This window comes from Burkholderia sp. NFPP32 (assembly GCF_900119325.1).
Classification (GTDB): Bacteria; Pseudomonadota; Gammaproteobacteria; order Burkholderiales; family Burkholderiaceae; genus Burkholderia; species Burkholderia pyrrocinia_C.
Genome location: NZ_FPJP01000004.1, coordinates 340,932 through 397,017 on the forward strand (window position 1 = coordinate 340,932; position 56,086 = coordinate 397,017).

The following is a 56,086-nucleotide window of genomic DNA, read 5'->3' on the forward strand; positions in this document are numbered from 1 at the left end:
GACGGTCTTGCGCGGGTTGAGCGACGCGAACGGGTTCTGGAACACCATCTGCACGCGGCGGCGCAGGTCGGCGACCCGGTGGCGGTCCGCGCCCGCGACGTCCTTGCCGTCGATCGACAGGTGGCCGGACGTCGGCGTCTCGATCATCGTCAGCTGCCGCGCGAGCGTCGACTTCCCGCAACCGGATTCGCCGACGACGGCGAGCGTCTTGCCGCGCTTCAGCGAAAACGACACGCCGTTGAGCGCCTTCACCGTGCCCTGGCCGAACATGCCGCGCTTGACCGTGTAGTGTTTCGCGAGCTGGTCGGCGACCAGCACGACGTCGTCGTCGTGCGGCGTGGCGCGCGTTTCGTGGACTGCGTTCATCGTGCGCCTCCCGTCAGGTCGAGGTTGGAAACATGGAGCGGCTTGATGCAGCGTGCGCGCATCGCATCGTTGCCGGACACCAGCGTGTCGAGCGCCGGCCGCGCCTTGCGGCAATCGTCGACGACATACTTGCAGCGCGGCGCGAACAGGCACCCGGACGGGCGATCATCGCGGCCCGGCACCATGCCGGGCAATGCGGCAAGGCGACGCGCCCCCTTATTGTGCTCGGGAATCGCCGCGAGCAGCGCTTCGGTGTACGGATGATGCGGCGTGCGGAAGATCTCGGGCACGCTGTTGGTCTCGATGATCTCGCCCGCGTACATCACCGCGACGCGCTGCGCGACCTCCGACACCACGGCCAGGTCGTGCGAGATCAGCACGAGCGCCATCCCGCGCTCCTTCTGCAGCTTCACCAGCAGATCCATGATCTGCGCCTGGATCGTCACGTCGAGCGCGGTGGTCGGCTCGTCGGCGATCAGCAGCTTCGGGTTGCACGCGACGGCCATCGCGATCATCACGCGCTGGTTCATCCCGCCCGACATCTGGTGCGGGAACGACGCGATGCGGTTCTTCGCATCGGGAATGCCGACCTGGTCGAGCAGTTCGAGCGCGCGCCGGTGCAGCGCGTCGCCGCGCAGCCCCTCGTGCAGCTTCAGCACCTCCTTGATCTGATAGCCGACCGTATAGCTCGGGTTCAGGCTCGTCAGCGCGTCCTGGAACACCATCGCGATGTCCTTGCCGACGATCTTGCGGCGCGCCTTCGGCGACGCCTTCAGCAGGTCGACGCCGTTGAACGTGACCTCGTCGGCCGTCACCTTGCCCGGCGCGTCGATCAGGCCCATCAGCGCCATCATCGTCACGCTCTTGCCCGAGCCCGATTCGCCGACGACGCCCACCACCTCGCCCGGCGCGATCGACATGTTGATCCGGTCGACGGCGGGCAGCCCGTTGAAGTTCACCGCGAGATTGCGGATGGTCAGTAGGTTCTGGCTCATCTCATGCCATCCGTTTCAGTTTGGGATCGAGCGCGTCGCGCAGCCCGTCGCCGAGCAGGTTGATCGCGAGCACCGAAATCAGGATCGACAGGCCGGGCATCGTCACGATCCACCATGCGTTGTCGATGTAATCGCGCGCGGACGCGAGCATCGCGCCCCACTCGGCGGTCGGCGGCTGCACGCCGAGGCCGAGGAAGCCGAGCGCGGCCGCGTCGAGGATCGCCGACGAGAAGCCCAGCGTCGCCTGCACGATCAGCGGCGCCGTGCAGTTCGGCAGCACCTGCGAGAACATCAGGCGCAGCGTGCCTGCACCGGCCACGCGCGACGCCGTCACGTATTCCTTCTGCAGCTCGCCGAGCGCCGACGCGCGCGTGAGGCGCACGTAGGCCGGCAGCGCGACGATCGCGATCGCGAACATCGTGTTGGTGAGGCCCGGGCCGATGATCGCGACGACCGCGACCGCGAGCAGCAGCGACGGCAGCGCGAGCAGCACGTCCATGATGCGCATCACGGGCGTGTCGGCCCACTTCTGGAAGAACGCGGCGACGAGCCCGAGCACGATGCCGGGGATCAGCGCGAGCACGACCGACACGAAGCCGATCCAGAACGACATCCGCGCGCCGAACATCAGCCGCGAAAGAATGTCGCGGCCCGCTTCGTCGGTGCCGAGGATGAATTTCCAGTTGCCGCCGTCGAGCCACGCGGGCGGGATTTTCACGTAGTCGCGGTATTGCTCGACCGGGCTGTGCGGCGCGATCAGCGGCGCGAGCAGCGCGACCAGGATCAGCGCGAGCACGACGATGCCGGCGCCGACGGCGCCGCGGTTGCGCGAGAAGTTGGCCCAGAACTCGCGCAGCGCGAGCGCACGGCCGCCGGCCGGCGCGGATTCGCTCGGCAGGGTGTTTTGCAGATTGCTCATGGAATTACCTCGTGTGGCGGATGCGCGGATTCAGCACGCCGTACAGCAGGTCGACGACCAGGTTCACGACGATCACGAGCGTCGCGATCAGCAGGATGCCGCCCTGGACGACCGGATAGTCGCGGCGGCCGATCGCATCGATCAGCCACTTGCCGACACCGGGCCACGAAAAGAGCGTCTCGGTCAGCACGGCGCCCGCGAGCAGCGTGCCGATCTGCAGGCCGATCACGGTGACGACCGGGATCAGCGCGTTGCGCAGCGCATGCACGACGACCACGCGCACGGGCGACAGCCCCTTCGCGCGTGCGGTGCGGATGTAGTCCTCGCGCAGCACTTCGAGCATCGACGAGCGCGTCATCCGCGCGATCACCGCGAGCGGGATCGTGCCGAGCACGATCGCGGGCAGGATCAGGTGGCTGACCGCCGACTTGAACGAGCCTTCGTCCGGCGCGAGCAGCGCGTCGATCAGCATGAAGCCCGTCGGGTGCGGAAAGTCGTATTCGACGGCGATGCGCCCCGACACGGGCGTCCAGCCGAGGTACGACGAAAACACCATGATGAGGATCAGCCCCCACCAGAAGATCGGCATCGAGTAGCCGGTGAGCGCGGTGCCCATCACGCCGTGGTCGATGACCGAACCGCGCCGCAGCGCGGCGATCACGCCGGCCGGCAGGCCGATGGCGAGCGCGAACACGAGCGCGCACAGCGACAGCTCGACGGTCGCCGGGAAGCGCGCGAAGAACTCGCCCGCGACACTGGTGTTGGTGATGATCGACGTGCCGAGATCGCCGTGCAGCGCGCGGCCGATGTAGTGGACGTACTGCAAGGGCAGCGGTTGGTCGAGCCCGAGGCGTTTCATCGCCTCCGCGTGCATGGCGGGATCGACGCCGCGCTCACCCATCATCACTTCGATGGGGTCGCCCGGTATCAGGTGAATCAGCGCGAACGCGAGGATGGTGATGCCGATGAAGGTCGGGATCACCATGCCCACGCGGCGCAACACGAATCGGAGCATGATGCTTCTCGTATTTTCTTGTGGGAAATGTGCGACCGGCGACGGGGGGCTTTTGGCCTCCCGCCGCCGGATGATTTCAAGCCGGTCTTCTCAAGGACGACAGCTTACGCCGGTCGTATTACTTCACGCCGACGCCGTCGAAGCGCGCATAGCCGAGCGGCTCGATGCGCATGTCGACCACGTTCTTGCGCACCGGCTGGTAGACCGTCGAGTTCGCGATCGGCGAGAACGGCAGCTGTTGCGCGAAGATCTGCTGAGCCTGCGTGTAGAGCTTCGTGCGCGCGTCCTGGCCCGTCGTCGTGCGGCCCTTCTGGACCAGCTCGTCGAACGGCTTGTAGCACCAGTGCGAGAAGTTGTTGCCCTTGATCGCCTCGCAGCCGAGCAGCGTGCCGAGCCAGTTGTCCGGATCGCCGTTGTCGCCCGTCCAGCCGATCAGCATCGTGTCCTGCTCGCCGCCGTGCGCGCGCTTGATGTACTCGCCCCACTCGTACGTGACGATCTTCGCCTTCACGCCGATCTTCGCCCAGTCGGCCTGGATCATCTCGGCCATCAGGCGGGCGTTCGGGTTGTACGCGCGCTGCACGGGCATCGCCCACAGCGTGATCTCGAAACCGTTCGCATAACCGGCCTTCGCGAGCAGCGCCTTCGCCTTCGCGGTGTCGTACGCGGCCATCTTCAGGTTCTTGTCGTACGACCATTGGGTCGGCGGCATCGGCGCGCCGGCCGCCTGGCCCGCACCCTGGTAGACGGATTCGAGGATCGCCTTCTTGTTGATCGCCATGTCGAGCGCCTGACGCACTTCGAGCTTGTCGACCGGCTTGTGCTCGACGTTGTACGCGAGATAGCCGAGGTTGAAGCCCGCCTGCGACGGCATGTCGACGTTCGAATCGGCCTTCAGCGTCGCGATGTCGGCCGGGCGCGGATAGCTCATCACCTGGCATTCGTTGCGCTTGATCTTCTGCACGCGCACGCCCGGATCCGGCGTGATCGAGAAGATCAGCTTCGACAGCTTCACTTCGCCCTTCTTCCAGTAATCAGGATTGCCGTCGAATCGGATCGTCGCGTCCTTCGTGTAGCTGCGGAAGACGAACGGGCCCGTGCCGACCGGCTTCTGGTTGATGTCGGCGGCCTTGCCGGCCTTCATCAGCTGGTCGCCGTATTCGGCCGACAGGATCGACGCGAATTCCATCGCCATGTTCTGGATGAACGGCGCGTTCGGCTCGGACAGCGTGAACTTCACGGTGTACGGATCGACCTTCTCGACCTTCGTGATCAGCTTGTCGAGGCCCATGTCGGTGAAGTACGGGAACGACACCGGATACGCCTTGCGGAACGGCTGGTTCGGGTCGAGCATGCGCTCGAACGTGAACAGCACGTCGTCCGCGTTGAATTCGCGCGTCGGCTTGAAGAAGTCGGTCGTGTGGAACTTCACGCCATGGCGCAGGTGGAACGTGTACACCTTGCCGTCGGACGACACGTCCCACTTCTCGGCGAGGCCCGGCTCGACCTTGGTGCCGCCGCGCTCGAATTCGACGAGGCGGTTGTAGACGGTGAACGTGGCGGCGGTGAAATCGACGCCGGTCGTAAATTGCGCGGAATCAAAACCCGCCGGGCTGCCTTCTGAGCAGTAGACGAGCGTTTTGTTCGGGATCTGTGCGAATGCAGAACCCGCGATGCCGAGCGATGCCGCTGCCACGCCTGCAATGGCGGTAACACGCAGGGTGTGCAACAGACGGTTGTATTCCATGTTTCCTCCAGGTCTCCAGATCGGAACCGGTCCCGCCAGGGTCCGGCGTACGCGGATATTACTTGAGCTAGCGATTTTGCAACAAGCTGGAGAAAAAACTCTTCTAGACGCGCCCGCACGGGTTTTTGCCGATGTCTTGCACGGGTAAAAAATGCGAAAACGCGCGCGAGCGACAGTTCCGTTCATTCCGTGCATGTTTCGTTCGACAACTAAACAATTCGGGCGCGAATGCGAAAGTTCGGCGCGCGGTTTTCCGCGTTCGGCCGCACATCATTGCGTTTTGCGAAATGATTCGATGACAGTCTTCTTCCTGTCATGCTGTCACGCCGGCGCGTCGAGATCGGCGCTGCGCGCGGGCACGAACGCGACCGCGACGATCGACAGCGCGAGCCCGGCCATCACATAGTAGGTCGGCGCCAGCGGCGTACCGGTCACCTTGATCAGCCACGTGACGATGAACTGCCCGAAGCCGCCGAACAGCATCACCGCGACGTTGTATGCGATCGACAGCCCGGTCGAGCGCACGTTGGCCGGGAACAACTCGGCGATCATTGCGCCGAACGGCCCGTAATAGCCTGCGAGCGTCACCGACAGCACGGCCTGCACCGCGATCAGCCGCCCGATGCTCGGCGCCGCGTCGAGCCACGCGAACAGCGGATACATCAGCACGAGCGTCAGCGCGAGCGACCACAGCGACAGCCCCTTGCGGCCGATGCGGTCCGACCACGCGCCCGCGACCGGCGACAGCACCATCAGCAGCAGGTTGCCGACGATCACCGCGTAGAACGATTCCGAGTACGGCAGCTTCAGTTGCTTCACCGCGAAGGTCGGCAGATAGCTGATCAGCACGTAGATCGTCACCGTCAGCGCGATCACCGAGCCGAGCCCGCACAGCACCTCGCGCGGATGGCGCGTGAACACTTCGCCGAGCGTCGCGCGGCGCGCGCTCTGCTGCGCATGCAGGAATGCTTCGGAATCGGCGAGATGGCGGCGGATATAGAAGCCGATCGGGCCGATCACGAGCCCGAGGACGAACGGCACGCGCCAGCCCCAGCTGTGCAGCGCGTCGTGCGACAGCCCGCGCGTGACGGCCGCGCCGACGAGCGCGCCGATCAGCAGCGCGGCCGCCTGGCTCGCCATCTGCCAGCTGCCGTAGAAACCGCGTTTCGAGAACGGCGCGGCCTCGATCAGCAGCGCCGTCGCGCTGCCGAATTCGCCGCCTGCGGAGAAGCCCTGCAGCAGGCGGCCGAGCACGATCAGGAGCGGGCCGCCGATGCCGATCGCCGCATAGGGCGGCGCGATCGCGAGCAGGAAGATGCCGAACGTCATCAACAGGATCACGAGCGACAGCGCGGCCTTGCGGCCGGCACGGTCCGCGTACAGCCCGAATACGATGCCGCCGATCGGGCGCATGAAGAACGCGACGCCGAACGTCGCGGTGGTCAGCAGCAGCGACGAGTATTCGCTGGAGGTCGGGAAGAACAGCTCGGCGATCACGACCGTCATGAAGCCGAATACCGTGAAATCGTACCACTCGAGCGCGTTGCCGATCACGGCGGCCACGACCGCGCGCCGGTTCAGCGCACGCTCGGGCCGGATCGTTTTCGTTGAATTCGCAATCGTCGCCATGCGTGCCTCGTCCTCGTGAATTCGCCGTGTCGGGTGGCGCGGCGCAGTGTGCCGCGGCGCGCTGGTTTGCAGCGAGTGTAGAAAGCGACGGAACCGTTTTCAAGCAATAAAAACGCCCGCCGTCTTTCGACGGCGGGCGTTTTGCGGTTTTCGCCACATTGCGGCATCGCACGATGCCGTGTAGGCGCTACACCGAGGACACGGGCCCAGCGACGCCACCCGTTCGCCTTGCACGTCATTCGCGTTGGGACGGTTGCACTTTCGACTTTGTCTTATTTCCCACCCTATTTCTTTCCATTAACTTTCACCCGATGCCGTTCCGCCTCGCCAGATCGCATGGCATCCGGCCGAGCGCCGGAACGTGGGTCTGTCGCAACATTTCTCGGACACCGCCGTGAGCAACAACAAGATTCCCTACTACATGGCAAATAGGCTGCTGTGGAAATGGGCTCGATGCGAAGGCATCGACGGCTGCGAAATCGTTCGCGAAACCAAGCTGTCGATGGACCAGGCACCGCCGCCCTTGCCGGCGCCCCCCGAACCCGCCCGGCGGTCCGTCAAGCGCCTGACTCACAAGGATCGCGTGAACAAATCGCTCGACGATCTTCTGCCCGTTGCAGAAGCGCTCGCGCGATTCAAAAAGTGGCTTGACACGCCAGACGCGCCGAAACATTCCGAACCCGCACCGACAGCAGAGCGCGAAAAGAAACAAGCAATCGCACCGCTGGATATCCAGGAGATCCCCGGCGCGATGCGGAAACTCTCGATGCCGGTATCCGCGCGGCTGATGGAACGGTGGTTTGCCGGAGCGCTGAATTATTCACCGACCGACAAGGACGAGGCACTATGCATCAATCAGGACGGCCAGCCTTATCCAGCCGACATGTACGACATGAGGTCCATCAAGCTCGAATGGATTCTCAACTACCCTCGTGCAAAGGCGCAATATTTGGCACTTCAACAAAGGCAGCGGTTGACCACCCCCAGAGCCGTCGAAGCGCTTCGCAAGTGCCTGTCTCGTGTCCGAACCCCGGGCGCGACGATCGATGCGTTGTCGCTTTGTAATGGAAACCTCGTGGAATTGCACAACCGCTTCCAGTTCCAGTTCGCAGGCGTTGAAAGTACGTTCGGTCAAAAACTCGACGAGTACCTCCTGAAGCGCCTGACCAACAGTGGAATCCCGGATGACCTGACGGGAGCGCTGGGGTCGTTCAATATCTATGCGGCAGTCGCGTATGCCGAATTCAACCGGGAGGCACGTCGCGCAACAGTCACATCGATTTACCTTTACGTGCGCGACAACTATACGTTTTCCGACAAGAGCGACAATCAGTCGCAATATCTCGGGCATTGGAACCACAAGCGTGTCGTCCTCGTCCCCGCAGCGGGCGCAGCCGGAATTGCCAGCCTTCCCTGGCTGGACTATCCCGTGGTCGTCGAAGGCAAGCGATCTCGAGACAACATCTACTATCCGGTCAGAAACAAGTCGTTTCGCGAGTGGCAGCAACGGCATCGGCGCGGCGGCGACTTCATTATCTTCTCTGACTACCGCTGCGTAACCCTCCCCCAACCCATCGAGATCGTTTTTTCGTGAGTACCGCCGGAGAATCCGCAAGTATCGGAACGCTCGTCCTGTTGTTGGCGAGCATCGTTATCGTGATTGCATCGATCTCGATGATTCGTGCACTACGCTTCATCTGGTCGGGTCACGACGGCCGACCGCAGCGAGCCAGGCAAATGCTCTGCGTCTCGATCCGACGCATCGTCGTCACCGTTGCTGCCCTGATCATGCTCGGTATTGCATGGCGTTACTGGCAGGACGCGCGATTGCGTGCGGCCTGCAGCCCGCGGGATCGGGTGACCGAATACTCGCCTGACGGTCGCTATGTCGCGAAATACTGCTACTTCAGAGATACGATCATTCTGAGGCTGTATGGCAAAGACAATATGCGGCTTCTTGCCGAGCGAACCTACCGGGACACGTCGGGGGTCCTCGTCAGCCTGACTTGGACAAAGGACTCATTGACCTATCCGGAGAGCGATGTCCTCAAGACGATCAATCTCCCGCCTTCTCTTTACGATCGAATCCTGACGCAGCTTCCGTAAGTCATGCGAGACACGCCAAAGAGACGGTCGAACCGCCCTCGTCCCTGGCAAAACGCTTCGGGCCTGCATCGACCTGCCCTTTGTGTACGCAACGAGGCCGCCCGTACGAAAACCGTTTTCAAGCAATAAAAACGCCCGCCGTCTTTCGACGGCGGGCGTTTTGCGGTTTTCGCCACATTGCGGCATCGCACGATGCCGCACGGACCTCAACCCATCTTCGAGAAGGCGCTGCACCAGCCCTTCGCCGACACCTGCTTGCCGGGGAACGCGCCGCACGGGCCCGAAGCCGAGCCCTTCTTGCCCTGGTACAGCATGCAGGCCGCGCAATCCTGGCCCGCTGCGTATTTCGGGTACTTCGTCTTGTCGACCTTCGTGGCATCGGCCTTGTAGCCGAGCGCCACCGCGGTCGGATCGGTTTCCGACAGCATCGGCGCATCGGCCAGCGCTTCACGCGACAGCGCCAGCGCGGACACGACGCCAACGCTCGTAATCAGGAAACTCCGACGGGATGTTTTCATGGGGGACTCGCTCCAACGTTATCGGTTTGAAAGCTGTTCTGGCGACAGCCGTTCGACAGAATAACGCTCAAGCGAATAAATGTGCGCGCCGAAATGCCGGAGATAAGGGATTTCACACGGCCCACGCGTGCGCGCTTGCGTCAACCGTATGCGGCCATGTCGCCGACGCGCTGCGCGAGCGCGAGCGACGCGGTGAGCCCCGGCGACTCGATGCCGAACAGGTTCACGAGCCCGCGCACGCCGTGCTGCGCGGCGCCCTGCACGATGAAGTCGGCCGGCGGCTCGCCGGGCCCCGCGACCTTCGGCCGGATACCCGCGTATGCCGGCTGCAGCGCACCGTCGGGCAGGCCCGGCCAGAACGCGCGGATCGACGTGTAGAACGCGGGGGCGCGCGCCGGATCGACTTCGTAGCGCAGCGCATCGACCCATTCGACGTCCGGCCCGAAGCGTGCCTGCCCGGCAAGGTCGAACGTCAGGTGCACGCCGAGCCCCGCGCGGTCGGGCATCGGGTACACGAGATGCGAGAACGGCGCACGGCCCGACAGGCTGAAATAATTGCCGCGCGCGAGATAGAGCGGCGGCACCCAGTGCGGGTCGAGGCCGCGCGTGCGGCGCGCGAGCGCCTGCGCACCGAGGCCTGCGCTGTTGATCACGCAGGCGGCCTCGATCTCGGCGGGCGTGTCGCCGCCCGTGCGCACGACGAAGCGCCCGCCGCGCAGCACGTCGATCGACTCGACCGGGGATTTCAGCGCGCACACGGCGCCGTCGCGTTCCGCCGCGCCGAGCAGCGCGAGCATCAGCTGGTGGCTGTCGACGATGCCGGTGGACGGCGAGAACAGCGCTTCCACGCATTCGAGCGCGGGCTCGAGCGTCTGCGCCTCGGCGCGCGTGAGCGGCAGCAGGTCGAGCACGCCGTTTTCGGCGGCGCGCGCGGCGATCGCCTTCAACTGCTTCACCTGCGCGACGCTCGTCGCGACCAGCAGCTTGCCCGCGCGCCGGTACGACACGTGATGCGTGTCGCAGAATTCGTACAGCAGATCGCGGCCGCGCACGCACGACATCGCCTTCAGCGAACCGCGCGGATAGTAGAGCCCCGCGTGGATCACTTCGCTGTTGCGCGAGCTCGTGCCCGTGCCGATCGCGTCGGCGGCCTCGAGCACGAGTGTTTCCCGCCCGCGCGCGGCCAGTTCGCGTGCAATCGCAAGGCCGACGACGCCCGCGCCGATCACTACACAATCCATCTGCTCCATGACGTTTCGCGCTGCTAACGCGTCGAGGGGAGAGAAGAGAATTGTACGTCCCGGTTCGCAAGCCTGCCGAAAGCATGTATGCCGCGTCGCGACGACACCGCGCACGACTCGGCGCGCACACGCCGCAGCCGTGCGCGCCGCCGGTTCAGAAGCCGATCGGCCTGCGCTTCGCGGCGCCCTCGTCGGCACGGATGTCGTGCGGGCCGATTGCATCGCGGCCGTCGAGCCGCGCGGCGCCGAATGCATGCAGCAGCGCGCGGCGCATCGTGCGCGGCGGCGTCGCGGCCAGCACGTCGAGCGCGTCGTCGCCGAGCGTGTCGGGGAAGCGCCGCCCCCATGCGTGCGACGTGCGGATCTCGTCGTAGATCGTCAGCGCGATCCGGCGCGCACCGGCCGCATCGGGCGGCGCGATCTCGTACACGTTCATCCGGTTGAGCAACGGCTCCGGAATCGCCTGCGCTTCGTTCGCGGTCGCGACCCAGATCACGTTGCCCGCATCGATCGGCACTTCCGCGAATTCGTCGACGAACGCACGCGCGGTGTCGTGCTCGAGCAACGCATACAGCGCGCCGAGCGGATCGTATTGCGCATCGCTGCCGGCCTTGTCGATCTCGTCGACCGCGATCACCGGATTCGCGTAGCTGCCGTTCACGAGCGCATCGAACACCTTGCCGGGCTTCGCGTTCTTCCATTGCGACGACGCGCCCGACAGGATCCAGCCGGCCGTCAGCGAACTCATCGGCACGTAGTGGTACGCGGTGCCGAGCAGTTGCGCGAGCGCCTTCGCGAAATGCGTCTTGCCGATGCCGGGCGGCCCGAGCAGCAGGATCGGCATCAGCTCGAGCCGGTCGTCCGTTTCGAGGCACAGCGCGACCTGCTTGCGCACGTCGTCGAGCGGTTCGGTGAAATTGGGCAGCGCGTCGCCGAGCGCGTCGAACGACGGCATCCGGTTCGGCTTCACGCAAAAGCGCAGATTCCCCGTCTTGAGCATCCTTTCGTAGGTGGCGCGCAATGCGTCGCTCGCGCTCTCGTTCAGGTCGCTCAGCGCCGTCTCGACCTGCTCGAGGTCGTACACCGTGCTGAAGGACGCCACCGCCAGTTCCTGTTTCACCATCGCCGTCGTCATACCAACCTCGCTGCCGCTTGCTGTCGCACAACCATCAGACCCTTACGATTTCAGTGTAGCGGGCCCGTATCCGCGCGCAAGCAAGCAGCCGAACGAGTCTGCTGCTAACACCCGGCGCGCGCTGCACGGCTGCGCGGCGCGGCGTATGATCGTCGGTTCACCCACCCGCCTCAAGGCTTCGCCGACGGCGCCCGCGCGGCGCGTCGCGCCCCGTCCCGAAGGTATGCCGATGTCCGCCCCCACCGCTTCCCCGCGCATCGATGCCGATGCGATCGGCGCCGTCGACGCGGCGCTGACGTCGCGCCGCGCGATCCGTGCGTTCCTGCCGACGCCCGTGCCGCGCGACACGCTCGAGGCGATCCTCGAAGCCGCGAGCCGCGCGCCGTCGGGCACCAACATCCAGCCGTGGCGCGTGTACGTCGCGACGGGCGCCACGCGCGATGCGCTCGCCGCCGCGCTGACCGCGGCCCACGACGATCCCGCGCGCGACGAGAAATACGTCGCCGAGTACGACTACTACCCGCGCGAATGGGTGTCGCCGTATCTCGACCGGCGCCGCAAGGTCGGCTGGGACCTGTACGGGCTGTTGAACATCGGCCGCGACGAGAAGGCGCGCATGCACGCGCAGCACGCGCGCAATTTCCGCTTCTTCGATGCGCCGGTCGCGTTGTTCTTCACGCTCGATCGCGTGATGACGTACGGCGCGTGGCTCGATTGCGGGATGTTCCTGCAAGGCGTGATGACGGCCGCGCGCGCACGCGGGCTCGATACCTGCCCGCAGGCCGCGTTCGTGCCGTTTCACCGGATCGTCGCCGAACATCTCGGCATTCCCGCCAACGAACAATTCGTCTGCGGCATGTCGCTCGGCCACGCGGACCCCGACGCGATCGAGAACCGCCTCGTCACCGAGCGCGCGCCCGTCGCCGAATTCGCGCGCTTTTTCGCTTGAAAACGCGTGACGCGCACCTACCTTTCGGACAGGACCGTATTGCGCGGCGAACCTGTCGCGGCGCGTCCTGTCACATCACGATCGAAATCGATCGGGCGTAAGATGTGCGTCCGTTCCCCGCTATCCCGCGTTTCCGGAGACGTTTCATGCTGAAACACGGCCTGGCCGTCCTGCTCGCGAGCGTCGCGCTCGCCGCCCATGCGCAGAGCCCCGCACCAGCCTCCGTCGCATGGGAGATCCAGGTAGTGCGCGACGGTCAGACGATCGACACGTTCCAGCAGCGCACCACCGTGGGTCAGACCCGCACCGATACCCACCGTTATCCGTCCGCCGTGCCGGTCGGCTGCGGCAATGCCGCGCGCGTCGTGCCGACCGAGCGCTCGCGCTCGGTGACGGTCGCGCCGCTCACCGTCGACACCGGCGCGAACACGGTGTCGCTCGCGCTCGACGTGCAGGAAACGCTCGACGACGAAAACGCGACGCGCGGCGATCCGTGCGTACCCGCGTCGCCGCGGCAGATCGTCGCAAGCCACCCCGGCCTGTCGGTCGGCAGCGACGCATGGACCGACTGGACGCTCGTCGAGCAGCATCCCCACCTCGTGTACCGCGTGCGCGCGCACGTCGCGAAGGACTGAGCATCATGTCCGCCGACGCCCTGTCCCTGCCGTTCGCCGAACCGCACGCCGCACCCGACGAAATCACCGCGGTCAGCTGGAACCTGCACAAGGGCCGCTCGCCGCTCGGCTTCACCGCGTGGAATGCGATGCGCAACTGGATGCAGTCGACGCACGCCGACGTGTATTTCCTGCAGGAAGCGATGGCGCGCCGCATGCCGCGCCCCATGCTCGCACCCGGCTTCGGCGCGCCGATGGACGACGCGGTCGACGACGTGTGGCACTGCCAGGCCACCGAGATCGCGCATGCGCTCGACTGGCAGATCGCGCTCGGGCCGAACGTGTTCAAGCCGTCGTGGCGGCACGGCAACGCGATCCTGTCGCCGCATCCGCTCGATCTCGGCGGCCGCTGGGACATCTCCGCGCACCGCTTCGAACGGCGCGGGCTGCTCGTCGCGCGCGCGACGCTCGCGGGTGCGCGCCCGGTCACGCTGCTGTGCGCGCACCTCGCGCTCACGCGCGCCGCGCGGCTGCGCCAGATGCACTGGATCGCGCACTGGATCGTGCGCAACGCGGGCGACGGCCCGCTGATGCTCGCCGGCGACTTCAACGACTGGCGCAACGATTCGGTCGCGCTGTTCGGCGAGATCGGGATGTCCGAGGTCGCGACGCTGCTCGGCGAATCGGGCCGCACGTTCCCCGCGTTCTCGCCGGCGCTCGCGCTCGACAAGATGTTCGTGCGCGGCCTGACGCCGCTCGAATGGCGCGCGCCGTCCGGCGAGGCCGCGTGGCTGTCGGACCACCTGCCGTACATCGCGCGCCTGCGCCTCGATCCGCAATAACGACCCGAGCGCCATCCGCCGCAAGCGCGGCTACCGGCGCGTGCGGCGCCCGCTCGACGCGCCGTGCGGCGTGGCGCTCGTCGGCCTCGGCGCGAAATTCGCGGCCGATCAACGAAAGTTAGTTGAAAGAATTCGTTGCGCCAAATCCGCGCAGCCACGCGGGTCAAGCCCGCGATCAGCGCCAACAGGGTAAAATAACCAGTTCGTCAATCGTCTGTCATCGAGAAGGCGCGTGTCCGACGCGCCGGCCGGCCGATCCGCGATCGGGCCGTCGCACTCGGTTTTTTTGCCCGTTTTTGGGCCCGTTACACGCGTTCGCCACGCGCGTCCGTTTTCAAAGCCATGAGCAAATACGACACCGCCACCGTCCAATCCGTCCACCACTGGACCGACACGCTTTTCAGCTTCACCTGCACCCGTGAGGCGAGCCTGCGCTTCAACAACGGCGAATTCACGATGGTCGGCCTCGAGGTCGACGGCAAGCCGCTCGCGCGTGCCTACTCGATCGTCAGCCCGAACTACGAAGAGCACCTCGAATTCTTCAGCATCAAGGTGCAGAACGGCCCGCTGACGTCGCGCCTGCAGCACCTGAAGGTGGGCGACACGGTGCTGATCGGCAAGAAGCCGACGGGCACGCTGGTCGCCGACAACCTGCTGCCGGGCAAGACGCTGTGGATGCTGTCGACGGGCACGGGCCTCGCGCCGTTCATGTCGATCATCCGCGATCCGGACATCTACGACCGCTTCGACAAGGTGATCCTCACGCACACGTGCCGCCTGAAGGGCGAGCTCGCGTACATGGACTACATCAAGCACGACCTGCCGGGCCACGAGTACCTGGGCGACATCATCAAGGAAAAGCTCGTCTACTACCCGACGGTCACGCGCGAAGCGTTCGACAACGAAGGCCGGATCACCGACCTGATCGCGACGGGCAAGCTGTTCACGGATCTCGACGTCCCGCCGTTCTCGCCGGAAAACGACCGCGTGATGCTGTGCGGCAGCACCGCGATGCTGAAGGACACGACCGACCTGCTGAAGCAGGCCGGCCTCGTCGAAGGCAAGAACAGCGCACCGGGCCACTACGTGATCGAGCGCGCATTCGTGGACTGATCCGCCCCGAAATTTGTGCCGCATCAAAAAACCGGAGCAAAAGCTCCGGTTTTTTTTCGTCCCCACTTGGCGAATTCGTAACAAACTGGGACCATCTCATCTCAAATAGTTACATTTGGATACGTCATCGCCCGGTGCTTGGGTGTCAGTGTTTTTCCTACAACAGCTTCATTCCGATTATTCACATTTACCCTGAAATGTCCGCCCGACATGACCTTTTCGGAATTTTTGAGATATTATTCGGCGCGCGTGGTTGCCGTTCGGATGAGCGTTGAAGGGTCGGATGCAAGTGTTACAAAACGTAACTTTTGTTACTTCGGCATGGGGCGATTCCCTGGCGACGACCGTGATCGAAACGGCAACCGTTCCACGCAGCCAGCCGGTGTCTGAACCGCTTTCTGACAGCAGGGAGAGTCATGGATACGTTGCTTAACGCGCCCTCAGGCGCCCACGCCCCGTTCCCGTCGCGGCAGCTCGTACAGGGCTGCGCCGCTACTCCGCCCATTGCCGAAGCCGCGTCGATACGCGACGCGTGCGCCACGCGCATCGCGGCGCTGTCCGCCCAGCTGCTTGCCGCCGACGAAGCCGCGCGCCGCCATCTGGCCGGCGAGCTGCATGACGGGCTCGGCGCCGAACTCACCGCCGCGCGTTTCGCGCTGGCAAACGTTCAAACGTGGCTGCCGGCCGATGCGCCGGACGGCTGCGCGCGCGCGCTGGAGCTCGCCCAGCAGGCGCTCGACGCCGCGACCGACGCGAATCGCCGGCTGATCGACGAACGCGACACGCCGGCGCTCGACGCGGGCATGGTCGGCGCGCTGTCGTCGTGGGTCGACAGCCATGCGACGCGCACCGGCCTGCGCACCAGCTTCGTATGCGCGGCCGACGCGCGCCTGACGCAGATCGCCGGCGCCGGCGCGCTCGCGGTGTTCCGCGTCGCGCAGGAAGCGCTGTCGAACGTCGCGAAGCACGCACGGGCGACGTCGGTCGACGTGCGGATCGTTACCGACGGCACGCATCTGTCGCTGATCGTCGCCGACGATGGCACCGGTTTCGCCCGACGCCGCCGCACCGGCTACGGCCTCGCCGGCATGCGCGCACGCTGCGAAGCGTTCGGCGGCAGCTTCGACACGGCCACGCCGGAAACCGGCCACGGCACGCGCGTCACCGCGCGCTTCGCGTGGGATTCGCTGCTCGCGATGCCCGTCGCGGCACGCCGCGCGTCGCGTTCGTGAGGTCGTCATGAGCCTGAACATCCTGCTCGTGGACGATCACGCGATCGTCCGGCAAGGGGTCCGCCAGTTGCTGATCGACCGCGGCATCGCGCGCGACGTCACCGAGGCCGAGACCGGCGGCGACGCGATGGCGGCCGTCGACCGGCAGGAATTCGACGTGATCCTGCTCGACATCTCGCTGCCGGACACGAACGGCATCGAGGTGCTCAAGCGCCTCAAGCGCAAGCTGTCGCGCACGCCGGTGCTGATGTTCTCGATGTACCGCGAGGATCAGTACGCGGTACGCGCGCTGAAGGCCGGCGCCGCCGGCTACCTGTCGAAGACGGTCAACGCCGCGCAGATGATCGGCGCGATCCAGCAGGTCGCGGCCGGCCGCAAGTACGTGAGCCCCGCGATGGCCGAGGCGCTCGCCGAATACGTGTCGTTCGAGAACGAGCCGCTGCCGCACGAGAAGCTGTCCGACCGCGAATACCAGACGCTCTGCATGCTCGCGTCGGGCAAGCGGCTCACCGACATCGCGAACACGCTGTCGCTGTCCGTGAAGACGGTGAGCGTGTACCGGTCGCGGCTGCTCGAGAAGATGCGGCTGTCGAACAACGCGGAGCTCACGTTCTACGTGATGAGCAACCGGCTCGTCGACATGGCGCCCACGGCCGGCGCCTGATTCAACGGATTCGCCCGATACATCGGATTCGTACGATGCAACGGCGCGGCGCACGCCGCGTCGCGCTCAACCGCCGCCCGCATCAAGCGCAAGCGCTTGTTTTATCGGGCGATTCCGCGGCGCGCCGCTGCGCCGCAGCGGGCCTTGTCCGCCAAATCGGCTAAAATTGCCGGTTTTCACTCAGTCAGCGCCGCCGCGCTCGCGCGCGCTGGCAATTCATCCGCAATGTCCCTCTTCCGCAAGAAAAACGTCGATCGCATGATCGCCGGCGCGCACGCCGCCGGGCTCAAGAAAGCGCTCGGCGCGATCGACCTCACCTTCCTCGGCATCGGCGCGATCATCGGCACCGGCATCTTCGTGCTGACCGGCACCGGCGCCGTGCAGGCCGGCCCGGCACTGATGCTGTCGTTCGTGATCGCCGCGATCGCATGCGGCCTCGCGGCGCTGTCGTACGCGGAATTCGCGTCGACGATCCCCGTCGCCGGCTCGATCTACACGTATTCGTACGCGACGCTCGGCGAACTCGCCGCATGGATCATCGGCTGGGACCTGATGCTCGAGTACGGCCTCGCGGCATCGGCCGTGTCGGTCGGCTGGTCGGGCTACCTGCAGTCGCTGCTGCAGGGCTTCGGGCTGTCGCTGCCGACCGTGCTGACGGCGGCACCCGGCGCGGTGCCGGGCGTCGTCACGTGGTTCAACCTGCCCGCGTTCCTCGTGATGCTCGTGATCACGACGCTGCTGTCGATCGGCATCCGCGAGTCGACCCGCATCAACAACATCATGGTGTTCATCAAGGTGTCGGTCGTGCTGCTCGTGATCGCGGTCGGCCTGTTCCACGTGACGCCCGCGAACTGGAAGCCGTTCATGCCGCACGGCTGGAACGGCGTGTTCGGCGCGGCGGCCGTGATGTTCTTCGCGTTCATCGGCTTCGACGCGGTGTCGTCGGCGGCCGAGGAAGTGAAGAACCCGAAACGCGACCTGCCGATCGGCATCATCGCGTCGCTCGCGGTGTGCGCGGTGCTGTACGTGACGGTCGCCGCGGTCGCGACCGGCATCGTGCCGTCGGCGCAGTACGCGAACATCTCGCACCCGATCTCGTACGCGCTGCAGGCCGCCGGCGAAAACTGGGTCGCGGGCTTCATCGATCTCGGCGCCGTGCTCGGCATGCTGACCGTGATCCTCGTGATGAGCTACGGCCAGACCCGCGTGATCTTCGCGATGTCGCGCGACGGGCTGCTGCCGGCGACGCTGTCGCGCGTGCATCCGCGCTATGCGACGCCGTTCCTGACGACCTGGCTCGTCGGCCTGTTCTTCGGGCTGATCGCCGCGCTCGTGCCGCTCAACGTGCTCGCCGAGCTGATCAACATCGGCACGCTCGCGGCATTCTCGATGGTGTCGATCGCAGTGCTCGTGCTGCGCCGCACGCACCCCGACCTGCCGCGCGCGTTCCGCTGCCCGGGCGTGCCCGTGGTGCCGATCCTCGCGGTCGCATCGTGCCTGTTCCTGATGCTGAACCTGCAGCCCGTCACGTGGGCCGCGTTCGGCATCTGGCTCGCGATCGGCCTCGTGATCTACTTCCTGTACTCGCGTCACCACTCGAAGCTCGCGCACGGTCACCACGACGCGCACTGACCTCCGCCGCTGCGCGCGCACGCCGCGCGCAGCGGTGCGACACCGCGCCGGGCCGTAACCGGCCTCGTGCGGCACGCCCCTTCCCCGCCGAATCAGCCGCCGCCGGACACGCGCCGCCGCGCCGTTCCCGCGCGCGATCGTGTCCGATCGTCGCGATCTCTTGCCCGATCCTCCGGATTTGCCCGCATGAATCGCACGCTGCCTGCACGCGCACGCCGGGCGGTTCATAATCCCGCCATCGAACGACGGCCCGGACCGGCGGGCTGCCCGGCAACAGGAAAAAGATGATGGAAAGCGTCGATCTCGATGTACTGAAATCCAGCGCGCGCTGGCTCGAAGAAGGGCGCCGCGTGCTGCTCGTGACGGTCGTGAAGACGTGGGGCTCGTCGCCGCGCCCCGAAGGCGCGATGCTCGCGGTGCGCGAGGACGGGCTCGTGGTCGGCTCCGTGTCCGGCGGCTGCATCGAGGACGACCTGATCGCCCGCGTGCACGCGAGCGGGATCGCGGCCGACGCGCGCCCGGAAGCGCTCAAGTACGGCGTGACGGCCGAGGAAGCGCACCGCTTCGGGCTGCCGTGCGGCGGCACGATCCAGCTCGTGCTGGAGCCGCTCACGCGCGACAGCGGGATTGCCGCGCTGTGCGCTGAAGTCGAGGCCGGCCGCCTCGTCACGCGCACGATGACGCTCGCGACCGGCCGCGCGTCGCTGTCGCCCGCGCAGGCGGCCGACGGGCTCGCGTTCGACGGCGAACGGCTCGTGACGATCCACGGGCCGCGCTACCGGATGCTCGTGATCGGCGCGGGCCAGTTGTCGCGCTATCTGTGCCAGATCGCGGTCGGGCTCGACTACCAGGTGACGGTGTGCGACCCGCGCGAGGAATACACGGATGCGTGGGACGTGCCGGGCACGCGCGTCGTGCGCACGATGCCCGACGATACGGTGCTCGACATGAAACTCGATGCGCGTTCGGCCGTGATCGCGCTCACGCACGATCCGAAGCTCGACGATCTCGCGCTGATGGAGGCGCTGAAGACGCCCGCGTTCTACGTGGGTGCGCTCGGCTCGCGGCGCAACAACGCGGCGCGGCGCGAGCGGCTGCGCGAATTCGACCTGAACGAAGCGGAACTGGGCCGGCTGCACGGGCCGGCCGGCATCTACATCGGCAGCCGGACGCCGCCGGAAATCGCGATCTCGATCCTCGCCGAGATCACCGCCGCGAAGAACAACGTGTCGCTGCCGACGATCCTGCAGGTCGAGGGCGCAAAGGCCGCGCGAGAAATCGCGGCGAACAGCGGCGCGGCCTGCGGCCTCTGATTCACACCGGCGAGCCGCTTCGGCCGCGCCGGATGCGCGGACGAAGCGGCTCGTGCCGATCAGGTCAGGCCGGCCGCGAGCGCCGCGGCGACCGAACCCACCACCAGCACGACGCCGACCGTGCGGCGCTTGTTCAGCTCGGTCCACAGCAGCACGCCCGTCAGCGACAGCAGGATCAGCGAGCCCGCGATCGTATCCATCAGCAGCACCCAGCCGAGGTTCATCCCGACGCCGCGATGCAGGTTGTTCAGCGTCGTCAGGAACGTGTTGTCCGTGCGCTTCACCGACACATAGCCATTGCCGACCCAGTATTCCGCCTGCAGGTTCCGGTGCGGGCCGTACAGGCCGAACTGCCAGTGCTCGGGCTGCATCACGCGCTGGTCGCCCCATGCGACGGCTTGCGCGGGATCCTTGCGAATGCGGCCGGGCCGGCCGTCGAAATGCAGTTCCTGCTGCAGCCATTTCGTCATCGCGGCAGGCGTCTTCGGCACCGGATCGGGCAGCGCGATCTGCATCTGCTCGACCTGCGGCTCGCCGGTCGAAATCTTCAGCGGCGGCGCGCGGTGGTTCAGCACCACGCCCGTCACGCCGAACAGCAGGCCGAGCACTGCGCCCCACAGCCCGACCCAGCCGTGCACCTTGCGCAGCCACTTGATGAAGGTCGCGCGACGCGAGCGCTGGCGGCGCGCGGCCAGTTCGTCGTCGGTCAGCGGGCGGGCCGCCGGATGCAGCACGGTGACGCCCGCGCGCGGCATACCCGCCTTGGGAGAGTCGATCGTTTCGGGCGCGTTCACGCGAAAGTATCCATTCGTTCAAAACAACGGGCGGCGCGCAGAGATCGCGCGCCGCCCGGGCAACATGAAAATGAGAATGGATATCATTACATAAATCGAATTCCGGCTCAATCGGGCCGGCTACGCAGCAGCGCGCTCGACGAGCGAAGAAATGCCGACGAAGCGCGCATGTTGCATCGAAATATCGCTCGATAGGCGACAAATGCCGGAAGAATAACCCCGCAAGGCCGAGACAGCGTTTCGCAAGAAACGGCGCGATGACGCGCCGTTCAGCGCAGCGGCGGCAGCGGAAAGCGCGGTGCGGCGGCGTCCGGCCCGGGTTCGGTGCGATCGAGCGCGTACAGCCATGCGAGCAGGTCCGCGACGGCCTGGTAGAGCTGCGGCGGAATCCGGTCGTCGAGGTCGACCTGCATCAGCAGCGACACCATCTCCGGCGCGGTATGCACATACAGCCCCGCATCGTGCGCGCGCGCGACGATCATCTCCGCGAGCACGCCGTAGCCCTTCGCGACCACGCGCGGCGCCGCATCGCCGCCTTTCGGGTCGTAGACGAGCGCGGCCGCGCGCTTGCGGGACGACATGCTCATTGCGGCACCTCGTCGTCGTCGCCCGGTACGCGCGTGTCCGGCCCGCCGGCCGCACCGCGCGCATACGCGGCGGCCGCCGCCTGTGCGGCAAACAGGTCGAAGCCGTCCGGCCCGTCGTCGACCGCGCGGATCGACAGCCCGCCCACCCGCAGCCCCGATCCCTCGAGCCGCTGCCGCAACGCGGCCTCATGCCGCGTGAGGCGGTCGGCGCCCGTCTGGTTCGCACGCAGCCGCGCGACGAGCTGCGCGCCGTTCAGCACCAGCTCCGCGTCGACCGTACCGAGCGACGGCAACGTCAGCGTCAGGCGCGTGCGCCATGCAATGCCGTCGCCCGCGTCGTCGCCGCCGCGCGGTGCGCGGCTGCCCGGATCGTCGGGTTCGATCGTCCAGTCGAGCCGCGCGCCGGGCCACGCCTCGCCGGTCCAGCGGAACTGGTCGGTCGCGAGCGCGTCGAGCTGTTGCCTGACGAGCGGCACGGCGGCCGGGTGCACGGGAGCGAGCGGCTGCGCCTGCGGGTCGGACGACGCGGCGGCCAGCCCGGCACGCGCCGGCGTCCAGCGCGGGTCGGCGTGCGCGCCGAGCGGATCGGCGGTATCCGGCGGCAACGACGCGCCCTGCCGGGCGGCCGCCGGCAACGCCTGCGCGAAGTCGCGAGCGGGTGCGCCGCTCTGGGCCGGTGCGCCCGCCTGCGCAGTCGCCCGCGCGGTCGCCGGCAGCGGCGGGCGCTGCGCGAGCAGTTCGTCGAGCACGTCGGTCGAGCCGGGCTGCGCGACATCCGGGTCGGCCGGCGCAAGCTCGGCCGTCAGGCGCGCCTGCGGCTCGCGCATCAGTGCCGCGAGCGGACGCTGGCCGGCCAGCCACTGCGCCAGATGGGATTCGTAGAAGAGGCCGCTCTCGCTCACGGCTTGGGCGAGCGCCGCACGCAACGCCGCGACCGGCAGCGGCGCGGCCGTTTCGTGCGCCGCCGCGGCGGACGACACCGCAGCGGAAGAAGGCGTGGAAGACGCCGCCGCCGGATCGGACGCGGCCGGCGCACGCGCCGGTACGGCCGTATCGGTCAGCAGCACGGCGGGATCGGCCAGCAGCGGTGCGCGCCCGGCGATCGCGGGCGTCGCGTCGCCGCCCGCGCGCGAGATCGCGTCGAGCACGCGCCCGACGTCGGACAGCGCGGTCTGCGTGGAGGCTTGCGGCGCGGCGGGCGGGCCGCCTGCCGGAGGCGAGGACGACGCGCCGGTGCCCGGCGTGCCGACCTGCGAGGTCGCGCCGCCGCCGGCGGGCGCCGATACGGTGCCGGTCAGCAGGCTGTCGAGGCGGCTCGCCAGCAGCGCGGCCGCAACGGAATCGATACCGGTCATGATCGGAGCCTGCTCACCTCAGCCACATCGTTGCGAATCCGGGAGCGGCACGCCGGTGCCGCCCGCGGGAACGGCGCGCGTGCCGCGTGCGGTAACGGGCACGGGCGCCCCGCGCCCGTCTCCCGAAAAGCGGGCCCTACCCGCGCGCGCGGTAGAGATCGGTCAATACCTTGGTCGAGCGCCGCGCCTCGAACAGCGCGGACAGCCGCGCGACGTCCGGGCTCGCGAGATCGCGGATCGCGGCGTCGTCGGCCAGGATGCGGCGAATCAGGTCCAGCTTGCGGCCGAGATCCGATTCGTCGAGCGCGACGCCCGGATCCGCTTCCTTCAGCCCGTCGACGAGTTGCATGAATTCGGCCTGCAACCCCGGCAACGCGGCCCAGTCGGCGTCGCGCGCGGCGCACAGCATCCGGCCCGACACGGCTGCGAGTGCCTCGTAACGTTCGAAGTATTCGGCCTTGAGATTCATCGTGCTGCTTCCACTGCCTGTTGCGCGGCCATCCGCGCGACTTCCGGGGCGATGCCCGTCCATGCTTCCTCAAGCGTTGCGAGCAGCCCGTCGACCTCGACCAGCATCGCGTCGCTCGCCTGTGCGTTCGCTTCCAGCAGGCGCCGGCCGATATACGCATACAGCGCGTCGAGCCGGCCCGCGATCTCGCCGCCCGCGTCGCGGTTCAGCGACGCCTGCAGGCCGCTCTCGACGATCCGGATCGCCTTGCCGATCGCTTCGCCGCGCGCGGACACGTTGCCCTGCTGCAGATGCATGCGCGCCAGCGCGATCGCCTGCCGCGCGCCCTGGTACAGCATCGCGATCAGCCGGTGCGGGGAGGCGCCCATCACCCCTGTCTCGACGCCGACACGCGCGTATGCACTGGCTCCAGCGTGTCCTGGGGAAAACATGCGCATCTCCTTGTCATGCCTTGGCTATACGGGAGCCGCCGCCGTGCATCGCACGACGCGGCCTTCTCCGGAGTTATCGGAAGGGAATTGAAAAGCTTTAGGCGCGCGGGGCCGCCGCCGGGCGCGGGATGCCGGCCCGCCGGCCCCGTCCGGCAAGGGCGGAGGGGCGTCGCCGGATGGGCGTCCCCGGATGCCCGCCCCCGGATGGCCGTCCCGTCACACCGACATCTGCATGATGTCGTTGTAAGCGCTCACCAACTTGTTGCGAACCTGAAGCCCGAACTGGAAGCCGACGTTGGCTTTCTGCATGTCGACCATCACGTCGTTCAGCGACACGTTCGGCGCGCCGACCTCGAACGCCTGCGCCTCGCCGAGCGCGTGCTGCTGGTCGCCGCTGATCTTGTCGAGCGACGCCTTCATCGCGCTCGCGAACGTGCCGGCCGTCGCCGCGCCCGAGCCGGCAAGCGCCGCCGTCGGGCTCGCGACGCCGCCCGACGCCTGCGCGGCCATCGACTGCATCTGTTGCAACACCGAACCGATTCCGCTGACGTTCGCAGCCATGCTGTCCCCAGACCATAAGAGAAGAGACCCGGACGCACCGGGCGTTTCCGTCGGCGCCGCACCACGCGCACCATGCCGGATCGCAAAAAAGGATAGCAGCGCGCCGCGCGGCAAAGCCGAGAAAGTACGGGGGAAACCCCGCTCTTTTCGGTCGATCGGAGTACGGCCCGGATCACGATAATCGCATCGTGTCATTGTCCGCCCGCTCGCCCGAGCGAGCTCAGTCGTCCCGCTCCGGAGAAACTCGACGCATGGATTCGCAGGCCAACTCGCTGATCAACCCCGACGCCCGCGCGGGCCTCGCCAGCCCGGCGCCCGGCGCCGCCGCGGCCGCCGCGTTGCCGGGCGCGGGCGTCGCCGGCGCGGACTTCGGGCTCGGCGGCTTCGCGGAGCGCATTCCCGGCATCTCGCGGATGAAGGGCAACCCGAAGCTGCCGTTCCTGATCGCCGCCGCGCTCGCGATCGCCGCGATTACCGCGCTCGTGCTGTGGAGCCGGACGCCCGACTACCGCGTGCTGTACAGCAACCTGTCGGACCGCGACGGCGGCGCGATCATCACCGCGCTCCAGCAGGCAAACGTTCCCTACAAGTTCGCCGATGCCGGCGGCGCGATCCTCGTGCCGTCGAGCCAGGTACATGAAACGCGCCTGAAGCTCGCCGCGATGGGCCTGCCGAAGGGCGGCTCGGTCGGCTTCGAGCTGATGGACAACCAGAAATTCGGCATCAGCCAGTTCGCCGAACAGATCAACTACCAGCGCGCGCTCGAAGGCGAACTGCAGCGCACCATCGAATCGATCAACGCCGTGCGCGGCGCGCGCGTGCATCTCGCGATCCCGAAACCGTCGGTATTCGTGCGCGACAAGGAAGCGCCGAGCGCGTCGGTGTTCGTCGACCTCTACCCGGGCCGCGTGCTCGACGAGGGCCAGGTCCAGGCGATCACTCGGATGGTGTCGTCCGGCGTGCCCGACATGCCCGCGAAGAACGTGACGATCGTCGACCAGGACGGCAACCTGCTGACCCAGTCGGCGTCGGCGTCCGGCCTCGACGCGAGCCAGCTCAAGTACGTGCAGCAGGTCGAGCACAACACGCAGAAGCGCATCGACGCGATCCTCGCGCCGATCTTCGGCGCCGGCAATGCGCGCTCGCAGGTCAGCGCGGACCTCGATTTCTCGAAGATCGAACAGACGTCGGAAAGCTACGGCCCGAACGGCGTGCCGCAGCAGGCCGCGATCCGCAGCCAGCAGACCAGCAGCGCAACCGAGCTCGCGCAGGGCGGCGCGTCGGGCGTGCCTGGCGCGCTGTCGAACACGCCGCCGCAGCCGGCTTCCGCGCCGATCGTCGCCGGCAACGGCCAGAACGCGCCGCAGACGACGCCGGTCAGCGACCGCAAGGACCAGACGACCAACTACGAGCTCGACAAGACGATCCGCCATCTCGAACAGCCGATGGGCAGCGTGAAGCGGCTGTCGGTCGCGGTCGTCGTCAACTACCAGCCGATCGCCGACGCGAAGGGCCACGTGACGATGCAGCCGCTGCCGCCCGCGAAGCTCGCGCAGGTCGAGCAGCTCGTGAAGGACGCGATGGGCTACGACGAGAAGCGCGGCGACTCGGTGAACGTCGTGAACAGCGCGTTCTCGACCGCGAGCGATCCGTACGCCGACCTGCCGTGGTGGCGCCAGCCCGACATGATCGCGATGGCGAAGGAAGCCGCGAAGTGGCTCGGCATCGCGGCGGCCGCGGCGGCGCTCTACTTCATGTTCGTGCGCCCGGCCATGCGCCGTGCGTTCCCGCCGCCCGAGCCGGCCGCGCCGGCGCTCGCGGCGCCGGAAGATCCGGTCGTGCTCGACGGCCTGCCGGCGCCGGTCAAGGCCGACGACGAGCCCGATCCGCTGCTGCTCGGCTTCGAATCCGAGAAGAACCGCTACGAACGCAACCTCGACTACGCGCGCACGATCGCCCGCCAGGATCCGAAGATCGTCGCCACCGTCGTGAAGAACTGGGTGTCCGATGAACGCTGAAGGCTTGACCAAGAGCGCGCTGCTGCTGATGTCGATCGGCGAGGAAGAGGCCGCTGAGGTATTCAAGTTCCTCGCGCCGCGCGAGGTGCAGAAGATCGGCGCCGCGATGGCCGCGCTGAAGAACGTCACGCGCGAGCAGGTCGAGAGCGTGCTGCAGGACTTCGTGAAGGAAGCCGAGGAGCACACCGCGCTGTCGCTCGATTCGAGCGAATACATCCGCTCGGTGCTGACCAAGGCGCTCGGCGAGGACAAGGCCGGCGTGCTGATCGACCGCATCCTGCAGGGCAGCGACACGAGCGGCATCGAGGGCCTGAAGTGGATGGACTCGGGCGCGGTGGCCGAACTGATCAAGAACGAGCATCCGCAGATCATCGCGACGATCCTCGTGCACCTCGACCGCGACCAGGCGTCCGAGATCGCGTCGTGCTTCACCGAGCGGCTGCGCAACGACGTGCTGCTGCGGATCGCGACGCTCGACGGCATCCAGCCGGCCGCGCTGCGCGAGCTCGATGACGTGCTGACCGGCCTGCTGTCCGGCAGCGACAACCTGAAGCGCAGCCCGATGGGCGGCATCCGCACCGCGGCCGAGATCCTGAACTTCATGACGAGCGTGCATGAGGAAGGCGTGCTCGAAAGCGTGCGCCAGTACGACGCCGATCTCGCGCAGAAGATCATCGACCAGATGTTCGTGTTCGAGAACCTGCTCGACCTCGAGGATCGCGCGATCCAGATGGTGCTGAAGGAAGTCGAATCGGAAACGCTGATCATCGCGCTGAAGGGCGCGCCGCCCGCGCTGCGCCAGAAGTTCCTCGCGAACATGTCGCAGCGCGCGGCCGAACTGCTCGCCGAGGATCTCGACGCGCGCGGCCCGGTGCGCGTGTCCGATGTCGAGACGCAGCAGCGCCGCATCCTGCAGATCGTGCGCAACCTCGCCGAGAGCGGCCAGATCGCGATCGGCGGCAAGGCGGAAGACGCGTATGTCTGATTCGGCGAGCGATCGCGCGGGCACCCTCACCGCCTACCAGCGGTGGGAGATGGCGTCGTTCGACCCGCCGCCGCCCCCGCCGCCGCCCGACGACGCGGCAGCGGCCGCCGCCGCGCTCGCCGAGGAACTGCAGCGCGTGCGCGATGCCGCGCACGCCGAAGGCCATGCGGCCGGCCACGTCGAAGGCCAGGCGCTCGGCTACCGGGCCGGTTTCGAACAGGGCCGCGAACAGGGCTTCGAGGCCGGCCAGGCCGATGCGCGCGAACAGGCCGCGCAGCTCGCGGCGCTCGCCGCGTCGTTCCGCGAGGCCGTGTCGAGCGCCGAGCACGACCTCGCCTCCGACATCGCGCAACTCGCGCTCGATATCGCGCAGCAGGTCGTGCGCCAGCACGTGAAGCACGACCCGGCCGCGCTCGTCGCGGCCGTGCGCGACGTGCTCGCGGCCGAACCCGCGCTGTCCGGCGCGCCGCATCTCGCGGTGAATCCGGCCGACCTGCCCGTCGTCGAAGCCTATCTGCAGGACGATCTCGATACGCTCGGCTGGAACGTGCGCACCGACGCATCAATCGAGCGCGGCGGCTGCCGCGCGCACGCCGCGACCGGCGAGGTCGACGCGACGCTGCCCACGCGCTGGCAGCGCGTCGCCGCCGCGATCGGCAAGGTGAGCACGTGGTGACGCGGTCGCCCGAATCGCTCGCGCATGACGGCATGACGCCGCTCGAGCGCGAACTCGCGCTCGCGTCGTTCGGCCCCGCTGGCGCGCACGACACCGCACACGACACGAAACCGCATGCGACCGCTTCAACGGCCGCCGCACCCGACGCCGCGCCGCGCGCGCCGCACAATCCGCATCTCGCGCACTGGCGCACGCACCTGAACGGGCTCGCCGCCCGCAGCCACCGCGCGCTGCCGCTGCGGCCGTGCGGGCGCCTCACGCGCGCGGCGGGCCTCGTGCTCGAGGCGATCGGGCTGCGCCTGTCGGTCGGCGCCGAATGCACGATCGAATTGCCGCCCGGCAGCACGCTGCCGCACGCGGAAGCGGAAGTCGTCGGCTTCGCCGGCGACCGCCTGTTCCTGATGCCGACCACCGACGTTGCCGGCGTGCTGCCCGGCGCGCGCGTGTGGCCGCTCGAAAGCGCGCCCGTCGCCGATCCGCTCGCGGGCGCGAAGCGGCTGCCGGTCGGCTGGGAGATGCTCGGGCGCGTCGTCGACGCGTCGGGCCGCCCGCTCGACGGCCTCGGCCCGCTCGCATCGAAGGTCGATGCGCCGCTGTCGGCGCCGTCGATCAACCCGCTCGAACGCGAACCGATCCACCACGTGCTCGACGTCGGCGTGCGCGCGATCAACGCGCTGCTCACCGTCGGCCGCGGGCAGCGAATGGGCCTGTTCGCGGGCTCCGGCGTCGGCAAGTCGGTGCTGCTCGGCACGATGGCGCGCTATACGAGCGCGGAAGTGATCGTGATCGGGCTGATCGGCGAACGCGGCCGCGAAGTGAAGGAATTCATCGAACAGATCCTCGGCGAGGACGGGCTCGCGCGCTCGGTCGTCGTTGCGGCGCCGGCCGACGTGTCGCCGCTGCTGCGGATGCAGGGCGCGGCCTACGCGACGTCGCTCGCCGAATATTTCCGCGACCAGGGCAAGCACGTGCTGCTGCTGATGGATTCGCTGACGCGCTACGCGATGGCGCAGCGCGAGATCGCGCTGGCGATCGGCGAGCCGCCCGCGACCAAGGGCTATCCGCCGTCGGTGTTCGCGAAGCTGCCCGCGCTCGTCGAACGCACCGGCAACGGGCCGGAGGGCGGCGGCTCGATCACCGCGTTCTACACGGTGCTGACCGAAGGCGACGACCAGCAGGACCCGATCGCCGATTCGGCGCGCGCGATCCTCGATGGCCACATCGTGCTGTCGCGCACGCTCGCCGAGGCCGGCCACTATCCGGCAATCGACATCGAGGCGTCGATCAGCCGCGCGATGACCGCGCTGATCGACGAAACGCATCTCGACCACGTGCGGCAGTTCAAGCAGATGCTGTCGCGCTACCAGCGCAATCGCGACCTGATCGCGGTCGGCGCGTACGCACCCGGACGCGACGCGCAGCTCGACCGCGCGATCGCGCTCTATCCGCGCATCGAGGCGTTCCTGCAGCAGGGCTTTCGCGAATGCGCGCCGTTCGCGTCGAGCCTCGCCGGGCTCGATGCGCTGTTCGACGCTTACGGAGGCTGATCAAGATGGCTCACGGCTTTCCCCTTCAACTGCTGCTCGACCGCGCGCAGGAGGACCTCGACACGGCCGCGAAGCAGCTCGGCACCGCGCAGCGCGACCGCACCGCGGCTACCGAGCAGCTCGATGCGCTGCTGCGCTATCGCGACGAATACCACGCGCGCTTCGCGCAATCCGCGCAGCACGGGATGCCGGCCGGCAACTGGCGCAATTTCCAGGCGTTCATCGACACGCTCGACGCCGCGATCGCGCAGCAGCGCAACGTGCTGGCCGCGGCCGAAGTCCGCATCGACGAGGCACGCCCGAACTGGCAACAGAAGAAACGCACCGTCGGCTCGTATGAAATCCTGCAGGCGCGCGGCGTCGCGCAGGAAGCGCGGCTCGACGCCCGGCGCGAACAGCGCGACGCCGACGAACACGCCGCGAAGATCCTGCGCATGCGGGCCGACGCGGCCCGCTCGTCGTAACCGACCACCGCATTCGAACGAGAGAACCGCCATGCCTCCCCTGCCCCTGCTCGGCGCGCTGATCGACACCGCCGGCGCCGCACTCAAGGCCGCCCGCGGCGCGGGTTCGTCCGGCACCGCCGCCGGCAACGACGCCGCGACCGCCACGGCCGCCGTGCCGTTCGCGCAGACGCTGAAGCAAAGCGTCGCCACGCGGCGCGACGCGGCGAATCCCGCCACGCCGGATGCTTCGACGACGCAGGCTTCGTCGAAGCCGGCTGCCGGCACGAAGCCGTCCGGCACCGACGACGATCAATCGACCGACGCCGCGAACGCCACCACCAACCCCGACGCCGGCGCGCTCGCGGCCGCCGCGGCCGTGCAGGCACAACTGCAGGCGCGCACGGACAATGCGACGCCGGCCGATGCCGCCGCTATCGCTACGGCTACGGCTACCGCTACCGCCGCCGCCACTACCGTGCAAAAGACGGCCGTGTCCGGCCAGCCCGATGCGACGGCCGCGCTGGCGGACCACGCGGCCGGGGATGCGGCCGCCCAGCCGGCCACGCCGGCGTCGAGCCGCGACGCGCTGCAAGCGGCGCTCGCCAAGCTGACCGGCGGCTCGGGCGCGATCGCGACGCCCGCAAGCGGCACGACGGCTTCGACATCGGTACCGGCATCGTCTGCATCTTCTGCATCGACCGCCGCCGCACCGCTGACGCCGAAGGTGCCGACGTTCGACCGCACGCTCGCCGACGCGAAAGGGGCGCTCGCCACGCAGCAGGCGCCGACGCAGGCCACCGCGCAGGCGCTGCAGGCCGACGCGAACGCGCAGACCGGCGCGCAGCATGCGCTCGCGGCCGCCAGCGACGCAACGGACCCGGCCGCCAGCGCGACGCTCGCGGCCGGTGCATCGGCTGCGGCCGCGGCGCAGGCGAACCTGCAGTTGTCGCCGGCGGCGAGCGCGATCGCCGCCGCCAACACGCACGTGCTCGCGCCGCACGTCGGCACCGCCGACTGGACGGACGCGCTGAGCCAGAAGGTCGTGTTCCTGTCGAACGCGCACCAGCAGAGCGCCGAGCTGACGCTCAACCCGCCCGATCTCGGGCCGCTGCAGGTGGTGCTGCGCGTCGCGGACAACCACGCGCACGCGCTGTTCGTGTCGCAGCATGCGCAGGTGCGCGACGCGGTCGAAGCCGCGCTGCCGAAGCTGCGCGAAGCGATGGAAGCGGGCGGGCTCGGGCTCGGCAGCGCGACCGTCAGCGACGGCGGCTTCGCGTCGCAGCAGCAGAACCCGCAACAGACCTTCGCCGGCGGCCAGTCGCCGCGCCGCGGGCACGGCGGATCGTCAGCCGTCGATGCACCCGCCGACGCTGCGCAATCCGCACCGGCCGCCGCGAGCGTGAGCCGCGCCGGCCTCGTCGATACGTTTGCATAGGGCCTGTTCCCGCTGATAACGGGCTTGCGCCGGCCGCCGCCCGGTGCGCGCCGCTCAGCGGCCGTGCACCGCCGCGGCCGCCTCGCCGCGCGGCACGCCGCCCCTGCGCGCCGCGACGATGAAGTCCGCCGCGCGTTCGCCGATCATCACCGACGGCGCATTCGTGTTCCCGCCGACCAGCGTCGGCATCACCGACGCATCCACCACGCGCAGCCCTTCGACGCCGCGCACGCGCAATTGCGGATCGACGACCGCGCGCGCATCGGAGCCCATCCGGCACGTGCCGACCGGGTGATAGATCGTGTCGGCATGCGCGACGATCGTCGCGCGCAGCTCGGCTTCGCTCTGGTCCGCCCGCGTGTACAGCTCGCGCCCGCCCTGCGATGCGAGCGGCGCCTGCGACAGGATGCGGCGCATCGCCTGCGTGCCGCGCACGAGCAGGTCGAGATCGCGCGTATCGCTGAAGAAACGCGGATCGATCAGCGGCGCGTCGCGCGCATCGCCGCTCGCGAGCGCCACCGTGCCGCGGCTGAACGGCCGCAGCGCGCATACGTGCAGCGAATAGCCGAAGCCCCAGTGCATCTTGCGGTTGTGGTCGTCGACGAGCGCCGTGCAGAAATGCAGTTGCAGGTCGGGACGCTCGAGCGACGGATCGCTCTTGATGAAGCCGCCGGCCTCCGCGACATTGCTCGTCATCATCCCCGTGCGGCTCGAGAAATAGCGCGCGAGTGCGGGTGTCATCTTCGCGATCCCGCGCAGGCACACGCCGACCAGTTCAGACGAATTCACGCGCGTGTTGATGATGAAATCGATGTGGTCGATCAGGTTCGTGCCGACATCCGGCGCATCCTGCACGACCGCGATCCCGTGCCGGCGCAATTGCTCGGCCGGGCCGATCCCCGAGCACATCAGCAGTTGCGGCGAATTGAACGCACCGGCCGACAGGATCACTTCCGCGCGCGCGCCGAGCGTCTCGACGCGGCCGTTGCGCGATATCGCGACGCCGACCGCGCGCTTGCCGTCAAAGCCGACGCGCAGCACCGTCGCGTCGGTGATCACGTGCAGGTTCGGCCGGTTGCGGCCATAGATGTAAGCGCGCGCGACGCTGCAGCGCGAACCGTCGCGGTGCGTGACCTGGTAGAAGCCGACGCCTTCCTGCGTCGCGCCGTTGAAGTCGTCGTTCAGCGGATAGCCGGCCGCGTGCGCGGCCTGGATGAATCGTTCGGAGAACGGATTGCGAAAGCGCAGATCCGACACCGACAGCGGGCCGTCCGCACCGTGCCACGCATCGGCGCCGCGCTCGTTGCCTTCCGCGCGGCGGAAATACGGCAGCACGTCCTGCCAGCCCCAGCCCGTTGCGCCGAGCTGCGCCCACTCGTCGTAGTCGCCCGGGTGGCCGCGCGTATAGATCATCGCGTTGATCGCGCTCGAGCCGCCCATCCCGCGCCCGCGCGGCTGGTAGCCGCGCCGCCCGCCGAGGCCCGGCTGCGGCACCGTCTCGTAGCCGTAGTTCGTGCCGAGCTTGAACGGCACCAGCGCCGCGATGCCGACCGGCATGTTGACGAGCAGGTTGCGCTCCGTATGCGAGCCGGCTTCGATCAGCGCGATCGTCGCGTCGGGGCAGGCATCGGCGAGACGGCCTGCCAGGCTCGAGCCGCCCGAACCGCCGCCGACGATGATGTAGTCGTATTGCATGTCACGTCTCCGTCGTGTCATGGAAGGCGCCCGGCACCGCCGCGCGACCGCGTCCCCTCTTGTAATGTTCGGGCATTGTAGGAATGGCCGACATGCGCGCGGCGCGCGGATTCAAGAGCGATTCCTCTAAACGCCCGCGTGAACTAAATTTAAGATGTATCGATTCGCTTCGCGCGACGCGCCGGCCACGAGAAGCCGATCCGTCGCGAAACGGGAGAGACGACGATGCAGCGCCAGGTTCTGCAGGCCGTGTGTCGACCGGGTTGTCCGGATGCACCGCACGCGGCCCGCATTTCATTTCAAACGACTACCCGCGCGGGAACCCGCGGCGACATGCGTGCGGCCGATCGAAATCGAACGGCACGCGTGGTCGCCGACCGTTTGGACGGCTGTCCGCCGCGGCGGCGCGATGCGCTGCGACCCGCATTGGCGTGCGCGTTGCACTGCCCCGCTTCGCTGCACCGGCAAGCGCCCGCGCTGCAGCGTCGCGCGCCCGGCAACAGTCGTATCGCGCGGCAGGCGAACACGCCGCGGTGCGATTTTCGGATGCGGATACCGTCGCGCGGATACGACGCCCGCCCCACGCTGCAACCGGTTTTCGAGCATGCGTCGCATCGGGCCCCGCGCCGCGCGACGCGCACCACCCCGATCCGCGTCGCCGCGCTCGCCGAGCGCTCGCGTGCGGCGTGACGGCTGGCCGACAAGCCAGGCCCAACTGGAGGAGACAACATGAAGAACGACCTGCCCGAACTGGCCCCGCAAGCACTGCCGTCGGCCAACGCGCTGACGTCGCTGCTGCGCGACCAGCGCGCGGCCTACCTGCGCGCACCGTACCCGGCATGGGAAACGCGTGTGCAGCACCTGCGCGCGCTGCGCACGATGCTGATCGACAACGCGGACGCGCTCGCCGAAGCGATCAGCGCCGATTTCGGCCATCGCGCGAAGCAGGAAGTGCTGCTGTCGGAAATCTGGATGGCGAAGGAAGAGATCGACGACGCGCTCAAGCACGGCAAGCGCTGGATGAAGCCGATCCGCAAGCCGATGAACAAGTGGCTGCGCCCGGCGCGCGCGAAGGTGATTCCGCAGCCGCTCGGCGTGGTCGGCATCGTCGTGCCATGGAACTACCCGGTGCTGCTCGCGGCCGGCCCGCTGATCTGCGCGCTCGCGGCGGGCAACCGCGCGATCGTCAAGATGTCCGAACTGACGCCGCGCACGTCGGCGCTGTTCGAGCAATTGATCGCGAAGACCTTCACGCGCGACCACGTCGCGGTCGTGAACGGCGATGCGGAGGTCGGCGCCGCGTTCAGCGGGCTGCCGTTCGATCATCTGCTGTTCACCGGCTCGACGCAGGTCGGCCGCCATGTGATGCGCGCGGCCGCCGACAACCTCACGCCCGTCACGCTCGAACTCGGCGGCAAGTCGCCGGCGATCGTCGGACCGAATGCACGCTTCGACGCGGCCGTCGACGCGATCGTCGCGGGCAAGACGCTGAACGCGGGCCAGACCTGCATCGCGCCCGACTACGTGTTGCTGCCGCGCGGCATGGAAGCCGCGTTCATCGAGCGGGCGCGAGCACGATTCGCGAAGATGTATCCCGACCTGTCGGCCAACGGCGACTACACGACGATCGTGTCGCCGCGCCATTACGCGCGGCTGCAGCAACTCGCGAGCGATGCGCAGGCGGCCGGCGCGCAACTGCACCCGCTGTCCGACGCGCAGTCCGACCCGGCGTCGCGCCGCTTCGTGCCGTGCGCGATCACGCAGGTGCCGGCCGCGTCGCAACTGATGCAGGAGGAAATCTTCGGGCCGCTGCTGCCGCTCGTGCCGTACGAGCGGCTCGACGAGGCGATCGCATACGTGAATGCGCGCCCGCGTCCGCTCGCGCTCTATCTGTTCGACGAGGACGGCGGCACGATCGACCGCGTGATGCACGAAACGATCTCGGGTGGCGTGTCGGTCAACGAAACGCTGATGCACATTGCGTGCGGCAGCCTGCCGTTCGGCGGCGTCGGCGCGAGCGGCATGGGCGCGTACCACGGCTACGACGGCTTCGTGACGTTCTCGAAGATGAAGCCCGTGCTTACGCAGGCGCGCCTGAACGCGCGCAACCTGCTCGCGCCGCCGTACGGCAAGCGGTTCGCCGCGCTGATCAAGCTGATGCTGAAGTTCTGAACCGGACGGGCCGCGCACATCGCGCCGCGGCCCGCATACGCCTGCCGCGCGGTGCCGGTGCCGCGCGCGCCGTCACACGGGCCAGAGCGGCCCTTCCTGCATCGCGCCGATCTGCTCGCGCAGTTCGAGCACACGCGCTTCCCAGTAACGATGCGTGTTGAACCACGGAAACGCGGCCGGGAACGCGGGATCGTCCCAGCGCCGTGCGAGCCATGCCGCGTAGTGGATCAGCCGCAGCGTGCGCAGCGCTTCGACGAGATGCAGCTCGCGCGGCTCGAATTCGCAGAAATCCTCGTAGCCTGCCAGCAGGTCCGCCAGCGCGCGCGACGCGCCTTCGCGATCGCCCGGCAGCAGCAGCCACAGATCCTGGATCGCGGGCGCCATCCGGCTGTCGTCGAAATCGACGAAATGCGGGCCGCCATCGGTCCACAGCACGTTGCTCGGATGACAGTCGCCGTGCGTGCGCAGCAGGCGAATCTCGCCCGCACGTTCGAACGCGGCCTCGACACCTTCGAGCGCGAGCGCGACCGCCGTCTCGTACGCGGGTCTTACGTCATCCGGAATGAAATCGTGCGAGAGCAGGTAATCGCGCGGCTCAAGGCCGAACGTCTTGATGTCGAGCACGGGACGCGCGACATACGGCTGCGTCGCGCCGACCGCGTGAATCCGGCCGATGAAGCGGCCGAGCCATTCGAGCGTGTCGCTGCGGTCGAGATCGGGTGCGCGGCCGCCGCGCCGCTCGAAGATCGAGAAACGAAAGCCGTCGAACGCATGCAGCGTGCGGCCGTCGAACGTGCGTGCAGGCACCGCCGGAATCTCGCGCTCGGCGAGTTCGGCGACGAACGCGTGCTCTTCGAGGATCGCATCGTCCGACCAGCGCGCCGGGCGGTAGAACTTCGCGACGACCGGCGGGCCGTCTTCGATGCCGACCTGGTAGACGCGGTTTTCGTAGCTGTTGAGGGCGAGCAGGCGCCCGTCGGTGCGCAGGCCGGCCGGCATCAGCACGCTGTCGAGCGCGTCGAGCACGCACTCGGGCGTGAGGCCGGCGAACGGCGGGCTGGCAGGAGAAGCGGGAGCGGAAGTGGCGTCTGTCATGCCCCGCATTGTGCCGCCAGCCGGGCCGAAAGACGAGCGTCCGGTGCGGTATGCGCTTAGTGGAGCGCCGCGCCGGCCGGCAGCACGGATTCGCCGGTGTCGATCAGATCCTCGAGAAAGAACGGCTCGGTGTTGAGTTCTTTCGACTCACCCGGCACGCCCGCGTACCAGGTCACCATGGCCATGTCGCCCAGGATGCGCTGGACGATGCCGCGCGCGCCCTTCGGCACCGCGATATGGGTAGTGCAGACAATCGACCCGACATGCATGATGGTTCCCCACTCTTGAATCTTGAAACCCGGCCCGCTGGCGAGCCGGCAAATGCGCGATCCGCGCCGCTCTCGACGGAGCGTTGCGCGTAATCCCATTGTTCACGGTTTATCGAAGCGCGAAAAGAAGAAGAAGCGGGCGAAGTGCCGCGAATTCGTCGAATGTCTCCAATCAACCACTGCGCCGCGCGTGCGCTTGCACGGGCGGATACCCCCATCATACCCTGTCGAATGTGACTGCCCGCCGAATCCGCCCGGCGCCGCGGCGCGCACGCGATCGACGCAATGCGCACATCGTTTGCCGCGTGCCGGGCCGCCAGGAGATTTCGCGTGACCGAGCCTGCCGGAACCGCGCCGCTTGCCTCGCACGCTACAGCCTCCTTCCCCCGTCCCGAACACGGCTCGCGCAGCCACCGCGCACAAGCATCGCGCGGCATCGCTGCAACGCGTCTTTCACCATGCGGGGCCGCCGACAGTTGTTGCGCCGGATGCCGACCTTGCAGTACCTTTGACGTTCATTCGCGTTCAACCGCATTCCGACACGATGCATCCGCTCACGTCCGCCCTCGCAAAATCCCGGCCGCAGTTCGACGCGCGGCCGCAGGCGTGCGCGCATCCGTCGGTCCTCCCGCCTCCTGTCGCACCGCCGCTCGTCGGCGCCGCGCCGCCCCCTCCGGCGGCACGCGCCGGCTGACCAGCCGGCTTCCGTTTCGTCTTTCATTCGCCCGTCGGCTTCGTTCGTGCGTCGTGACGCACGGCTCCCTGCTGCACGCGCGGATGGAACGTTCCGATCCGTTCGACAGGTGGATTCACATGGTTTCGTTCAAACGCGCGCTTGCCGCGCATGGAGCGACGTCGCTCTTCGTGCTGCTGTGGAGCAGCGGCGCGATCTTCGCTGAACTCGGTCTGCGTCACGCATCCGCGTTCGTCTTTCTCACCGCGCGTTTCGCGCTCGCGTCGCTCGTGCTGCTCGCACTGGCCTTCATGCGCAAACGCTGGCTGCCGCCGCACAGCGAGCGGCGCATGGCCGCGCTGACCGGCTTGCTGATGATGGGCGGCTATTCGATCTTCTACCTGCTCGCGCTCGAGCGCGGGATCGCGCCGGGCGTGCTCGCAACGATCCTCGGCGTGCAGCCGATCCTCACGCTGGCGATCGTCGAGCGACACTGGCAGCCCGTACGCGTCGCGGGGCTCGCGCTGTCGCTGGCCGGTCTCGCGCTCGTCGTATGCCGCGGCGTGGGCGATGCCGGCCTGCCGCTCGCGGGCATCGCGTGCGCGCTCACGGCGCTCGTCGCACTGACCGTCGGCTCGCTGCTGCAAAAACGCGTACGCGCGGCACCCGCCGACGTGCTGCCGCTGCAGAATGCGATCGGTCTCGCGCTGTGCGTGGCGATCGTGCCGTTCCGGCCGATTTCGTTCGACCTGAGCTGGGCGTTCGTCGTGCCGCTCCTGTGGCTCGGCATCGTGATTTCGGTGATCGCGCAACTGCTGTTCTACCGGTTGATGCAGCGCGGCGATCTCGTCAACGTGACGAGCCTGTTCTATCTCGTGCCCGTCGTCACCACGCTGATGGATGCCGTATGGCTCGGCAACCGGCCCGAACCGCTCGCGCTCGCCGGTATGGGTGCGATCATCGCGGGGCTCGCGCTCGTGTTCCGCGCGCCGGCCGCACGCACGCGACCCGACCGCACGTAAGCGGACAGGCCGCCGCGCCCGCAAGTGCGGCGGCCTGTATCGGACACATACGACAATTCCGCGGAAATCGAAAGGAACGGGAAAGATGCGTGCAAGGCGTTCGTCGAACTTGCGGGAAAAATGCGCGACTCGCTGGGCTTTCCGCTGATTTTTAATGGTTCGGATAGCGAAAACATCGCCGGGTTGCCTATACTCGAATTGACCGCCCCGCTCGCAATCGGGTCGGACCAATACTAGAAATACCCGGCATGGGGCCGAAGCAAGCGCTGAAGCGCTCACTCCGGCCGACACTGGAGACACGCATGACGACCTATTTCACGATCGGCGACTTCATCCTGTTGATCCCGATGGCGCTGGCCGGAGCGCTATTTCTCGGCGCGGTACCGTGCGCAACCGAATTCCGCCACAACCTGATGCGCGTGCTGGGCGTCATCCTCGGCGTCGGCGTCGCGGTATTGCTGGTCGAAGGTCTGCCTGCGCTGCTCTAGCGGCGTATCCGTGCCTGACGCGCATCGTTGCGCCGCAACGATGCGACGTGCTGTCTGCAAGACGGTGATACTGGCATGCAATGTTTCGCATGCCGTATCGACTGCCGGTCAGATCGCCTGATCGGTGGACGGTTTTTCCCACAGATTGATGCCGCCTTCCGTCGCGTAACGATCGATCTCCGCGAGTTCTTCCGCCGAGAATTCGAGGTTCTTCAGCGCGCCGACGTTTTCACGCACCTGCTCGGCACGGCTCGCGCCGATCAGCGCGGACGTCACGCGGCCATTGCGCAGCACCCACGCAAGCGCCATCTGCGCGAGGCTCTGGCCGCGCCGTTCGGCGATCGCGTTGAGCTTGCGCACATGCTCGAGGTTGTCCGCGCTCAGGTGATCCTGCTTCAGCGAACCGCCGCCCGGCTTGTTCACGCGCGCGTCGGCCGGCACGCCGTTCAGGTACTTCGACGTGAGCAGCCCCTGCGCGAGCGGCGTGAACGCGATGCTGCCCGCGCCGACGTCGTCCAGCGCGCCGAGCAGGTCGCTCTCGATCCAGCGGTTCAGCATGTTGTACGAAGGCTGGTGGATCAGCAGCGGCACCTTGTACTGCGCGAGCAACTCGGCCATCTCGCGCGTCTTCGCCGCCGAATACGACGAAATGCCGATGTAGAGCGCCTTGCCCTGCTGCACGGCCGACGCGAGCGCGCCCGCCGTTTCCTCGAGCGGCGTGTGCGCGTCGAAGCGGTGCGAATAGAAGATGTCGACGTAGTCGAGCCCCATCCGCTGCAGGCTCTGGTCGAGACTCGCGAGCACGTACTTGCGAGACCCGCCGCCGCTGCCGTACGGCCCCGGCCACATGTCCCAGCCGGCTTTCGTCGAGATCAGCAGCTCGTCGCGATACGGCCGGAAATCGTCCTTCAGCAGCCGGCCGAAGTTGGTTTCGGCGCTGCCGTACGGCGGCCCGTAGTTGTTCGCGAGATCGAAGTGGTTGATGCCGAGGTCGAACGCGGTGCGCAGGATCTCGCGCTGCGTCGAGATCGGCGTCGAGTCGCCGAAGTTGTGCCACAGGCCGAGCGACAGCGCGGGCAGTTTGAGCCCGGATTTGCCGCAGGTGCGGTATTGCATGTCCGCATAACGTTCGGAAGCTGCTTCGTAGGCCATGAGTATTTCCCGTCAGGACGTCGGAGGGAGGGGCGCGCGCCGGCCGCGCACAGGGCGCGACGGCGGCGAAGAAAACGCTCGACGGCTATGGTAACGAAGGCGGCCGATGCGCGCACGGCGATGGACGCGACCGCGGTCGTCGCCTACACTGCGGCGTCTCGAATCACCGTTTCAGCGAGGTTGGTATGTCCCGCGTCATCTCGGTTGCGCTGCTCGTCGGCGGCGTCGTGCTGCTGTATTTCGGCGGCCAGTCGTTCCATTCGATCAACGACAACATGTCGCGCCTCTTCACCGGCTCGCCCGCCACGAAGACGATCCTGCTGATCGTGGGCGGCGCCGTCGCTTCGTTCGTCGGCCTGATCGGCCTCGCGATGCCGGGCGGCAAGCGCTGATCGCGCAGCCGCGCGAACGGCCCGCGCCACACTGATCGGGCCGCGCAAAACGAAACGGGCGGCCAGGCCGCCCGTTGCTTCATTCGCCCGCGATGCGCCGCATCGTGTGATCGTCGCGGCCTCGCCGCGCCGACCGGTCCGCACCTAGAACTGCACTTCCGGCTTCGCCGCCGAGCGCGTGCCGGGCACCGGCCGGTTGCTCGCGCCGTGGTACGTGTACACGAGCGAGAACTTCACCTGGTCGGAACGGTTCTGCCCGGCCGAATGCAGCGTGTTGCTGTGGAAGAACACGACGTCGCCCGCCTGGAGCGACGGGCACGTGGCCGCGTCGATCATCTTCCGGTTCTCCGGCAGGTCGCTGCGGAAGAACTTCGCATCGTCGAACGCTTCAGGCCCGAATTCGGCCGTATGCGAACCCGGCACGAGCCACAACGCACCGTTCTCGTTCGTTTCCGGCCCCAGCGCGAGCCATACCGACACCATGTCCGAACGCTCGAACGCCCAGTAGCGGAAGTCTCGATGCCAGCCCGTCAGGCTGCCGTACGCGGGGTGCTTCGTCATCATGCAGTTGTGATGCGCGCGCGACAGCACGGGCTCTTCGCCGAAGTACTCGCGCATCCACGCGCCGATTTCGGGTGCGACCGCGCGCTCGGCAAATGCCGGATCGCGCGAGTACGCATCGAGCAGCCGCCGCACCGTGTGCCCGCCCGGCGCATGCTTCGACTCGGGTGCGCCCGGGTAGCGCAGGTCCGCCTCGAACTCGATCGGCTCGGCAGCCTCCTGCAACTGCCGCTCTGCAATCCGTTTAAGCGCCGCGCATTGCTGCTCGCCGACGAGGCCACGCGCGACGACGAACCCGCGTTCGCGCAATTCCGCGACTTGCGCGCGGATCGATTCCGACTGCAATGGAGACGACATGGGATGCCAGACGTTTATTGTGTGAATGTGACGATTGTAAATCGGCGCCGGATGCCGCGAACAGCGCCATTGTCGTACGCAGGGGCATGCCAATCGCCGATTTGATCTGGCGCAAGGGAACTGTGCGGCACGGCGCTGGCCTCACCGACAGGCGGTATGCGGCACACGCCTTGCGGCACAAGGGTTTATCGCGACTTTTGCCCGTCATGAATCCCCTGTAGCCTGTCGCGGCCTGTCAATTCTGGCGGGCGCGGCGCGCAGCGGCTTTCGATATGATCCGTTGCGTCATCCGAGGCCGTTCATACCAGTGCGCTCTTCAAGGGCGCCATCCATACAAGCGAAGCATCGTTCACATGCCATTCCGTCTGACTTCCCGTCTCAACCGCGCTGCGAAGCGCGTCGCGCCGTCCGCTCCTGCCCGCCCGCTGCGCCATCACCGCGCACGCACGCAGGCGCTGGCCGAGCGCGCGCCCGCGCATGGCCGGCTCGACGGCATCCGCGCGTGGTTCCACGCGTTTTTCTCGATGATGAGCGCGCAAACGTTCGCACGCCGTGCCGGCCTGCGCTCGCTGCTGCAGAAGCCGTCGTCGCTGCGCGCGCTCGCGCTGCGCCGCGCGCTCGGCCCGCAGCGCCGCGTCAACCGGCCGCGCCGCCTCGCGGCCAGCAATGGCTGGTTCGGGTTCGGCGCGCGCTGAAGCAGCGCCGGCGGGCACTGCCCGCCATGATCGCCGCCGTTGCGCCGGCGATCGGAATCCATAAAAAAACCCCGGCAATGCCGGGGTTTTTCGTTTCGGGCGAACGACGCTTACGCGACGCGTGCCGTCGGCTCCACGCCGGCCGCTTCGGCCAGCGCGAGCGCCTTGTCGGTCGCTTCCCACGAGAATTCCGGCTCTTCGCGGCCGAAGTGGCCATAAGCGGCCGTCTTCTCGTAGATCGGGCGCAGCAGGTCGAGCATCTTGATGATGCCCTTCGGACGCAGGTCGAAGTGCTCGCGCACGAGCTTCGTGATCACCGCATCCGACACGCGGCCCGTGCCGAACGTGTTGACCATCACCGAGGTCGGCTCGGCAACGCCGATCGCGTACGACACCTGGATCAGCGCGCGCGACGCGAGGCCGGCGGCGACGATGTTCTTCGCGACGTAGCGGCCTGCATACGCAGCCGAACGGTCGACCTTCGACGGATCCTTGCCCGAGAACGCGCCGCCGCCGTGCGGTGCGGCACCGCCGTACGTATCGACGATGATCTTGCGGCCCGTCAGGCCGCAGTCGCCCTGCGGGCCGCCGATCACGAACCGGCCGGTCGGGTTCACGAGGAACTTGATGTCGCCCTTGATCAGGTCAGCCGGCAGCGTCGGCTTGATGATTTCCTCGATCACGGCTTCGCGCAGCGCGGGCAGCTCGATGTCCGGTGCGTGCTGCGTCGACAGCACGACGGTGTCGATCGAATCGGGCTTGCCGTCGACGTAGCGGACCGTCACCTGCGACTTCGCGTCCGGGCGCAGCCACTGCAGGCGGCCGTCGCGGCGCAGGCTGGCCTGGCGCTCGACGAGACGGTGCGACAGGTAGATCGGCAGCGGCATCAGTTCCGGCGTTTCGTCGCACGCATAACCGAACATCAGGCCCTGGTCGCCCGCGCCCTGGTCGAGGTTGTCGTCGTGGGCACGATCGACGCCCTGGGCGATGTCCGGCGACTGCTTGTCGTACGCGACGAGCACCGCGCAACCCTTGTAGTCGATGCCGTAGTCGGTGTTGTCGTAGCCGATGCGCTTGATCGTGTCGCGCGCGATCTGGATGTAATCGATGTTGGCCGTCGTGGTGATTTCACCGGCCAGCACGACGAGACCCGTGTTGCACAGCGTTTCCGCCGCAACGCGCGAATATTTGTCCTGCTCGAGGATGGCGTCGAGAATCGCGTCCGAGATTTGGTCCGCGACTTTGTCCGGATGGCCTTCGGAGACGGATTCGGACGTGAAGAGATAATCGTTTGCCACTTTTTCAGGCTCCTGTGTGGTTACGGTTGGTTTCACGTAGCCAGCTTCGTTGGGCCTGAAGCGGCGACGCTTTAGCGGATTACCAGGACCGGGCAGCGCGCTTCGCGCCAGCCGGCTTCGCCCCGCAAGTTGTCAGTTAACTCGGCGAAGCCCGTATTATAGCGGCTTTCCTGAATTGTCACAGAGCGCCGCCCGTGCTGTTTCTTCCGCTGTCTTACCACCCTGCTCGCAACGCGCCGGCCATCCGGCCCCACGGAGGTGCCGCATGCTAGGCCGCCTCGGCACGCATCTCGCCATCGGCTTCCTGAAGCTGCTCGCCCTGTTGCCGTACGGTCTGACCGCGCGGCTCGGCGACGGTCTCGGCTGGCTGCTGTACCAGATCCCCAGCCGGCGAAAACGCATCGTACACACCAACCTGAAACTCTGCTTCCCGGACTGGAGCGACGAACGGCGCGAGGAAGTGGCCGGCCTGCATTTCCGCCATGCGATCCGCAGCTACGTCGAGCGCAGCGTGCAGTGGTTCGGCTCCGCGAAGAAGCTCGAGAAGCTGATCCAGGTCGACAGCGCGGTCGACCTCACCGATCCCGACCTGCCGCCGACGCTGTTCCTCGGCCTGCACTTCGTCGGCATCGAAGCCGGTTCGATCTGGCTCAACCGGTCGCTGCAGCGCCGCTGCGGGTCGCTTTACCAGCCGTTCTCGAACACGGTGCTCGAGGAAGAAGCGAAGAAGGCGCGCGGGCGCTTCGACGCCGAGATGGTCGGCCGCGCGGACAGCGCGCGCGTCGTGCTGCGCTGGCTGCGCGACCGCAAGCCCGTGATGCTCGGCGCCGACATGGACTACGGGCTGCGCAACTCGACGTTCGTTCCGTTCTTCGGCGTGCCGGCCTGCACGCTGACAGCCGTCGGCCGGCTCGCGAAGACGGGCCGCGCGCAGGTCGTGCCGTTCATCGGCGAGGTGCTGCCGAACTACAAGGGCTACCGGCTGAAGGTATTCAAGCCGTGGGATCGGTACCCGACCGGCGACGACGATCTCGACGCGCGGCGGATGAACGAATTCCTCGAGGAACAGATCCCGCTGATGCCCGAGCAGTACTACTGGGTCCACAAGCGCTTCAAGACGCGCCCGCCCGGCGAACCGAGCCTGTACTGACCCTGCCGGGCGAAACCCGCGGGCGCGCCGTCATGCGCGCGCCTGCGCTCTCGCCACCTTCGGCGCGCCTGCCGGATACCGCGCCCTTTCCGCCCGCGCAACAGACGCCCCCCGCCCGCGCGGGACGCCCCTGTCGGCTGCATGTATCATTTACGGCTGAGATCAGCACGACGAACGAGGCCGCCCGGCATGGCGGCAGGCCGTTCGCGTCGTGCTGGCCGCCTTGTTCGCCATGGAATCCCGGACCCAGTGAAACTCTCGTTCACCAAGATGCACGGCGCGGGCAACGACTTCGTCGTGCTCGACGGCTATTCGCGCGCGTTGCCGCCGCTCACCGAAGCGCAGGTGCGCGCGCTCGCCAACCGGCACTTCGGCATCGGCGCCGACCAGTTGCTGCTCGTCGAAAAACCGACCGTCGACGGCGCGGATTTCAAGTACCGGATCTTCAATTGCGACGGCGGCGAAGTCGAACACTGCGGCAACGGCGCGCGCTGCTTCGTGAAATTCGTCAGCGACCGCGGCCTGACCGACCAGCGCAGCGTGCGCGTGCAGGTCATGAAGGGCCTGATCACGCTGACGCTACAGGACAACGGCGAAGTCGTCGTCGACATGGGGGCGCCCGTGTTCGCGCCGGCGCAGGTGCCGTTCGACACGGCCGGTCCAGGCGCATCGGGCCTCGACGGCCGCACCGAAGGCCGCGACACGCTGTGGCCGCTCGACGTCGGCGGCGCGACGCGCTGGATTTCGACGGTGTCGATGGGCAATCCGCATGCGGTGCAGGTCGTCGACGATGTAGAAGCGTATCCCGTGCTGGAAGAAGGCCCGCTGATCGAGCGCCACGCGCGCTTCCCGCAGCGCGTGAACGCCGGCTTCATGCAGATCGTGTCGCGCAATGAAGTGAAGCTGCGCGTGTACGAACGCGGCGCGGGCGAGACGCTGGCGTGCGGCACGGGTGCGTGCGCGGCGGTCGCGGCCGGCATCCGGCGCGGCCTGCTCGATTCGCCCGTAACCGTGCACACGCACGGCGGCACGCTGACGATCGGCTGGGACGGCGCGCGCGACGAAACCGCCGCGCTGATGATGGCCGGGCCCGCCACGACCGTGTTCGAAGGCGAGATCGACCTGAACGCCTGACCCTGCAACGTCCTTGATAATTGAACGCTCCAGCCACATGAACGATCGCGAAGTCGCCGACTACCTGCTCGCCAATCCCGAATTCTTCGCGCAGCACGCCGAACTGCTCGCGACGATCCGTCTCGCGAACCCGCACGGCAAGGCCGCGATCTCGCTGCAGGAGCGGCAGATGGAGATGCTGCGCGACAAGAACAAGCATCTCGAGCGCCGCCTCGCCGAACTCGTGCGCTATGGCCACGAGAACGACAGCCTGTCCGCGAAGTTCAGCCGCTGGACCGCGCGCGTGATCGCGGAACGCGATCCATACGCGCTGCCGCGCACGATCGCCGACGGCATCGCCGACGTGTTCGACGTGCCGCAGACGGCCCTGCGCGTGTGGGACGTCGCCGACACCTACGCGCAGGCCGACTTCGCGCGCCAGGTCGGCGAGGAAGTGCGGCTGTTCACGAACGGCCTGTCGACGCCGTACTGCGGCGCGAACACGGGCTTCGAGGCCGCGCAGTGGCTCGCGCCCGCGGTAGCCGCCTCGGCCGCGAATGCGGCGGAAGGCGCTGAAGCCGCGCCGGCCGGCGACGGCTCGGCCGCATCGGTCGCGCTACTCGCGCTGCGCGCGCCGCTCGCCGGCACCGACGCGCCCGCGTTCGGCCTGCTGGTGCTCGGCTCGCCCGATCCGCGCCGCTTCCACGACGGGATGGCCACCGACTTCCTCGCGCAGATCGCGACGCTCGCGAGCGCGGCGCTCACGCGCCTGCTGCCGCACTGACCGCGCACGCGATGACAGACGATCCGGTCGCCGCCTACCTGTCGAACCTGAAGCACGTCAGGCAGCTGTCGGAACATACGCTGCGCGCGTACACGCACGAACTCGACGAACTGAAGAAGCTCGCGGCCGGCCGACCGCTCGACACGCTGACGGCCGTCGACATGCGCGGCGCGGTCGCGCGCGCGCATGCGGGCGGGCTGTCCGCGCGCTCGATCTCGCACCGCCTTTCGGCATGGCGCGCGTTCTACCGCTGGCTCGCGCAGCGCATCGAGATGCCCGCGAACCCGGTTGCCGCGGTGCGCGCGCCGAAGCGCCCGAAAACGCTGCCGAAGGCGCTGTCGGTCGACGACGCGTCGGCGTTGATGGATGCGCCGCTCGCCGGCACGACCGAGAGCATCCGCGATCACGCGATCCTCGAGCTGTTCTACTCGTCGGGGCTGCGCCTGGCCGAGCTGATCGGGCTCGACGTGATGTACACGCAGGCCGACGGCTACCGCTCGGCCGGCTGGCTCGATCTCGCCGAGGCCGAGGTCACCGTGCGCGGCAAGGGCAACAAGGAGCGCAAGGTGCCGGTCGGCCGCAAGGCGATCGATGCGCTGAACGCGTGGCTCGCGGTGCGCGGCGAATTCGTGAAGCACGACCCGCATCCGCTGTTCGTGTCGGTGCGCGGCAACCGGATGTCGCCCGGCGTCGTGCGCGAGCGCGTGAAGCGCGCGGCGCTCGCCGCGGGCATTCCCGCCAACGTCCATCCGCACGTGCTGCGCCACTCGTTCGCGACGCACGTGCTGCAGTCGAGCGGCGACCTGCGCGCGGTGCAGGAGCTGCTCGGCCACGCGAGCGTCGCCGCGACGCAGGTCTATACGTCGCTCGACTTCCAGCATCTCGCGAAGATTTACGACAGCGCGCATCCGCGCGCGAAGAAGCGCGACTGACGCGCGTCCCGTGTTACCCGCCGCGCGCGGCGACCGGCAACGGTCGGCTTCGGGCGCGGCCCATTTCGATCCCATCATGCAAACCGTCACACTCAAGCCGTCCAAGGAAAAATCGCTGCTGCGTCGCCATCCGTGGATCTACGCCAATGCGATCGACCGCGTCGACGGCAAGCCCGCGCCCGGCGCAACCGTGATCGTGCGCACGCACGACGGCCGCTTCCTCGCGCGCGGCGCGTACAGCCCGCAGTCGCAGATCCGCGTGCGCGTGTGGAGCTTCGACGAGAACGAGCCGATCGACCACGCGTTCTTCAAGCGCCGCGTGCAGCGCGCGGTCGCGCACCGCACGACGATGGTGTCCGGCACGGGTGCGGTGCGGCTCGTGTTCGGCGAGGCCGACGGACTGCCGGGGCTGATCGTCGATTACTACGTCGCGGACACCGCGGAAGCCGGCGCGACGCCGCGCGGCCAGCTCGTCTGCCAGTTCATGGCCGCCGGCGTCGAAGCGTGGAAGGACGCGATCGTCGCGGCGCTCACCGGCGCGACCGGCTGCCCGAACGTGTACGAGCGCTCGGACGTGTCGATCCGCGACAAGGAAGGGCTCGAACAGACGACCGGCGTGCTGGCAGGAGACGCGCCGCCCGCGACGCTGATCGCGAACGAAAACGGCGTGCGCTATCACGTCGACGTGCCGAACGGCCACAAGACGGGCTTCTACGTCGACCAGCGCGACAACCGCGCGCTCGTCGCGCAGTACGCGGCCGGCCGCGACGTGCTGAACTGCTTCTGCTACACGGGCGGCTTCTCGCTCGCGGCGCTCAAGGGCGGCGCGAAACGCGTCGTGTCGATCGACTCGTCGGGCGATGCGCTCGCGCTCGCGCAGCAGAACGTCGTCGCCAACGGCTTCGATGCCGAACGCGCGACCTGGCTCGACGCCGACGCATTCAAGACGCTGCGCCGCCTCGTCGACGAAGGCGAACGTTTCGACCTGATCGTGCTCGATCCGCCGAAGTTCGCGCCGACCCGCGACAGCGTCGATCGCGCGGCGCGCGCGTACAAGGACATCAACCTGAGCGGCTTCAAGCTGCTGCGCCCGGGCGGCCTGCTGTTCACGTACTCGTGCTCGGGCGCGATCGACATGGACCTGTTCCAGAAGATCGTCGCGGGCGCGGCAGCCGACGCGAAGGTCGATGCGCGCATCCTGAAGCGGCTCGGCGCGGGCGTCGATCACCCGCTGCTCGCCGCGTTCCCGGAAGGCGAATATCTGAAGGGCCTGCTGTTGCAAATCGTCTGATCGCCCCGATCTTGGCGGACACCCTGGTCCGCCGGCCCCGCCTGGCGGGCCAGCGCTTTCGCCTGTCGTCCGGACGACGGGCGGGGGCTTGACAGGTATGTTTCAATGGATGGTTGTGCGCCCCGGCTCGCAGCGCGAGGGCGCGACGCACATCCTGGTTTTGACCCCGATTCACGAACCACAGGCGACCGACATGGCCACTCCCGTCACCATCCTTACCGGCTTTCTCGGCAGCGGCAAGACGACGCTGCTCAAGCGCATCCTGAACGAACAGCACGGCATGAAGATCGCCGTGATCGAGAACGAGTTCGGCGAAGAGAACATCGACAACGAAATCCTCGTGCAGGATTCGAACGAGCAGATCATCCAGATGAGCAACGGCTGCATCTGCTGCACGATCCGCGGCGACCTCGCACGCGCGCTCGGCGATCTGGCCGCGAAGAAGCGCGAAGGCAAGCTCGACTTCGACCGCATCGTGATCGAGACGACCGGCCTCGCGAACCCGGGCCCCGTCGCGCAAACCTTCTTCATCGACAGCGAAATCGCCGACGACTTCCTGCTCGACGCGGTCATCACGCTCGTCGACGCGAAACACGCGGACGCACAGCTCGACGAACACGAAGTCGTGCAGCGCCAGGTCGGTTTCGCCGACCGCCTGTTCATCACGAAGTCGGACCTCGTCGACGACCAGACCGTCGCCGATCTCAAGCACCGCCTGATGCACATGAACCCGAGGGCCGCGATCAAGGTCGTGAATTTCGGCGAAGCCGACATCAAGGAAATCTTCGACCTGCGCGGCTTCAACCTGAACGCGAAGCTCGAGATCGACCCCGACTTCCTCGCCGAGGACGATCACGCGCACCACCACCACGATCACGACCATGATCACGATCACGCCGATTGCGACCACGATCACGGTCAATGCGCGCACGATCACGACCACGGCCACCACCATCACCACCACGCGCACCATGACGACAAGATCAAGTCGTTCGTGTACCGCAACGACCGCCCGTTCGACCCGAACAAGCTGGAAGACTTCCTCGGCGGCATCCTGCAGATCTACGGCGAGCGGATGCTGCGCTACAAGGGCGTGCTGTTCATGAAGGGCGTCGACCGCAAGGTCGTGTTCCAGGGCGTGCACCAGATGATGGGCAGCGACCTCGCCGCCAAGTGGCTGCCGGCCGAAAAGAAGACCAACAAGATGGTCTTCATCGGCGTCGACCTGCCGCAGGACCTGATCACCGACGGCCTCGACGCCTGCCTCGCCTGACGTGCGCGGGCGCCGCGTTTGCGGCCCTTTTTGCCCCTTTGCGCCCCGCCCGCGCCGCCGCTTTCGCGGCGGCCCCGGCGGCGGCGTGCGGGCAGGGTTTCGCCGTCATCGCTTTTTCGCGATTTGCGCGTTATATTTTCTAGATATTGGCGCAGCCGACGGGGATCGACCCGATACGGCGCCCGCTTGCGATTCAGTTACAATACGTGCCCGCTGGAGTACGGCAACAAACAGGCCCGGTTCTTGCTGAACCAGTTTTCCGGGCATCGCAACCGCGCCGGATCGCCAATCCGCCACCCGGCCGCGGCCGATGCGATCTGCCGCGCAGCACACCGGTTCGCCGCGCGCGCAAATCCGCGCCAGGCCTATCCTGGTATTTGAGAACCGGTTTTTCCAGAGGCTTTCGGCCCCGCGGCGGCAAATCGCAAATGAATGCAAACGCGGTTGCGGGTAATCCCAAAGTGCAGGCAATATCTCTTGATTTGCCGCACATTGAAGAAGCAAGCAGATGACGAAGAAACTCTTGACCGAAGCCGAAATCCTGAAGATGAGCGACAAGGATTACATGAATGAGGATCAGCTCGCCTTCTTCAAAAATCGGCTCGAACAGTTGCAGGCGGACATCCTCAAGAATGCAGGCCAGACGACCGAGAACCTGCGCGAAACGGTGATCGTCCCCGATCCCGCCGATCGCGCGACGATCGAGGAAGAGCACGCGCTCGAGCTGCGCACGCGCGATCGCGAACGCAAGCTCCTCAAGAAGGTTCAGCAGTCGCTCGCCCGCATCGATTCCGGCGATTACGGCTGGTGCGAGGAAACCGGCGAGCCGATCGGCATTCCGCGCCTGCTCGCGCGTCCGACGGCCACGCTGTCGCTCGAGGCGCAGGAGCGCCGCGAGTTGCGCCAGAAGCTGTTCGGCGACTGATCGAGCGGCGTTCCGCTCCGACACGCTGCTTCCCGAAAGCGCGCGGCCTGCCGCGCGCTTTTTGTTTTTCCGGCACCGGTTCCCCACCGGCCGATTTGCCTCCCGCCTCTTGATATCGCCGCGCCCGCCCTAAAATGAAACGGACGCGCGCCGGGCCGCTCCCCGGCGCACTGCGATTCACGCGGCGGCGCCTCGCGCTGCCCGACTCTTCCCCGTTTTTCTCAAGGAACGCAGATGGAGCAATTTCACGGCACGACCATCGTTTCGGTCCGGCGCGGCGACAAGGTCGCGCTCGGCGGCGACGGCCAGGTAACCCTCGGCAACATCGTCATGAAGGGTGGCGCGCGGAAAGTGCGGCGGATCTACAACAACCAGGTTCTGGTCGGATTCGCGGGCGGCACCGCCGATGCGTTCTCGCTGCTCGACCGCTTCGAGGCGAAGCTCGAGAAGCACCAGGGCAACCTGACCCGTGCGGCCGTCGAGCTCGCGAAGGACTGGCGCACCGACCGGATGCTGCGCCGCCTCGAGGCGATGCTGATCACGGCCGATGCGACCACCACGCTCGTGATCACCGGCAACGGCGACGTGCTCGACCCCGAAGGCGGCATCTGCGCGATCGGCTCGGGCGGCGCGTACGCTCAGGCCGCGGCCCGCGCGCTCGCCGAGAACACCGAGCTGTCGCCGCGCGAGATCGTCGAGAAGTCGCTCGGGATCGCCGGCGACATGTGCATCTACACGAACCACAACCGCATCATCGAAACGATCGAGTAAGGACCGCCCCATGAGCACCATGACCCCTGCCGAGATCGTCTCGGAACTCGACAAGCACATCATCGGCCAGAACAAGGCGAAGAAGGCCGTCGCGGTCGCGCTGCGCAACCGCTGGCGCCGCCAGCAGGTCGCCGATCCGCTGCGCACGGAAATCACGCCGAAGAACATCCTGATGATCGGGCCGACGGGCGTCGGCAAGACCGAAATCGCGCGCCGCCTCGCGAAGCTCGCCGATGCGCCGTTCATCAAGATCGAAGCGACCAAGTTCACCGAAGTCGGCTACGTCGGCCGCGACGTCGACAGCATCGTGCGCGACCTGATCGAGATCTCGGTCAAGCAGACGCGCGAATCCGAGATGCGCAAGGTGCGCAGCAAGGCGACCGACCAGGCGGAAGACCGCATCCTCGACATCCTGCTGCCGCAACCGCGCGCGGTGGGCTTCGGCGGCAATGCCGAGCACGCGAACGACGACAACAACGCGACGCGCCAGACGTTCCGCAAGCGCCTGCGCGAAGGCCAGCTCGACGACAAGGAAGTCGAGCTCGACCTCGAGCAGCCGTCGGTCGGCATGGACATCATGGCGCCGCCCGGGATGGAAGAGATGACCGAGCAGATCCGCTCGATGTTCTCGAACCTCGGCAGCGGCAAGAAGCAGCGCCGCAAGGTGAAGATCAAGGAAGCGCTGAAGCTGCTGACCGACGAGGAAGCGGCGAAGATGCTCAACGACGAGGAAGTGAAGACGAAGGCCGTGCAGAACGTCGAGCAGAACGGCATCGTGTTCCTCGACGAGATCGACAAGATCACGTCGCGCAACAATGAAGGCAGCGGCGGCGAAGTGTCGCGCCAGGGCGTGCAGCGCGACCTGCTGCCGCTCGTCGAAGGCACGACGATCAACACGAAGTACGGGATGGTGAAGACCGATCACATCCTGTTCATCGCGAGCGGCGCGTTCCACCTCGCGAAGCCGAGCGACCTGATTCCGGAACTGCAGGGCCGCTTCCCGATCCGCGTCGAGCTCGAATCGCTGTCGGTGGAAGACTTCGAGGCGATCCTCGATGCAACCGACGCGAGCCTCGTCAAGCAGTACCAGGCGCTGCTCGCGACCGAAGACGTCCAGCTCGAATTCGCCCAGGACGGCATCCGCCGTCTCGCGGAGATCGCGTATGCGGTCAACGAGAAGACCGAGAACATCGGCGCGCGCCGGCTGTACACGGTGATCGAGAAACTGCTCGAGGAAGTGTCGTTCTCGGCCGGCAATCACGCCGGCGAGCGCGTGACGATCGACGCGACGTATGTCGACCGCGCGCTCGGCGAAGTGGCGCAGGACGAGGATCTGTCGCGCTACGTGCTGTAACGCGCGCGGCGGCGAATGCGAAACGGGCGGCCCGGCGGGCCGCCCGTTTTCATTGGTGCGTCCGGCGGACAGCCGGGCACGGCCTGCCCGCATACCGATCGCCCATCGCAACCCGCGACGCCCGTCGTACCGCATCGACACCCGCCGCGACGACCGCGGCGCGCGTCACGCCGGACTTACTGCCGCACCGGCTTCTTCGCGAGCTTGCGCTGCAGCGTGCGGCGGTGCATGTTCAGCGCGCGCGCGGTCGCCGAGATGTTGTTGTTGTTCTCCGCGAGCACGCGCTGGATGTGCTCCCATTCGAGCCGGTCGACCGACAGCACGACCGGATTCTCGAGCGCCTCGTCGGCCTGCACTTCGGTCGCGTTGGTCTGCAGCGCGGCCAGGATCGACTCGACGTTCGCGGGTTTCGCGAGATAGTTGTCGGCGCCTTCCTTCACGGCCTGCACGGCGGTCGCGATGCTCGCGTAGCCGGTCAGCACCAGAATCCGCGCATCGGGCTGCAGGTCGCACAGCGGCGCGATCAGGCTCAGGCCCGAATCCTCGCCGAGATGCAGGTCGACGGTGATGAACTGGAACTTGCCGCCCGCGGCGAGCCTGAGCGCCGTCTCCTTGTCGTGCGCCTGCTGGACCGCGTAACCGCGCCGCTCGAGGCCGCGCGCGAGCGTGCCCGCGAACACCTCGTTGTCGTCGATCACCAGGAAATTGTTCTCGCTCATGTGGTTTCTCCGTCTACGTGTTGGTTGAGGCGGCCGGCGCCGCGACGCGCACGACCGGCAGGCGCAGCACGGCCCGCGTACCGCGCCCGGCGGTTGCGCCGGCCGCGCGGCTGTCCGGCGTGCCTGCCGTTCGTTCGGCCATGCGTTCGCCCGCGCGTTGGCCCGATGCAGCCGCAGCCTGGCCGTTCGCCGCACCGCCGGCCCGCCCGTTGCCGCCCGCCGCGCGCGGCGTGACATCGGACAGTTCGATCGCGCCGCCGAGCCGCACGGCCGCACTGAACGCGAGATACAGGCCGACCCCGTGCCCGCCCTGCGTGCTGTCGACCGGCATCGCGCCGAGCGATTCGCGCAGCGCGGCCGGAATGCCGGGCCCGTCGTCGCATACCTCGAATTCGATCTCGTCGGCCGCGCGGTCGTGCGCGACCTTCGCGGCCAGCGTCACGCGCCGCGGGCTCGCGCGCGCGGCGTTGTCGAGCAGGATCGTCAGGATCTGGCCGGCCGCGACCGTGTCGTCGAGCGCGACGCCCGCCGGACGCGCGCCGAGCAGCTCGAACTGCACGTGCGGATGCCGCAGGCGCCAGTGTTCGACGAACGTGTCGAGCCAGTCGTCCACCGGCTGGCGGCTCGCGGGCGCGCTCGCGCGGCTGCGCAGGCGCGCGAGCGCCGACGTGCAGAGCGTCATCTGTTCCTCGAGCACCTTCAGGTCGGCCTCGTAGCGGGCCAGCCCCGGATCGGCGCGCGCCGCGTCGCGCAATTCCTCGGCGAGCATCGCGATCGTCGACAGCGGCGTGCCCATCTCGTGCGCGACGGTGGCGGCCTGCACGCCGAGCGCGACCGCACGCTCGTCGCGCAGCAGGTGCTGCTGCGCTTCGCCGAGCGCCGCATCGCGCTGGCGCAGCGCATTCGACATGCGCGCGACGAACCACGCGATCAGCCCGACGCTGACCATGAAGTTCGCCCACATCCCGGTGCGGTAGTAGTCGAACAGGTTCGCGGGATTGTCCATGTTGAGCGGCACCGAATCGAAGCCGAGCGCCGCATAGCACGCGACCGCGAACGCCGCGAGCCAGATCATCAGGTGCCACGGCAGCACGGCCGCCGCGATCGCGAGTGACGGCAGGTACAGCGACACGAACGGGTTGGTCGTGCCGCCCGACAGGAACAGCAGCGCGGACAGCGCGCCGAGGTCGACCCACAGCTGGCCGAGCAGCTCGAAATTGGTCTCGGGCCGTGCGCGCAGCACGCGCACCCAGGTCAGCGCGTTGAAAACGATTTCGAGCGCGATGACCATCAGCATCGCAGGCAGCGGCAGATGCACGCCGAAATAGGTCTGCACGACGCCGATCGTCACGAGCTGGCCGACGATCGCGAGATTGCGGAGCCAGAACAGATGACTGAGGTTGACGCGTCCGGTGGTGGTGATTCGTTGCATCCGGGCAGTTTACCCGTTTAGCGGGCGGTGCCTCCAGCGGGGCCGGATCGAAGCGCGGGCACGGAGCGCACCGCGTGCCCGGCCGGCTCCGTCAGCCGGTCGCGCCGGCCATGCGCCGCGCGATCTCGTCGGCCAGGCACTCGGGGCACCGGCAGCGCACGCCGGCCGCGGGCTGCGTGCCGCCGGGCAGCGCCGGCATCGATGCGCACCAGCAGTCGAACGGCTGCGTGAGCGCGCCGCAATCGAAGCCGCGCCCGCAGTGCGGGCAGCGCGCGCGGCGCGGGGCGGAACGGGCGTCGGCGGCGGAATCGGTCATGGCGCAATCGCGGAAACGGGCGTGAAGTCGCCCCAAGCGACAAGCATAGCGCGGCGCACGGATTTTGCGCACCGGCCGCCCGGCCGAGGTTCGTCGCGAGCGCACGCGAACCTGCCCGCCGCCGCCGCCCGCGCACCGTCGCCCGCATCCCACAGCGCCATAGCCGGCGGGCCGCTGCGTGCGGTGTCCGAGCCGCGCCGCCAGCGCTCCGGCCCACCCAAAAACACGATGCTGCGCTGCGCCACTCCTGTACAATTCGCCGTGTTTCAATCGTTCCCAGCCTGAGCCGCCGCCATGTCCGAGCCCATCGACCTCTCGCAGATCGCCCCCACGCTGAAAGCAGAAATCCTCGCCGAGGCGCTGCCGTACATCCGCCGCTACCACGGCAAGACCGTGGTCATCAAATACGGCGGCAACGCGATGACGGAAGAGCGGCTCAAGCAAGGCTTCGCGCGCGACGTGATCCTGCTGAAACTGGTCGGCATCAATCCGGTGATCGTCCACGGCGGCGGTCCGCAGATCGATCAGGCGCTGAAAAAGATCGGCAAGGCCGGCACCTTCATCCAGGGCATGCGCGTCACCGACGAAGAGACGATGGAAGTCGTCGAATGGGTGCTGGGCGGCGAAGTGCAGCAGGACATCGTGACGCTGATCAACCATTTCGGCGGCCACGCGGTGGGCCTGACGGGCAAGGACGGCGGCCTGATCCACGCGCGCAAGCTGCTGATGCCGGACCGCGACAACCCGGGCCAGTACATCGACATCGGCCAGGTCGGCGAAGTCGAGGCGATCAACCCGGCAGTCGTGAAGGCGCTGCAGGACG

Annotated in this window: 56 protein-coding genes and 1 pseudogene (2 of these 57 only partly in view); 33 read left to right on the forward strand and 24 right to left on the reverse strand. The window is 67.8% G+C overall.

Annotation, left to right across the window (positions count from 1 at the left end; all coding sequences use genetic code 11):
• The 6 genes from BT264_RS10910 to BT264_RS10935 all read right to left on the reverse strand — a co-directional run.
• Positions 1–366, reverse strand: the 5' end (the start) of a protein-coding gene (locus BT264_RS10910) for a peptide ABC transporter ATP-binding protein (RefSeq protein WP_034179285.1). Its footprint begins 651 nt before the window's first position; the window shows 366 of its 1,017 coding nt (coding positions 1–366); it begins with the start codon at positions 364–366; its stop codon lies off the left edge, out of view.
• On the reverse strand, positions 363–1,361 hold the full coding sequence (locus BT264_RS10915; protein WP_072437555.1) for an ABC transporter ATP-binding protein: 999 nt from the start codon (positions 1,359–1,361) through the stop codon (positions 363–365). The genes BT264_RS10910 and BT264_RS10915 overlap by 4 nt, the downstream gene beginning before the upstream one ends.
• A gap of 1 nt (position 1,362) precedes the next feature.
• Positions 1,363–2,280 (reverse strand): ABC transporter permease subunit, encoded by a 918-nt coding sequence (locus BT264_RS10920; RefSeq protein WP_072437556.1) that lies wholly within the window; start codon positions 2,278–2,280, stop codon positions 1,363–1,365.
• Between the two features lie 4 nt (positions 2,281–2,284).
• Complete coding sequence (locus tag BT264_RS10925; protein WP_072437557.1) at positions 2,285–3,295, reverse strand: ABC transporter permease subunit; 1,011 nt, start codon at positions 3,293–3,295, stop codon at positions 2,285–2,287.
• A 118-nt stretch (positions 3,296–3,413) separates the two neighbouring features.
• Positions 3,414–5,042, reverse strand: a complete 1,629-nt coding sequence (locus BT264_RS10930; protein ID WP_072437558.1) for an ABC transporter substrate-binding protein — start codon at positions 5,040–5,042, stop codon at positions 3,414–3,416.
• 321 nt (positions 5,043–5,363) lie between these two features.
• Positions 5,364–6,671 (reverse strand): MFS transporter, encoded by a 1,308-nt coding sequence (locus tag BT264_RS10935; protein WP_072437559.1) that lies wholly within the window; start codon positions 6,669–6,671, stop codon positions 5,364–5,366.
• A gap of 394 nt (positions 6,672–7,065) precedes the next feature.
• Between BT264_RS10935 and BT264_RS10940 the strand changes: the two genes are divergently transcribed.
• The gene (locus tag BT264_RS10940; RefSeq protein ID WP_256260614.1) at positions 7,066–8,265 is read left to right on the forward strand and encodes a DUF6402 family protein; all 1,200 of its coding nucleotides are present in this window, start codon (positions 7,066–7,068) and stop codon (positions 8,263–8,265) included.
• On the forward strand, positions 8,262–8,777 hold the full coding sequence (locus tag BT264_RS10945) for a hypothetical protein (protein ID WP_072437560.1): 516 nt from the start codon (positions 8,262–8,264) through the stop codon (positions 8,775–8,777). Before BT264_RS10940 ends, BT264_RS10945 begins: the two co-directional genes overlap by 4 nt.
• 206 nt (positions 8,778–8,983) lie before the next feature.
• On the opposite strand, the gene BT264_RS10950 is transcribed toward BT264_RS10945, so the two are convergent.
• The 3 genes from BT264_RS10950 to BT264_RS10960 form a co-directional block, all read right to left on the reverse strand.
• Complete coding sequence (locus BT264_RS10950) at positions 8,984–9,295, reverse strand: high-potential iron-sulfur protein (protein ID WP_048248305.1); 312 nt, start codon at positions 9,293–9,295, stop codon at positions 8,984–8,986.
• 140 nt (positions 9,296–9,435) lie between these two features.
• A complete protein-coding gene (locus BT264_RS10955; protein WP_072437561.1) occupies positions 9,436–10,545 on the reverse strand; it encodes an NAD(P)/FAD-dependent oxidoreductase in 1,110 nt (369 codons plus the stop codon).
• Between the two features lie 145 nt (positions 10,546–10,690).
• Positions 10,691–11,671, reverse strand: coding sequence for an AAA family ATPase (locus tag BT264_RS10960; protein ID WP_072437562.1), 981 nt, complete (start codon positions 11,669–11,671; stop codon positions 10,691–10,693).
• A 229-nt stretch (positions 11,672–11,900) separates the two neighbouring features.
• Between BT264_RS10960 and BT264_RS10970 the strand changes: the two genes are divergently transcribed.
• The 9 genes and pseudogenes from BT264_RS10970 to BT264_RS11010 all read left to right on the forward strand — a co-directional run bounded on the left by BT264_RS10970 (position 11,901) and on the right by BT264_RS11010 (position 20,030).
• On the forward strand, positions 11,901–12,620 hold the full coding sequence (locus BT264_RS10970) for a nitroreductase (RefSeq protein WP_072437564.1): 720 nt from the start codon (positions 11,901–11,903) through the stop codon (positions 12,618–12,620).
• A 146-nt stretch (positions 12,621–12,766) separates the two neighbouring features.
• Positions 12,767–13,255 (forward strand): hypothetical protein, encoded by a 489-nt coding sequence (locus tag BT264_RS10975; protein WP_072437565.1) that lies wholly within the window; start codon positions 12,767–12,769, stop codon positions 13,253–13,255.
• Positions 13,256–13,260: 5 nt separating this feature from the next.
• Positions 13,261–14,076: an endonuclease/exonuclease/phosphatase family protein gene (locus BT264_RS10980; RefSeq protein ID WP_072437566.1), complete on the forward strand. Its 816-nt coding sequence runs from the start codon at positions 13,261–13,263 to the stop codon at positions 14,074–14,076.
• Positions 14,077–14,092: 16 nt separating this feature from the next.
• Positions 14,093–14,188: pseudogene (locus tag BT264_RS40465) on the forward strand (LysE family translocator); the annotation flags it as partial.
• A gap of 230 nt (positions 14,189–14,418) precedes the next feature.
• Positions 14,419–15,189 carry a ferredoxin--NADP reductase gene (locus tag BT264_RS10990; protein ID WP_034179295.1) on the forward strand — a complete coding sequence of 257 codons (771 nt, stop codon included), beginning with the start codon at positions 14,419–14,421 and terminating at the stop codon, positions 15,187–15,189.
• A gap of 416 nt (positions 15,190–15,605) precedes the next feature.
• Positions 15,606–16,421 (forward strand): quorum system sensor histidine kinase RqpS, encoded by an 816-nt coding sequence (gene rqpS, locus BT264_RS10995; RefSeq protein WP_072437567.1) that lies wholly within the window; start codon positions 15,606–15,608, stop codon positions 16,419–16,421.
• A gap of 7 nt (positions 16,422–16,428) precedes the next feature.
• Positions 16,429–17,085, forward strand: coding sequence for a response regulator transcription factor RqpR (rqpR, locus tag BT264_RS11000; RefSeq protein ID WP_072437568.1), 657 nt, complete (start codon positions 16,429–16,431; stop codon positions 17,083–17,085).
• A gap of 225 nt (positions 17,086–17,310) precedes the next feature.
• Positions 17,311–18,717, forward strand: a complete 1,407-nt coding sequence (locus BT264_RS11005) for a branched-chain amino acid transporter BcaP (RefSeq protein ID WP_072437569.1) — start codon at positions 17,311–17,313, stop codon at positions 18,715–18,717.
• A 287-nt stretch (positions 18,718–19,004) separates the two neighbouring features.
• Positions 19,005–20,030, forward strand: a complete 1,026-nt coding sequence (locus BT264_RS11010) for an XdhC family protein (protein ID WP_034179299.1) — start codon at positions 19,005–19,007, stop codon at positions 20,028–20,030.
• Positions 20,031–20,089: 59 nt separating this feature from the next.
• On the opposite strand, the gene BT264_RS11015 is transcribed toward BT264_RS11010, so the two are convergent.
• The 6 genes from BT264_RS11015 to fliE form a co-directional block, all read right to left on the reverse strand.
• Positions 20,090–20,824, reverse strand: coding sequence for a PepSY-associated TM helix domain-containing protein (locus tag BT264_RS11015; RefSeq protein WP_072437570.1), 735 nt, complete (start codon positions 20,822–20,824; stop codon positions 20,090–20,092).
• 269 nt (positions 20,825–21,093) lie between these two features.
• The gene (locus BT264_RS11020) at positions 21,094–21,411 is read right to left on the reverse strand and encodes an EscU/YscU/HrcU family type III secretion system export apparatus switch protein (protein ID WP_034179301.1); all 318 of its coding nucleotides are present in this window, start codon (positions 21,409–21,411) and stop codon (positions 21,094–21,096) included.
• The gene (locus BT264_RS11025) at positions 21,408–22,766 is read right to left on the reverse strand and encodes a flagellar hook-length control protein FliK (protein ID WP_072437571.1); all 1,359 of its coding nucleotides are present in this window, start codon (positions 22,764–22,766) and stop codon (positions 21,408–21,410) included. The genes BT264_RS11020 and BT264_RS11025 overlap by 4 nt, the downstream gene beginning before the upstream one ends.
• Positions 22,767–22,902: 136 nt before the next feature.
• Positions 22,903–23,235 carry a flagellar protein FliT gene (locus BT264_RS11030; RefSeq protein ID WP_072437572.1) on the reverse strand — a complete coding sequence of 111 codons (333 nt, stop codon included), beginning with the start codon at positions 23,233–23,235 and terminating at the stop codon, positions 22,903–22,905.
• Positions 23,232–23,666: a flagellar export chaperone FliS gene (fliS, locus tag BT264_RS11035; RefSeq protein WP_034179304.1), complete on the reverse strand. Its 435-nt coding sequence runs from the start codon at positions 23,664–23,666 to the stop codon at positions 23,232–23,234. Before fliS ends, BT264_RS11030 begins: the two co-directional genes overlap by 4 nt.
• 216 nt (positions 23,667–23,882) lie before the next feature.
• The gene (gene fliE, locus BT264_RS11040) at positions 23,883–24,227 is read right to left on the reverse strand and encodes a flagellar hook-basal body complex protein FliE (RefSeq protein WP_072437573.1); all 345 of its coding nucleotides are present in this window, start codon (positions 24,225–24,227) and stop codon (positions 23,883–23,885) included.
• Between the two features lie 251 nt (positions 24,228–24,478).
• On the opposite strand from fliE, the gene fliF reads away from it, so the two are divergent.
• Genes fliF through BT264_RS11075 form a run of 6 tightly spaced genes read left to right on the forward strand, consistent with a single transcriptional unit; the run spans position 24,479 to position 31,334 of the window.
• A complete protein-coding gene (gene fliF, locus BT264_RS11050) occupies positions 24,479–26,245 on the forward strand; it encodes a flagellar basal-body MS-ring/collar protein FliF (protein ID WP_072437574.1) in 1,767 nt (588 codons plus the stop codon).
• On the forward strand, positions 26,235–27,230 hold the full coding sequence (gene fliG, locus BT264_RS11055) for a flagellar motor switch protein FliG (protein WP_072437575.1): 996 nt from the start codon (positions 26,235–26,237) through the stop codon (positions 27,228–27,230). The genes fliF and fliG overlap by 11 nt, the downstream gene beginning before the upstream one ends.
• Positions 27,223–27,906 carry a flagellar assembly protein FliH gene (gene fliH, locus BT264_RS11060; RefSeq protein WP_072437576.1) on the forward strand — a complete coding sequence of 228 codons (684 nt, stop codon included), beginning with the start codon at positions 27,223–27,225 and terminating at the stop codon, positions 27,904–27,906. The genes fliG and fliH overlap by 8 nt, the downstream gene beginning before the upstream one ends.
• On the forward strand, positions 27,900–29,453 hold the full coding sequence (gene fliI, locus BT264_RS11065; RefSeq protein WP_072437577.1) for a flagellar protein export ATPase FliI: 1,554 nt from the start codon (positions 27,900–27,902) through the stop codon (positions 29,451–29,453). Before fliH ends, fliI begins: the two co-directional genes overlap by 7 nt.
• Positions 29,454–29,458: 5 nt before the next feature.
• A complete protein-coding gene (gene fliJ / locus BT264_RS11070; protein ID WP_072437578.1) occupies positions 29,459–29,917 on the forward strand; it encodes a flagellar export protein FliJ in 459 nt (152 codons plus the stop codon).
• Positions 29,918–29,948: 31 nt separating this feature from the next.
• A complete protein-coding gene (locus BT264_RS11075; RefSeq protein WP_072437579.1) occupies positions 29,949–31,334 on the forward strand; it encodes a flagellar hook-length control protein FliK in 1,386 nt (461 codons plus the stop codon).
• A gap of 54 nt (positions 31,335–31,388) precedes the next feature.
• Here BT264_RS11075 and BT264_RS11080 read toward each other — a convergent pair whose 3' ends face one another.
• Positions 31,389–33,029: a GMC family oxidoreductase gene (locus BT264_RS11080; protein WP_072437580.1), complete on the reverse strand. Its 1,641-nt coding sequence runs from the start codon at positions 33,027–33,029 to the stop codon at positions 31,389–31,391.
• Between the two features lie 366 nt (positions 33,030–33,395).
• Here BT264_RS11080 and BT264_RS39155 point away from each other — a divergent pair, with 366 nt between their 5' ends.
• On the forward strand, positions 33,396–33,719 hold the full coding sequence (locus BT264_RS39155; RefSeq protein ID WP_177318354.1) for a hypothetical protein: 324 nt from the start codon (positions 33,396–33,398) through the stop codon (positions 33,717–33,719).
• Positions 33,720–33,758: 39 nt separating this feature from the next.
• Positions 33,759–35,201 (forward strand): coniferyl aldehyde dehydrogenase, encoded by a 1,443-nt coding sequence (locus BT264_RS11095; protein WP_072437581.1) that lies wholly within the window; start codon positions 33,759–33,761, stop codon positions 35,199–35,201.
• Positions 35,202–35,273: 72 nt separating this feature from the next.
• Here BT264_RS11095 and BT264_RS11100 read toward each other — a convergent pair whose 3' ends face one another.
• Together BT264_RS11100 and BT264_RS11105 are read right to left on the reverse strand one after the other, a co-directional pair.
• The gene (locus tag BT264_RS11100; RefSeq protein WP_083533980.1) at positions 35,274–36,296 is read right to left on the reverse strand and encodes a serine/threonine protein kinase; all 1,023 of its coding nucleotides are present in this window, start codon (positions 36,294–36,296) and stop codon (positions 35,274–35,276) included.
• A 56-nt stretch (positions 36,297–36,352) separates the two neighbouring features.
• On the reverse strand, positions 36,353–36,565 hold the full coding sequence (locus tag BT264_RS11105) for a hypothetical protein (RefSeq protein ID WP_004198969.1): 213 nt from the start codon (positions 36,563–36,565) through the stop codon (positions 36,353–36,355).
• 813 nt (positions 36,566–37,378) lie between these two features.
• Between BT264_RS11105 and BT264_RS11115 the strand changes: the two genes are divergently transcribed.
• Together BT264_RS11115 and BT264_RS11120 are read left to right on the forward strand one after the other, a co-directional pair.
• Entirely contained in the window at positions 37,379–38,260 is an 882-nt protein-coding gene (locus BT264_RS11115) for a DMT family transporter (RefSeq protein ID WP_072437672.1), read from the forward strand.
• A 302-nt stretch (positions 38,261–38,562) separates the two neighbouring features.
• Positions 38,563–38,748 (forward strand): hypothetical protein, encoded by a 186-nt coding sequence (locus tag BT264_RS11120; RefSeq protein WP_072437673.1) that lies wholly within the window; start codon positions 38,563–38,565, stop codon positions 38,746–38,748.
• A gap of 108 nt (positions 38,749–38,856) precedes the next feature.
• On the opposite strand, the gene mgrA is transcribed toward BT264_RS11120, so the two are convergent.
• A complete protein-coding gene (gene mgrA, locus BT264_RS11125; protein ID WP_072437583.1) occupies positions 38,857–39,900 on the reverse strand; it encodes an L-glyceraldehyde 3-phosphate reductase in 1,044 nt (347 codons plus the stop codon).
• A gap of 185 nt (positions 39,901–40,085) precedes the next feature.
• Here mgrA and BT264_RS11130 point away from each other — a divergent pair, with 185 nt between their 5' ends.
• Entirely contained in the window at positions 40,086–40,292 is a 207-nt protein-coding gene (locus tag BT264_RS11130) for a DUF3185 family protein (protein WP_034179318.1), read from the forward strand.
• A 144-nt stretch (positions 40,293–40,436) separates the two neighbouring features.
• Here BT264_RS11130 and BT264_RS11135 read toward each other — a convergent pair whose 3' ends face one another.
• Complete coding sequence (locus BT264_RS11135; protein ID WP_034179319.1) at positions 40,437–41,210, reverse strand: phytanoyl-CoA dioxygenase family protein; 774 nt, start codon at positions 41,208–41,210, stop codon at positions 40,437–40,439.
• Positions 41,211–41,563: 353 nt separating this feature from the next.
• Here BT264_RS11135 and BT264_RS11140 point away from each other — a divergent pair, with 353 nt between their 5' ends.
• Positions 41,564–41,905, forward strand: coding sequence for a hypothetical protein (locus tag BT264_RS11140; protein WP_072437584.1), 342 nt, complete (start codon positions 41,564–41,566; stop codon positions 41,903–41,905).
• A 110-nt stretch (positions 41,906–42,015) separates the two neighbouring features.
• On the opposite strand, the gene metK is transcribed toward BT264_RS11140, so the two are convergent.
• On the reverse strand, positions 42,016–43,203 hold the full coding sequence (gene metK / locus BT264_RS11145; RefSeq protein WP_006482984.1) for a methionine adenosyltransferase: 1,188 nt from the start codon (positions 43,201–43,203) through the stop codon (positions 42,016–42,018).
• A gap of 265 nt (positions 43,204–43,468) precedes the next feature.
• Between metK and lpxL the strand changes: the two genes are divergently transcribed.
• The 9 genes from lpxL to hslU all read left to right on the forward strand — a co-directional run bounded on the left by lpxL (position 43,469) and on the right by hslU (position 52,796).
• Positions 43,469–44,353, forward strand: coding sequence for a lauroyl acyltransferase LpxL (gene lpxL / locus BT264_RS11150; protein ID WP_072437585.1), 885 nt, complete (start codon positions 43,469–43,471; stop codon positions 44,351–44,353).
• Positions 44,354–44,542: 189 nt separating this feature from the next.
• Entirely contained in the window at positions 44,543–45,487 is a 945-nt protein-coding gene (gene dapF / locus BT264_RS11155) for a diaminopimelate epimerase (RefSeq protein WP_072437586.1), read from the forward strand.
• Between the two features lie 37 nt (positions 45,488–45,524).
• Positions 45,525–46,250 (forward strand): DUF484 family protein, encoded by a 726-nt coding sequence (locus BT264_RS11160; RefSeq protein WP_072437587.1) that lies wholly within the window; start codon positions 45,525–45,527, stop codon positions 46,248–46,250.
• 11 nt (positions 46,251–46,261) lie between these two features.
• Positions 46,262–47,182, forward strand: a complete 921-nt coding sequence (xerC, locus tag BT264_RS11165; RefSeq protein WP_072437588.1) for a tyrosine recombinase XerC — start codon at positions 46,262–46,264, stop codon at positions 47,180–47,182.
• Between the two features lie 76 nt (positions 47,183–47,258).
• A complete protein-coding gene (locus BT264_RS11170; RefSeq protein WP_072437589.1) occupies positions 47,259–48,473 on the forward strand; it encodes a class I SAM-dependent rRNA methyltransferase in 1,215 nt (404 codons plus the stop codon).
• Between the two features lie 97 nt (positions 48,474–48,570).
• On the forward strand, positions 48,571–49,746 hold the full coding sequence (locus BT264_RS11175; protein ID WP_175749039.1) for a CobW family GTP-binding protein: 1,176 nt from the start codon (positions 48,571–48,573) through the stop codon (positions 49,744–49,746).
• Between the two features lie 508 nt (positions 49,747–50,254).
• Positions 50,255–50,671, forward strand: a complete 417-nt coding sequence (gene dksA, locus BT264_RS11185; RefSeq protein ID WP_006477498.1) for an RNA polymerase-binding protein DksA — start codon at positions 50,255–50,257, stop codon at positions 50,669–50,671.
• A gap of 234 nt (positions 50,672–50,905) precedes the next feature.
• Entirely contained in the window at positions 50,906–51,442 is a 537-nt protein-coding gene (gene hslV, locus BT264_RS11190; RefSeq protein WP_006755256.1) for an ATP-dependent protease subunit HslV, read from the forward strand.
• Positions 51,443–51,452: 10 nt separating this feature from the next.
• The gene (gene hslU, locus BT264_RS11195) at positions 51,453–52,796 is read left to right on the forward strand and encodes an ATP-dependent protease ATPase subunit HslU (protein WP_072437590.1); all 1,344 of its coding nucleotides are present in this window, start codon (positions 51,453–51,455) and stop codon (positions 52,794–52,796) included.
• Positions 52,797–52,972: 176 nt separating this feature from the next.
• Here the strand turns inward: hslU and BT264_RS11200 are convergent, their stop codons facing one another.
• The 3 genes from BT264_RS11200 to BT264_RS11210 all read right to left on the reverse strand — a co-directional run bounded on the left by BT264_RS11200 (position 52,973) and on the right by BT264_RS11210 (position 55,263).
• Complete coding sequence (locus BT264_RS11200; RefSeq protein ID WP_011546464.1) at positions 52,973–53,515, reverse strand: response regulator transcription factor; 543 nt, start codon at positions 53,513–53,515, stop codon at positions 52,973–52,975.
• A gap of 13 nt (positions 53,516–53,528) precedes the next feature.
• A complete protein-coding gene (locus BT264_RS11205) occupies positions 53,529–54,947 on the reverse strand; it encodes an ATP-binding protein (RefSeq protein ID WP_072437591.1) in 1,419 nt (472 codons plus the stop codon).
• 91 nt (positions 54,948–55,038) lie between these two features.
• On the reverse strand, positions 55,039–55,263 hold the full coding sequence (locus BT264_RS11210) for a cysteine-rich CWC family protein (RefSeq protein WP_072437592.1): 225 nt from the start codon (positions 55,261–55,263) through the stop codon (positions 55,039–55,041).
• Positions 55,264–55,557: 294 nt separating this feature from the next.
• Between BT264_RS11210 and argB the strand changes: the two genes are divergently transcribed.
• Positions 55,558–56,086, forward strand: partial view of an acetylglutamate kinase gene (gene argB / locus BT264_RS11215; protein WP_006754950.1) — the 5' portion only. 371 nt of this gene lie beyond the right edge of the window; only the first 529 of its 900 coding nucleotides appear in the window; the start codon lies at positions 55,558–55,560; its stop codon lies off the right edge, out of view.

Excerpts from the sequence above, each read along its gene's own strand:
- BT264_RS10915 (WP_072437555.1), bottom strand. The coding sequence starts at position 1,361 with ATGAGCCAGAACCTACTGACCATCCGCAATCTCGCGGTGAACTTCAAC.
- BT264_RS10920 (WP_072437556.1), bottom strand. The coding sequence starts at position 2,280 with ATGAGCAATCTGCAAAACACCCTGCCGAGCGAATCCGCGCCGGCCGGC.
- BT264_RS10925 (WP_072437557.1), bottom strand. The coding sequence starts at position 3,295 with ATGCTCCGATTCGTGTTGCGCCGCGTGGGCATGGTGATCCCGACCTTC.
- BT264_RS10930 (WP_072437558.1), bottom strand. The coding sequence starts at position 5,042 with ATGGAATACAACCGTCTGTTGCACACCCTGCGTGTTACCGCCATTGCA.
- BT264_RS10935 (WP_072437559.1), bottom strand. The coding sequence starts at position 6,671 with ATGGCGACGATTGCGAATTCAACGAAAACGATCCGGCCCGAGCGTGCG.
- BT264_RS10950 (WP_048248305.1), bottom strand. The coding sequence starts at position 9,295 with ATGAAAACATCCCGTCGGAGTTTCCTGATTACGAGCGTTGGCGTCGTG.
- BT264_RS10955 (WP_072437561.1), bottom strand. The coding sequence starts at position 10,545 with ATGGAGCAGATGGATTGTGTAGTGATCGGCGCGGGCGTCGTCGGCCTT.
- BT264_RS10960 (WP_072437562.1), bottom strand. The coding sequence starts at position 11,671 with ATGACGACGGCGATGGTGAAACAGGAACTGGCGGTGGCGTCCTTCAGC.
- BT264_RS10970 (WP_072437564.1), top strand. The coding sequence starts at position 11,901 with ATGTCCGCCCCCACCGCTTCCCCGCGCATCGATGCCGATGCGATCGGC.
- BT264_RS10975 (WP_072437565.1), top strand. The coding sequence starts at position 12,767 with ATGCTGAAACACGGCCTGGCCGTCCTGCTCGCGAGCGTCGCGCTCGCC.
- BT264_RS10980 (WP_072437566.1), top strand. The coding sequence starts at position 13,261 with ATGTCCGCCGACGCCCTGTCCCTGCCGTTCGCCGAACCGCACGCCGCA.
- BT264_RS10990 (WP_034179295.1), top strand. The coding sequence starts at position 14,419 with ATGAGCAAATACGACACCGCCACCGTCCAATCCGTCCACCACTGGACC.
- rqpS (WP_072437567.1), top strand. The coding sequence starts at position 15,606 with ATGGATACGTTGCTTAACGCGCCCTCAGGCGCCCACGCCCCGTTCCCG.
- rqpR (WP_072437568.1), top strand. The coding sequence starts at position 16,429 with ATGAGCCTGAACATCCTGCTCGTGGACGATCACGCGATCGTCCGGCAA.
- BT264_RS11005 (WP_072437569.1), top strand. The coding sequence starts at position 17,311 with ATGTCCCTCTTCCGCAAGAAAAACGTCGATCGCATGATCGCCGGCGCG.
- BT264_RS11010 (WP_034179299.1), top strand. The coding sequence starts at position 19,005 with ATGGAAAGCGTCGATCTCGATGTACTGAAATCCAGCGCGCGCTGGCTC.
- BT264_RS11020 (WP_034179301.1), bottom strand. The coding sequence starts at position 21,411 with ATGAGCATGTCGTCCCGCAAGCGCGCGGCCGCGCTCGTCTACGACCCG.
- BT264_RS11025 (WP_072437571.1), bottom strand. The coding sequence starts at position 22,766 with ATGACCGGTATCGATTCCGTTGCGGCCGCGCTGCTGGCGAGCCGCCTC.
- BT264_RS11030 (WP_072437572.1), bottom strand. The coding sequence starts at position 23,235 with ATGAATCTCAAGGCCGAATACTTCGAACGTTACGAGGCACTCGCAGCC.
- fliS (WP_034179304.1), bottom strand. The coding sequence starts at position 23,666 with ATGTTTTCCCCAGGACACGCTGGAGCCAGTGCATACGCGCGTGTCGGC.
- fliE (WP_072437573.1), bottom strand. The coding sequence starts at position 24,227 with ATGGCTGCGAACGTCAGCGGAATCGGTTCGGTGTTGCAACAGATGCAG.
- fliF (WP_072437574.1), top strand. The coding sequence starts at position 24,479 with ATGGATTCGCAGGCCAACTCGCTGATCAACCCCGACGCCCGCGCGGGC.
- fliG (WP_072437575.1), top strand. The coding sequence starts at position 26,235 with ATGAACGCTGAAGGCTTGACCAAGAGCGCGCTGCTGCTGATGTCGATC.
- fliH (WP_072437576.1), top strand. The coding sequence starts at position 27,223 with ATGTCTGATTCGGCGAGCGATCGCGCGGGCACCCTCACCGCCTACCAG.
- fliJ (WP_072437578.1), top strand. The coding sequence starts at position 29,459 with ATGGCTCACGGCTTTCCCCTTCAACTGCTGCTCGACCGCGCGCAGGAG.
- BT264_RS11075 (WP_072437579.1), top strand. The coding sequence starts at position 29,949 with ATGCCTCCCCTGCCCCTGCTCGGCGCGCTGATCGACACCGCCGGCGCC.
- BT264_RS11080 (WP_072437580.1), bottom strand. The coding sequence starts at position 33,029 with ATGCAATACGACTACATCATCGTCGGCGGCGGTTCGGGCGGCTCGAGC.
- BT264_RS11095 (WP_072437581.1), top strand. The coding sequence starts at position 33,759 with ATGAAGAACGACCTGCCCGAACTGGCCCCGCAAGCACTGCCGTCGGCC.
- BT264_RS11100 (WP_083533980.1), bottom strand. The coding sequence starts at position 36,296 with ATGACAGACGCCACTTCCGCTCCCGCTTCTCCTGCCAGCCCGCCGTTC.
- BT264_RS11105 (WP_004198969.1), bottom strand. The coding sequence starts at position 36,565 with ATGCATGTCGGGTCGATTGTCTGCACTACCCATATCGCGGTGCCGAAG.
- BT264_RS11115 (WP_072437672.1), top strand. The coding sequence starts at position 37,379 with ATGGTTTCGTTCAAACGCGCGCTTGCCGCGCATGGAGCGACGTCGCTC.
- BT264_RS11120 (WP_072437673.1), top strand. The coding sequence starts at position 38,563 with ATGACGACCTATTTCACGATCGGCGACTTCATCCTGTTGATCCCGATG.
- mgrA (WP_072437583.1), bottom strand. The coding sequence starts at position 39,900 with ATGGCCTACGAAGCAGCTTCCGAACGTTATGCGGACATGCAATACCGC.
- BT264_RS11130 (WP_034179318.1), top strand. The coding sequence starts at position 40,086 with ATGTCCCGCGTCATCTCGGTTGCGCTGCTCGTCGGCGGCGTCGTGCTG.
- BT264_RS11135 (WP_034179319.1), bottom strand. The coding sequence starts at position 41,210 with ATGTCGTCTCCATTGCAGTCGGAATCGATCCGCGCGCAAGTCGCGGAA.
- BT264_RS11140 (WP_072437584.1), top strand. The coding sequence starts at position 41,564 with ATGCCATTCCGTCTGACTTCCCGTCTCAACCGCGCTGCGAAGCGCGTC.
- lpxL (WP_072437585.1), top strand. The coding sequence starts at position 43,469 with ATGCTAGGCCGCCTCGGCACGCATCTCGCCATCGGCTTCCTGAAGCTG.
- dapF (WP_072437586.1), top strand. The coding sequence starts at position 44,543 with ATGGCGGCAGGCCGTTCGCGTCGTGCTGGCCGCCTTGTTCGCCATGGA.
- BT264_RS11160 (WP_072437587.1), top strand. The coding sequence starts at position 45,525 with ATGAACGATCGCGAAGTCGCCGACTACCTGCTCGCCAATCCCGAATTC.
- xerC (WP_072437588.1), top strand. The coding sequence starts at position 46,262 with ATGACAGACGATCCGGTCGCCGCCTACCTGTCGAACCTGAAGCACGTC.
- BT264_RS11170 (WP_072437589.1), top strand. The coding sequence starts at position 47,259 with ATGCAAACCGTCACACTCAAGCCGTCCAAGGAAAAATCGCTGCTGCGT.
- BT264_RS11175 (WP_175749039.1), top strand. The coding sequence starts at position 48,571 with ATGTTTCAATGGATGGTTGTGCGCCCCGGCTCGCAGCGCGAGGGCGCG.
- dksA (WP_006477498.1), top strand. The coding sequence starts at position 50,255 with ATGACGAAGAAACTCTTGACCGAAGCCGAAATCCTGAAGATGAGCGAC.
- hslV (WP_006755256.1), top strand. The coding sequence starts at position 50,906 with ATGGAGCAATTTCACGGCACGACCATCGTTTCGGTCCGGCGCGGCGAC.
- hslU (WP_072437590.1), top strand. The coding sequence starts at position 51,453 with ATGAGCACCATGACCCCTGCCGAGATCGTCTCGGAACTCGACAAGCAC.
- BT264_RS11200 (WP_011546464.1), bottom strand. The coding sequence starts at position 53,515 with ATGAGCGAGAACAATTTCCTGGTGATCGACGACAACGAGGTGTTCGCG.
- BT264_RS11205 (WP_072437591.1), bottom strand. The coding sequence starts at position 54,947 with ATGCAACGAATCACCACCACCGGACGCGTCAACCTCAGTCATCTGTTC.
- BT264_RS11210 (WP_072437592.1), bottom strand. The coding sequence starts at position 55,263 with ATGACCGATTCCGCCGCCGACGCCCGTTCCGCCCCGCGCCGCGCGCGC.